Origin of the sequence: Staphylococcus sp. KUGN1, from assembly GCF_045984185.1 — a bacterium.
Lineage (GTDB): Bacteria > Bacillota > Bacilli > Staphylococcales > Staphylococcaceae > Staphylococcus > Staphylococcus warneri_A.
The window spans coordinates 980,414-1,038,084 of the sequence record NZ_JBJQIL010000001.1; the positions used below are offsets into that span (position 1 = coordinate 980,414).

Here is a 57,671-nt window from a genome sequence, read left to right on the forward strand (position 1 = left end):
ACAGTATTATCCTTTTGCCTGAGAGTTTCGTAATAAAATTACTTGCACCTTCGGCGATAAAAAGTTATCTTTTTATGCTCTCTAATACTGATCAATCGCTACTTAATAAAGTTGTTATTTCTTGATAAATTTCAGATACATTTTGGTTACTATTCACTTTCATGAATGCGATTTCATTATATCTTGAAATCCTTGATAAATACAAGTTTTTTAGTTGTTCTAGGGACTTATTATTCGCATTAGGGCGATGAGGATCATTCACTATTCTATTAAAGACAATCTCTATATCACAATCTAACCATATGACTTGTTTCTGATTTTTTAATAGATCCAATGAAGCAGAATTTTCAATTATTCCACCGCCAGTAGATATGATATCAAATTGATTGATACATTCACTTAAATATTTAAATTCTAATTTTCTAAAGTAAGATTCTCCTCTTTCCTTAAATATTTGAGGAATAGTTATATTTTCTCTTTTTTCAATATAGTCATCTAAATCTACATAGCTTAGATGTAATTGATTCATCAAATATTGACCTACTGTTGTTTTACCGGTTCCCATGAACCCTATTAGAATGATTGGTATTTCTAGATTTTTCAACAACATCAACCTCTATAAGCTTATTAACGATAACTTCTTTATATATTTTTTCTAAGTTATGTGTTGTCTTTAATTTTAAACTATATTGAGTTATATAAAAAGATATAATTGTTAAATATATAGAAAAAATAATCATCAAGAATGGACTGATAAATGCTTTTTGTTTATAAATATAATGTTTTGAATTGAGAATAATTCGTATTTCCTACCTTCAGAATGATTTTGGTGATATTATTGTTCGTCTTTATAATTTTAACCATACTTACTTGGTTCAGCAATGTAATGTTGCCTTTACCATTTATTTGTTTATATATTTTATTGTTTTTGAAAATATATTCTATATTCTTCTCTTTATTGATTAAGTGTAAGGTATGTCTTTCTTTAATGATGGGGTTAATTGCACCTTCTTTTTGTTCTTTTAAAAAGTCACTATGAAAAAATTCATATTCTATTGAACTATTTTCTAAAGCTATTTGTTTATATTGACCAATCATTTTGATAGTTAATGGTACGGAAGTTAGTAGAATTGTAGTTATCATTAATGAAAAAATCATTTCAATAAATGTAAAACTTGGTAGTTTATTTTTTAATACAATAGCGCTTTTTATTTTGGTTGTTTGTGGTACAAATTTCCTCATTAGATAATTTAATTGTAAAATCATCTATATTAACCCCTTGCTTCAAATGATTTAAATCAAATTTATTTAAGCTTACAATGATTATTTTTTGCATCTCGATATTATCTATCTGATTTTGATAATTAATCAGTAAATGATTAATCATTTCAATAAATGTTAAGGTGATTATGCTCATGATAAAAAATGCAAATAAGCTATCCAGCATTAAACTGCCCTTTAATTTATAATTTGGTATACCTTATTCGTCCTTTCTCAATATGAAATATAACTTTATATATTGAATGTTTCATTTTAATGTCTAGCGAACCAAAATGATTAATATTACCATTTTTATCAAAGGTAATTAGGTTTATTTTTGTTATTTTTACGATCTTTCCATCTCTTATTTTTATGTGATATTTATTACCGTGTTCTTCTATAACTTTAATGTTAGAAGACTGATTATAAAATATTAAAGTGATTGATTGTTTTTCGCCAATTGCTTTTGATTTTAAATAATTTATTTGAGTGATGAGTTGATTGATATTCATGTCATCATTGCTCTTTGATATCGTTAATAGATTTTTACTACTTATAGTACATACCAATAAAATCGACAAAATAAATAACACCATTAACATTTCTATAAAATTGTATGCTTTAATTTGCAATTGCTTCGCCATTACTTATTGAAATTGTTTCACCTGTTTTACAACTTCTTTGATTCTCTTTAATATATCCTTCTGTAATTAAATCCTGTATAGTATTAGGATTTCTATTATGTTTTAGTGTATAAGCTTCAATTTGGCTATTTATCATTTTAACTTGTGCATCGCAACCGGTTGATTGTATATGAGCCGTTTGTTTGGCAATGTTAGGAATAATTAAAATAAGTAATAAACTTATTATTAATAATACTAATAGCATCTCGATTAAGGTGAAAGCTTTAGTTTTAAGTGAGTAGTCGTTTTTTTTCATTATTTCACACCTCTAATTTATTGATTGCAACATATCGAACATTGGTAGCATGATAGATAAATATAAAGAAACAATAAATATACCTAACATTAGAAATATTATGGGTTGGATGAATTTGATATGTCGCTTTGCCAATATTTCAAATTGATGTACTAGTATTTGACTATACAGTGTTAATTCAATATCAAGTTTTCCACTCTTTTCACCTTGTTCTATGAACTTGATCAAATCATTTTCGTAGCATCTTAATTGCTTTAAAATATTAGGAAGTTTTTCACCTTGATTGGACTGCTTTAAAATTATTTCGCATAAATATTTGTGGAATTGATTACTATTCGGTTGTTGAAAGATTTCTACGATGAGCTGTAGATTAATTCCATTACGATAAAAATGAGCAAGTTCAGTAGATAATTGATATGTCTTTAAAATTTTATAGTAGCTTTTTATTATAGGTAGATTGCTCATTAAATGAATTTGTTTTATTATTGGCATTTTTCTATAACTAATATGAAAGATGATAAAAATAACTAAAATAAAACAACTGAGAAATAAAATGAAATAAGGAAGTCCTGAAATAAATGAGGAAAGTACTAATTGGAGTGATGATAATTCAATATTCATTGTTTGATAAAGATCTTTGAATTGAGGTATTACTGTAATATTTAAGATTAGTAAGATAAGAAAAAATATAAATATTAATACGACGGGGTACTGAATTGTTTTAATGACACTTTGTTTAACTTGAATTTGCTTTTTTAAAAAAAGGATTGATTCATTTAGTGTTGCCTCTAAATTTCCAAATTTTTCAGCAAGATATATTTGAGTAATGATATCATTAGCATAATCTAAATATTGAAATATTTCATAGCAGTGCGCACCATTTTCTATTTTAGCCATAAGTTCCATTTGAGTTTTAGTGCCTTTATATTTAAAATGCAAGTTCAAAAATTTAAAAGATTCGTATAATGTGAATCCATTTGTTAATAATTGATATAATCGTTGCATTAAATCTAACTGTTCGCCTTTAGTTAAACATTTACGCCTTGATTGATTAAATATATTTATCAGCAATTGTTTCACATATAATACCCTCTTTAGTCATATCATCGAGTTTTGAAGATAAACGTTTAAATGATCTAGGCATTGTTTGATTATGTTCAAAAAAGTAATTGATTTGATTTTTAAACATAAGTTCACATACTAATTGGCGTTGTTGACTAGATGTGGTTATTAATCGTTGGTTAGATATTAAATTGATAGCTTGTGATAGTTCTTGAATCGTAATACCCATTTCTAATAATCTCAATAACGCCCCCTTACAATCATTAGCATGTAATGTACTTAATACTAAATGGCCACTGGGTCACATCGAAGTATTGCTTTAAATGAACTTGCATAAGTGATACCAGCCTTAGTATTTACTGAGATTTGAGTAATGCCTTTTAAAATTTGTTCTACAGGATCTTCTATAGATATCACATTAAGATTCAGTTCTTTTTGAGCATACATAACCATTTGATACATGAGTGTGCTTTTACCAGAACCAGTAGGTCCTGTAAAAAGTAGTAATCCTTGTTTCTTATTCATTAAATGTTTAAAATCATTAAATTCATATGTTTCCTTTTTATTTTGAAAATATTGAGGAACGATTCTAATTACACAACTTTCACTGCCGATTGATAATGGGAGAGTTGAAATACGTAAGTAATAAACTGACCTTAATTTATAGGTGTAACGCCCACTTTGAGCAATTTGCTGTGTCGACACATCCAATCCTGCTTGAAATTTCATAAAAACGAGTAGTTTACGGTAAACCCCTATATCAAGTGTTTCGTAGGGTGTTAAAGTATCATTCACTCTGAATTTTATATGAACATAATGTTCCATTGGAATAAAATGTACGTCACTTGCTTTATATACTATGGCTTTATTAATTATCTCTTGAAATAATATTTTCAAAAAAACACCTCCTACATTTATTAACGTAAGAGGTGTTAAATTTACTTTAGCCATTTAAAAATGGATTCAATTGTTCATCGTCGACTGTAGTATAAGGTCCATGACCTGGGAATAATGGTAAATCACCTTCTAATTCAAATAATTTATCTTTGATAGAATCAACAAGTGTTTCATAATCACCTTTATATAAATCAGTTCTACCAATACCATTATTAAATAAAGTATCACCTACAACTGCAAATTCATCAAATACAAATGATAAACTTCCTGGTGAATGTCCCGGAGTATGCAATACATTAAATGTAAAATCCCCAATTTGTGCTGGGCCTTCATTAAGGGCTTCAGGTTTAGCTTGACTAATTACTTGTGGCATACCATATTGTTTAAATTTTGATGCACCATTTTTTTCAGGATCATTTAAGAAGTCAAACTCTTCTTTATGCATATATACTGGTACGTTGTATTTGTTTATAATATCGTCTAAAGCACCAATATGATCATAATGTGCATGAGTAAGTATGATTGCTTCTAAAGGTTTATTGATTTGATTTAATTTTTTAACAATTTTATCTGTTTCACTAGATGGATCCACAAGTAATACCTTTTTGTCATTTTCTATAAAGTACGTATTAGTATCTACTAACCCCAAAGTTAAACTAGAGATTCTCATAATTTACTCCCCACCATTATCTAAATGTTTTTGTACAGATTTTAACTTATCATTCATTTTTCTTGATTTATCTCTGCGATCGTCAATTCTGATATTCGTACAAACTCTATCTAAACCTTTATCAAATGGTAATTCATGAATCGCTTGTACTACTTCAAATAAATCTTTTAAATCGCCTTCGATAAGTGTGTTCATAGGTGTTAATTGGTAATCTATTTTGCCTTGTTCTTTATATTCTTTTAATTTTGTTTGAATCTCAGCAATGTACTTACTAACACTTGGTCCCTCAGTACCTACTGGAATGACTACAACGTCAACAATTGCCATTATTTCACATCCTCTTTATCTAAAATGTATGTTTTAATTAAGCCAGCTGCGCCAGTGATACCTGCATTATTTCCTAACTCTGCTTGAACAATTTCAGTATCTTGTTGTGCAGGTGTAAATGTTAAGTTTCTATATTCAGTTTTGATATTTTCTACTAAGATTAAGCCTGCTGTAGACATGCCGCCACCTAAAACAATGTATTTCGGATTACTAGTAACACTTAAAATACTACATAAGTATGCAATATAATTAGCTACTTTTTCAGTAATGAAAATACAGAATTGGTCTCCTTCTTTAGCTGCGTCAAATACTGCTTTAGCTGTTACTTTATTATCCTTAATGAGTTGTAGGATTGATGATTTAAAAGTTAATTTTGGATAATAGAAATTAACTAGATTAACAACGCCTGTAGCTGAGGCAACTGTTTCTATACAACCGGATTTACCACAATTACATTTGAATCGTTGATCAAAGTCAGCTCTGAAGTGTCCTATTTCAGCACCAGAACCATTATGACCATGTACCAACTCTCCATTAGAAATAATTCCTCCACCAAGGCCTGTACCTAATGTGATTGTAACAACATCATCAGCACCTTTACCTGCACCTTTATGCTTTTCACCTAATGCTGCAACGTTAGCGTCGTTATCTACGTAAACTGGACAATCTATGAAACTTTGATAAATTTCAGTTACGTTTACGCTATCTTCCCAGTGTAAATTTACCGCACCATTGACAACACCAGTTTCAAAGTCAACTGGGCCAGGGACACCGATTCCCACACCAATCACATTTGACATTTCATAACCTAGTTCAGCTACCTTTTCTTTAAAAGATTCATGTATATTTTTTAAAAGTAATTTTCCTGTATGATCAGTTGTATCTGTATGGATTGACCATTTTTCAATACGGTCGAGATTAGTATTAAATATACCTAATTTACAAGTAGTCCCACCAATATCAGCAGCTAAAATAATTTTCGTCATTTATGTTCATTCCTTCTTTGGTTTATTATCATTATACATTTAAGATATTCATCTTTTGTTAATAACTCAAAATGGTATAAAGATTTGATTTCTTGTAACATCATTTCATACATATCTTGTGGATCTTTGAAATAGATGATATATCCATATTTTTTTAATAACTGTAAAACATCATAGAAATTATTAAGTTTACGAGTCACTTTTTTTACTCAACTCTTTTTCTAAATTTTTATATTGAGAATTATTAGGATTAGCTTTTACTGCTTTCTTAATATATTTTATAGCCTTATCATTATCTTTTAATGAACGATTGGCAATTGCCATTTCATAATTTAATATACCGGAATTAGGAAAGTATCTTAATCCGCGTTCCCAGTCTGCCATAGCCTCAGCTTTAGAACTTTTAGTAGCAGTGATTAATCCACTTAAGTAATATGTTTGATCATCTGCATAATCTTTTTTAATAGATTGGTTAACAATTTTTTTGGCTTCATCATAATGCCCCGATAACATTTGATCACGTATTAATTTGTCATAGATATTATCTTCTTTAATACTAAATATTCTAATTTGCATTGCCACAAAAAGAACTAGTAAAGTAATCAATAATATCCAAAATATATTACGGTTTACGTTGAAATAATAGCCAATTAAAGTGATTAGTAGTCCACCAACAAATCCACCTAAGTGAGCCATGACATTAATATTTGACATGAATAATGATAGACCAATCAAAATGACTAAAGCAATTAATAATTGACCAATTACTTTTTTATCAAATGTTTTACTTAAATATAAAATGGCAAAAATCGAACCTATTAGTCCGAAAATTGCGCCACTAGCACCAACAGAAATCATTGTTGTATTAAAAGACAATGATACGAAATTACCGAAAATGCCAGCAAATAAATAAATAGCTAACATCTTCCAGGATCCTAACACTGATTCTACTATTTTACCAAAAATGTAAAGTGATAACATATTCATCAAAATATGTTCAAAATTATAGTGTAGAAACATTGATGTGACTAATCGATACCATTCACTATGAACTACATTAAAATGTACTAAGCCACCTACATCTAGTAATTTTATATCAGAAAAGCGGTTGAAATAAAGTATCATACATAACCATAAGGCAACATTCGATATAATTAATATATATGTAATGGGTGAAAAACGTTGCATATGTTTATCTAAAATATTGTTTGAGAGTACTTTATTTCTATATGAGACTGACGTTTTTTTAGAATCATTACGCTTAAATAATTTAGTTAAAATAACATTTGGCAATACACGTTCTAAATCTCTATCCTCTTTAATAATCTTAAATTTTAACTTTAAAGGATATGTTTCGTCTAATGAATCTGTTGTTAACGTTTTGTCTGTAAAATAATAAAATTGAAATGATGTAGGTTTATATCCAACAAGCACCTCAATCTGTTCTTGATTTTCAATAATTTTACTTTTATCAAAACGTATTTCTTGTGTTGAGGTAACATAATTTGAAAATATGACTATACTCTTCTTTTTTTTATTACTTAACCATATTTCTTGATCATCTTTTTCTCTACTTATAACATCATAATTTAAATATCTAATCCAGTAATAAATGGTTTTCCAAAATTGCTTTTTTATGTTCATTTTTGCCTCCACTTGTGGCCATTATAAATAATTAACTCATCTACAGGTTGATCGTGTTCATCTGGTTTAAAATCAATTAATTGAAAATCATATAATAAGCTAATTGTATTCGGTTTAAATTTAGAAAGAAAACGATCATAGAAACCGCCCCCGTATCCTATTCTGTATCCATCGCTTTTAAATCCGACACCAGGGACGACAACTAAATCTAATTGATTTGATGTATTAGTATTTGATATAGAATGATAGATACCTTTTTCATCACGTTCTATTTCATTCAAATCTAGTAGTTGTTTAAAAGTCATGATTTTGGATTTGTAGTCTACTTCAGGAACAAATATTTTTTTATGATCTTTCAGTGATTGTTGAATGATTTTATATGTATTCACTTCATGTGGTAAGGATAGTACTATACCAATAGATGTTGCCTCTTGATATGATTGAGATTTAAAAAACTGATTAGCTAACCAATCATCAGCAATATCTTTTTCAGTATTAGAATGTTTTTTCATTGTGGTTAAAATAGACGATCTTATCTCTTTTTTATTCATTTTTTCACCTACTTTTACTATCCCATATTATAACGTTTATGTAATTTTATGTCATTAAGTTGAATCGTATAATAGTAATTACAATTATTATATTGAAACTATTGTTCAAAATTCTGTAGAATGATTGTCAAAATTAAAATCATGTTTAAGAATCGATTTAAAAAATAAAAGACGGAATCTAAATTTAGATTTCCGTCTTTTTGTATTGAATATTTGTTTAGTTAAATAATTTAATTATTTAGTTTCACGGTGTAAAGTTTGTTTATTATCACGTGCACAGTATTTTTTCATTTCAATACGTTCTGGGTTTGTTCTTTTGTTTTTTGTAGAGATGTAGTTTCTTTCACCACATTCTGTACAAGCTAATGTAACGTTAACGCGCATGATTATTCCTCCTTACCTTTTCTAAATACGACCTTTACATTATACCAATTAGTTGATTAAATGCAAAGTAAATTTTAAGAATCAATAGTAATACTTTTGAAATTATTACTAAATAGAATTAAATGTAACGACTATTTTTCTGTACTATCACCATTTTTATCTTTATCTTTAAAGTAATAATTAATGACATCTCTTCCTAAATCTCCACCATTTAACCAAGGTGGCGGTACAGGTTGATTCGTATATACGATTGAGAAAGCCAGTTTTGGATCTTTAATTGGTGCATAACCAACATACGTTGAATTTACTCTTGGTTCTCCATCTTGGAAGACCTCTGCCGTTCCTGTCTTACCTGCTGATGGTACTACGGTATCTTTGAAACTAGCATATCCTGTTCCATCTTTTTCATTAAAGGCCATTTTAAAGCCATCTTGAACTTCATCAATTTCTTTTTGAGAATTATTGACTTTATTTAATACATTTCCTTTAACTTTTCGTTTTACTGGACCTAATTCATCTTTATTTGTTGCATCATGTATAGATAGTCCAATATGAGGCTGAATTCTATAGCCATTATTAGCAATAGTTGAAACATATTGTGATAGTTGTAAAGGTGTATACGTATCATATTGACCAATTGATAGGTCTAGGTAATTCCCTGGATTATTTGTTAATGGTTCAATTTGACCATTTGTTTCATTTGGTAAATCGATACCTGTTTTAACACCTAGTCCAACTTGATTTAACCCTTTACGAAGTTTTTGACCTGCCATTGAGATATCACTTGGTAATGGCATACCTGAATAATATGGATCTCCTGCTAATTTCAACGCTGTTTTAAACATATAAACGTTAGATGAATGCATTAACGCTTCTTTATCGTTAATAGTTACACGTCCGTCTTTGTTAAAGTAAGAACGTTTTGTTAATCCACCTTGGAATTTTAATGGTTCATCGACCATTTGTGCTCCAACTTTAATAGCATTATTTTGATAACCAGCAAGTAACGTTCCGCCTTTAACAGAGGAACCTACAGCAAATTGTGCTGTGAAGTTTCCGATATCATAATCCGTTAATTTACCATTTTTACTAATTTGTTTGCCTGCCATAGCTAATATATCCCCATTTTTAGGGTCTTGAACAACAATCATTGCATTGTCCATGTCTTTAGCACCTTGACTACGCAATTTTGCAATTTGTTTATCTAAAAGAGACTCAACTTTTTTCTGTAAGTCAATATCAATTGTTAATTGTAAATCATGACCTCTTGAACCTGGATTAATGACTTCAGAATTGATGACTTTACCAGATTTATCTGTTGTATACTTCATTTGTTTCTTTTTACCACGAAGTACATCTTCATATTGATATTCTAGGTATGATTTACCTACTCGGTCATTTCGTGAATAACCTTTAGATAAATATTGCTCAGTTAGTTCTTTTGGTAAACCTTCTGTTGACGTAGAAACATCACCAAATATACCTCTAAGTGTGTCTTTATAAGGATATTTTCTATCCCAATCCATAGATGTATTAACACCTGGTAGTTTAGATAATTGTTGTGACACTGCTGCATATTCTTTTTCTGTAACATCTTCATTTTTAATTATTTGAGGGTCTAATGTACTACCCGCATTCATTTCACGGTAAATAGCTAATATTTGTAAATCTTTTTTTGATAATTCACTTAATTGCTTTTTACCAATTTTTTTTCGTTGTTGTTCATCATATTGTTCCTGAGAAATGCTGCCATCTTCTAACATAGACTGCTCTTTTTTCATTAAGTCTTTCGCTTTTTGGGGATGTAAAGTAACCCAAAAATCTTTTTTATCTCTATCAGTAATTTTGTCTGTATCCATATTAATTAATGAAGATAACTTTTTAGCGGTTTCGAGCATCTCTTTTTGTGATGTTTTACGCCCTCTTGTATATGTAATAGCCATCTTAGATGCATTGTCTACTAAGACCTTACCATTACGGTCTACAATGCGTCCTCTAGGTACAGATTCATTCACGGTAATATTTTCATCATTTTTAATTAATTGTTTATAATGTGAACCTTGTGCAATCTGTAGATAACCAAGTCTTAATACCATAATTGCAAAAATAAACACAACTAATCCAAAGATAAAATTAATTCTTCGATTCATGGTGTTTCTTACTTTTTCATCATTTGATTTTTCCTTTAATCTTTTAAGCAAAACAACCTACCTCTATTCAAAGTATCTCTTTAAAATGATATATGAAAATCAAAAATTTTTCTATCATTTTGATAAAAAAAGAGTCTGGAAAACTATTAAAGTTCCAGACTCGATAAAATACTGTTAAATTATTTAGCAGCGTTGTATAACTCGTCAACTTTTTCCCAGTTAACAACATTCCAGAAAGCACTGATATAATCTGGACGTTTGTTTTGATATTTAAGGTAATAAGCATGTTCCCAAACATCTAAGCCAAGGATAGGTGTTTTACCTTCAGTTAATGGGTTATCTTGGTTTGGAGTTGTAACGATTTCTAATTGACCATTATTAACAACTAACCAAGCCCAACCTGAGCCAAAGCGAGCTGCAGCTTTGTCAGCGAATTCTTTTTTGAATTCATCTAAAGAACCCCATTGTTCTTTAATTTTATCTACTACTTCACCTTTTTCTTCTGAATTAGGTGTTAATAATTCCCAGAATAATGAGTGGTTTAAGTGACCGCCACCGTTATTTCTAACTGCAGTTTGAATATCTGAAGGTACACTATCTAAGTTAGCTACAATTTCTTCAATTGATTTAGCTTCTAAGTCAGTACCTTCTACTGCTGCGTTTAATTTTGTTACATAAGTGTTGTGGTGTTTATCATGGTGAATCTCCATAGTTTCTTTATCGATGTGTGGTTCTAATGCGTCAAATGCATATGGTAATTTTGGTAATTCAAATGCCATAAATAATCATCCTCCTAAAATGTCTGTAATTTCATCATAACAAGCAGTCACATTTTCGACAATAAATGTGCTTACTTATGTGCTACTAATTATCCTTACAATTATTATATATCTCAAAATAGCTTTATTTAAACATTAAACCGGAATAAAACAGACATATTAATCTATTTCATACTAATGGAGTATACTTTTTGAGAAAATTTGTGTACTTTCACATTAAATAAAAAGGTGGAATCACTTAGACTTAACTCTTAAGCCCATTTGTCATTCCATCTTAAAATTAAGATATCATTTATTTAGCTATCTTTTGACATTTTTCACAAATACCATAAACTTCAAGTTTATGTGTATGAATATCGACATTCGGTAAATATTGTTTTACTTGATCAATTGGACAAAAGTCGATGACTTTTGTATCACCACATTTTTCACAGATAAAGTGATGATGGTGATGATTAGTACAAGCAATTCTAAACTTCATTTCGCCATCTAATTCAGTACTTTCAATAATGGCTAAATCTTTAAATAAATGAAGATTTCGATAAATAGTATCAAATGAAATACCTGGATAATCTTTATCCATTACTTGTTGTATATATTTAGCGTTAATGTATTTATCTTCTTTAACAAAAATATTGAGCATATCGTTACGTTTATCTGTATATTTCAAACCGTTTTCTTTTAAAATTTTAATTGCATCACTAGTATTCATATTTACGATCTCCCTTTTGTGACTTTGATTTTAATTTTTGATAAGTCATCGTTATCATTAGCATAATGACTAATAGTACTACAATCACGCCACCAGGCGAAATATTGATATAAAAAGCTACAACAAGTCCTAATATGACTGAAAGTTCACCAATAATAATACTTAGTACAATTAATTGTTTAAATCCTTTAGTCCAACGCATTGCAATTGCTACAGGTAATGTGATTAAAGCACTGACTAATAATATTCCAACTACTCTCATAGACGCAGAAATAACCATTGCAACTACGACAATAAATAAAAACTGGATCCATTTTGGAATACCTATCACTTTACTATATTCTTCATCGAAAGATAAAATAAATAATTCTTTGTAAAATAATGAAATAAATAATAATACTAAAATAGTAATGAAAATGATAGTTGTTAAATCACTTAAGTTTACTGCACTGATAGAGCCAAATAATAAGCCTACAATTTCTTGGTTAAATCCATCAGCCAATGAGATAAAAATAGCACTTAATGCGATACCTGCACTCATAATAATTGGAATTGCGATTTCCTGATAATTTGTATAAGATGTGCGCAATTTTTCAATTAATAATGCACCTATAATAGCAAATAATATACCAAACCACATTGGGTTAATTAAAGTTAATGCAGGTATTACTGTAATCACAAACATGCCAAATGATATTCCACCTAATGTAACATGGCTCAAAGCATCAGCAATTAGTGAAAGCCTTCGTACTACTATAAAAGCACCAATTAAAGGTGCAATAAAACCTATTAAGATACCACTAATTAAGGAGTATCTCATAAAATCAAAATTTAATAATGCATCTATCATGAGTTACACTCCTCAAAATTATTTCTGATTAGATATATAGATAGTAAAACTAATATTAATTACAACATTCTCTATTGTGTTGATGATCAACAAATTGAATAGGATGACCATATATTTTAGAAATTTCAACTTCGTCCAGAGATTTAAAATCTTCTGTTGTACCATGAAAATGCAAATGTTTATTTAAACATGCCACTTCAGTAGCTGTATCAGCAACTACACCAATATCATGAGTGACTAAAATTATAGTGATGCCTTCTTTTTTTAAGCGATTTAGTGTTTCATAAAACTCATTTACGTGTTTAGCATCAATTCCATTAGTAGGTTCATCCAAAACCAACACACTCGGATTAGAAATTAAAGCACGTGCAATGAGAACACGCTGTTGTTGACCACCTGATAGCTCTGCAATATTTTTATGAAGTAAATGTGAAATATTCAATCGTTCTAATACATGTTCAACTTGTTTTACATCATTTTGGTTAAAACGTTGGAAGAGTTTTTTTGTTTTAGTTAGCCCACTAAGAACCACTTCTTTAACGCTTGCTGGAAAACCGGCAGTAAATGAAGAAGCCTTTTGTGAAACATAACTAATTTTCAACGAAGATTTATTATTTTTTATTGGATGTCCATCAATAAAGATTTCTCCAGATTGTAAAGGTAATAAACCTAAAATGATTTTTAAAAGAGTGGATTTTCCGGCACCATTTGGGCCTACTATTGCTAAAAACTCGCCTTTATTAATTTTAATATTTATATTTTCAAGTACTTGTTTATGATCAAAATAATAATCAATGTTTTTGAGTTCAAATACTGGTGTTGTCATTTTTTCACCTCATTTTATACTATACATCTTGATATACCTAATGTAAATAGTAATGTTTACGACTAAACTGGCGCTACAGAATAATCTGTAACGCCAGTTTAGATATTTATTGATTTAAAATTTTATCTTTTAAATTTGGATCAAATGTTTGTGATTTTAACATTTCAATTTCATGTTTATATGGAGGCTTTTTATTTTTTTTATCTTCACCAACATATGGTGTTTCTAAAATTTTAGGTATATCTTTAAATGTATCATGATGTACTACATAATTGAGTGCATCAAAGCCGATGTGACCAAATCCGATATTCTCATGTCTATCTTTATGAGCACCCTGTTCGTTTTTACTATCATTGACGTGAACAACTTTTATTCTATCTACACCAATAATTTTGTCAAATTCATTTAATACCCCATCAAAATCTTCTTTAATGTTATAGCCAGCGTCATGAGTATGACAAGTATCAAAGCAAATTGATAAACGTTCATTATGTGTTACGCCATCAATAATTTGTGCAATTTCTTCGAATGTACGACCTACTTCTGACCCTTTCCCAGCCATTGTTTCTAATGCAATTCTCACATTATTGTCATTTGTTAATACTTCATTTAATCCATCTATAATTTTTTTAATACCTACATCTGCACCAGCACCCACGTGTGACCCTGGGTGTAAGACGATATCTTTAGCTCCTATAGCTTGGGTACGTTCGATTTCATTTTGTAAAAAGTTAACGCCTAATTCGAAAACTTCTGGTTTAGTGGTATTTGCAATGTTAATAATATAAGGCGCATGAACAACGATATTAGATAATCCATATTTTTCCATTGCTTCATGACCTTTAGTGATATTTAAATCTTCAATGCTTTTTCGTCGTGTATTTTGAGGTGCACCTGTGTAAATCATAAATGTAGATTCACCGAATTTGTGTGCTTCTTCTGCAGATCCTTCTAACATTTTTTTACCACTCATTGATACATGTGATCCAAGTAACATTTACTTCACCTATCCTTTTCTACTCTTTCTATTTTGACGGTTTTGACGTTTACTAAATTGTTTACGTTCTTGTCGCTTCATTCTTTCAACTTCTTGTTTAAATTTCTTTTTATAACCTGGTTTAACTTTGCGTTTTGTTTTACTACGTACTTTATTTTTAACCTCATTTGTTAGATGGTCGTCTTTATGTTGTCTAGTACGTCTAGTATTGTGTGCTTTGATAGGCGTAAGCTCATCGTTCTTAATATCCACATTTTCAAAGACATAACCTCTATCTTCAATTGCAGAAATATTATCCTCTTCATCTGGACTATATAATGTGATTGCAACACCACGATAGTTTCCTCGACCAGTTCGACCTACTCTATGAGTAAAGAAATCGATATCATTTGGTACATCGAAATTGATGACATGACTTACACCCTCAATATCGATACCTCTTGATGCTAAATCACTTGCAATCACAAATTGGAAGTCAAGATTTCTAATACGTTTCATTTGTTGCTTACGTTCACGAGGTGTTAATCCACCATGAATCATACCTACTTTGATACCGGCCTCATTGAGTGTACGTGCTAATTCATCGGCGCTATCTCTACTATTACAGAAAATGATACATAAATAAGGGTTTAATATATCAATTAATTTAAGTGTTTTTTCAACTTTTGCAGTTCCTTTAGTAGGAATTAAATAAAATTCGATATTCTTTTTATTTTGTGATTGGTTATCTACTTCTACAAAATCAGGTTGTTCTAAATATTTATTTAAAAATGGCTGTAAAGATTTAGGAATTGTTGCACTGAATACAGCTATATTTGAATGTTCTTCTAATCGTGATGCGATATAGTCTACATCTTCTATTAATCCTAAATCTATCATTAAATCAGCTTCATCTATGATTAAATATGAGGCTAAATGTGTGTGTAAATGCCCACTTTTAGATAAATCATTGATTCTTGTTGGTGTACCAATGACTAATTGTGGTTGATGATTGCAACGTTGTCTGTCTTTTTCAATATCTGTACCACCGATAAATAATTTGGCATTGACACCTTCTTTAAAACTACTTAAATGGTTAGCTGCTTGATAAAGTTGTTGCGCTAGTTCTCTTGTAGGTGCAACAACGATTGCTTGAGGTTCATGAATTTCAGTATCAATTTCATTAACTAATGGTAATAAAAATGAATGGGATTTACCTGTACCTGTTTGTGATTGTCCAATGATGTTAGTTCCTTTTAATATTCTAGGAATAATTCTATTTTGAATTTCAGTTGGTTTCTCAAATCTTAAATCTTTTACAGCTTCGATCATACTAGAGTTTAAACCGAAGTGTTCAAATGGATGTTTTGCCATTGTATGGCCTCCTTATAAGTTCATCTTTACTATTATAAAGTAATTGATAGTGTTTTTAAATATAATTCACCTTTGATATCGGATATATTCGTTTAAATTAATGTTTATCAAAAATATAACGATATATTAAATATATGTGAATGGATCTGTGTTAATATCTGACGCTAGTATTTTGATATTACTTTCATTTTCTTCTACTAACCACTCTTCTAGTAATTGTTTTAATCCTTCCTTCATCACATATTCACTATAATGATTGATATCTAATAAGTTGACGCCCGCAATTTTGGCATCAAGTGCATCATGATGTTTAATATCGCCAGTAATAAATATGTCTGCACCTAATTGTGAAGCTTCATATTCAAATCCAATACCAGAACCACCAATCATTGCTACTTTATTAATCGTAGTATTTGAACAACCAACGTATCGGACACTAGGAATTTGTAATTGAGATTTAACATAAGAAACAAAATCATCTATATTCATTGGTTCGTTTAATTCTCCAATAATACCCAAACCAAATGAACCTTCTTTTGATAGTTCAATAAAATCATAAACTGGGGTTTCATAAGGATGATATTGGTGAATCGCTTTCTCAGTTAATTGTCGTTGTGAATATGAAATCATAAACTCTAATTTCACTTCATCTACGTATTCAACTTCACCGATTTCACCTAAATAAGGATTGGCATCATCTACAGGTTTAAATTGTCCTTGACCTTTACTTTCAAAGAAGCAGTATTCATAATTACCTTCTTTAGCTAATCCAATATCATTAAGTTGTTGTTTAAATGTTTCGACATGGCTTTCGGGGATAAAGGTTTGAACTTTGAAATATTTTTCAGGTTCTTTATTAATCAAGTTAGTATTTTTTAGGCCAATTTTAGTGGCTAACATAGCATTGACACCTCTAGGATTAACGTCTAGATTCGTATGCATTGCTATTAAATTGATATTATTTTGAATTAGTAATCTGATTATTTCACCATAGCCTTGATTAGTAATTGATTGAACACCTTTAAAAATTAATGGGTGGTGACTAATAATAGTATTGATATTTTTATCTATTGCTTGTTCTACGATTTCTAACGTACAATCCAAGGCTGTTAAAATCCCAGTAACTTCTTGTGATTCATCACCTATAAGTAGCCCAACGTTATCCCATGATTCTGCAGTGTTAAAAGGCACATGTTCATCTAACATTGCCATTAATTCGTTAATTTTCATTTTTTAAGCACCTCTTTAATCATTACTATTTCCGCTTCAATCTCTTGATATCGATGTTGATGAATGTCTGGATTAAGTTGTTGTTTTATCTTTTCTAACGCATGTAATTCTCTTTCCCATTTATTATAAAAACATTCATTTTTGTTTTCTAGTAATACTGGGCCAAATTTAAGTTCAAATTCAGTATAATGGCAGCTCTTTGATTGATATTCAGCTACAACTATTTCATAAATATGTCCTTTTTCTTCCATAATGCGTTCATCAATAATTTGATAGTTGATGTCTTGTAATAATGTTCTTAAACTTTGTGTTTGTATATTACTTTGGAGGATAAGTCTAGGTTTTGATTGAAGTTTTTGTTGTCCTTCTTTTAATATTTTAGCTATCAAAGGACCTCCCATGCCACAAATAGTAATATTGTCTAAATGTTCATGGCGATTTATTACCTCTAAACCATCTCCAAGTCGCACATCAATTTGGTTACTTAGTTCATATTCTTGGACATTATTTCTTGCAGCTTCATAAGGACCTTTAATAACTTCACCAGCGATTGCTTGCGATATTAAATTGGTTTGAATAGCGTAGATAGGTAAATAAGCATGATCTGAACCAATATCAGCAAGTGTCCCAGGTTTAATAAATTCTGATACAGTTCGTAATCTATGATTTATCGTAATCATTAAAATGGTCTCCCTTTTTTACAAGTATTTAAAATAATTGATTGTATGTATGATATCACTTATAAATGAAATAAAGGCTGGGACAACCATTATGCCCCAGCCTAAATATATTAATCCATAAAGTCTTTTAGACGTTTACTTCTACTTGGATGTCTTAATTTTCTTAATGCTTTTGCTTCGATTTGACGAATACGTTCTCTAGTTACACCAAATACTTTACCAACTTCTTCTAATGTTCTAGTTCTTCCATCATCAAGTCCAAATCTTAAACGAAGAACGTTTTCTTCACGGTCAGTTAAAGTATCTAAAACATCTTCAAGTTGTTCTTTTAGCAGTTCATAGGCAGCATGATCTGAAGGACTTTGTGCTTCTTGGTCTTCAATGAAGTCACCTAAGTGACTGTCATCTTCTTCGCCTATTGGCGTTTCTAATGAAACAGGTTCTTGTGCAATTTTAAGAATTTCTCTTACCTTTTCAGGAGGTAAATCCATTTCTTCACCAATCTCTTCAGGTGCTGGATCACGTCCTAAATCCTGTAATAACTGACGTTGAACACGGATTAATTTGTTGATTGTTTCAACCATGTGAACTGGTATACGAATTGTACGTGCTTGGTCAGCGATTGCACGTGTGATTGCTTGACGTATCCACCATGTTGCATAAGTAGAAAATTTAAATCCTTTATTGAAATCGAATTTTTCTACGGCTTTAATAAGACCCATGTTACCTTCTTGAATTAAATCAAGGAATAACATTCCTCTTCCGACATATCTTTTAGCGATACTTACAACCAAACGTAAATTGGCCTCTGCTAGTCTTGATTTAGCGATCTCATCACCTTGCTCAATTCTTTTAGCAAGTTCAATTTCTTCTTGGGCACTTAATAAATCCACACGACCAATTTCTTTTAGATACATACGCACAGGGTCGTTAATTTTAACGCCTGGAGGTGCACTTAAATCATTAGGATTTAATTTAGCATCTGTATCTGAATGGTCTTTTTCATTTACTAATGTGATATCATTATCATTTAATTGATCGAAGAAATCATCCATCATGTCAGAATCCATTTCGAAATTCTGTAATTTTTCAGCTATTTCTTCGTGACTTAAGTGACCTTCCTTTTTACCTTTTTCAATTAATTGTTTTTTAACATCTTCCAATGTTAAAGTCGGATCAATTGTTTGCTTTTTAATTTTAACTTTATCAGACATGAAAAGGCCTCCTGGTATTAATATAAACTTTCAATTTATTCATTTTTATTATGTGTGATTATTTCGTTTCAATTGATGACACGTATTATGATTAAAAATTCAATATATCATTTGTTATAAAAATAACGCGTTCATCATAACTTATTGTATAAGATGTGGCCTAATTATTTTTAATTTGAAACCAATCAAATAAGTTTGTATTCTAAACTCCCTGATATTTTAATGGTTAAGTCATATTATGACAATATTCGATATTACATATTTACCCATTGTATGAGTGTAATAACCATTATTGAATGCCTAAAGTATAACAATACCATAAATTTTTATAATATTACATTCTACTTTTGTTTTTATTTACTATTAATTGCAAGTAATACTTTTGAAGTTCAATATCCCCTATTCTCGTTGCTTCACGCAGTTTATGGTTTAGGGCTTCTAGTGAATCTTCATTTTTATTCTCATTCAATATGTTGATGTAATCTTCTAATTCATGTTCAAATGGTTCTTCATTTAAAACATATGAGTCTAAAGATATTAACGCTTCTCTCAAATCATCAGAATCAATGTATTGAATCATAGAACTGAGCTGATACATATCGTTATTCGAATAATAATCATGCAAAATATTAAATATACGCTTGAAATAGGCATTTGTAAAGTCATCTACTTCTATCTGTTGATGATAGTTTAGGAATGTATCTTTATCTTGCATGAAATGTTTTAAGAGTGCTCGTTCAGCTTTTTCGTGACGAGTCAACTGGTTAAATTGAATGACTTGTTGAGGTTGTCCTTCATATGCGTATGCATCATCTGGATACGAAGGGATATTGCCTAGAGATTGCTGACGTAATCCCACTTCATAGTCTAAAGTCTCAAAACTTACTTTAAACAATTCTGCAACGTCTTGCAATACTTTTTTCTGAAGTATGGGCGAAGTCATTGCAGCAATATCTTGAGTCACTTCTTTGAGATATTTTTCATATGCTAGATCATTATTTTGAATTTCATCTTTATGTGTATTGACTTTAAACATTACAAATGATTTTTTGTCTTTTTGTACAAAGTCTAGAAACGCATCATTACCATACTTTCTAACATATTCATCAGGGTCCATATCTGAAGGTAATTGCACAACGAATACATTTAACCCTTGTTCTAATAGCGTTTGACCAGTTTTTAAGGTTGCTTCTCTACCAGCAAAGTCGCCATCAAACATTAGTGTAATATTAGACGTTAATTTTTTAATAAAAGTAATATGTTCGCTTGAAAGTTGAGTACCCATACTAGCAACTACTGTTTTTAAACCAGCATGATCTGATTTTATAACATCCATAAAACCTTCAAGTAATATGATTTCGTCATTTTTTCTAATGCTTTTACGTGCTTTGTCGAGATTATATAACAATTTTCTTTTTTGGAATATAGGTGTTTCCGGACTATTTAAATACTTAGGTTCTTGGTTGGTATACGTCCTTGCAGAATATCCAACAATTCGCCCTTGAGCATTTTTTAATGGGAACATAATTCTATCTCTAAAGCGATCATAATAACTAAAATTCTCTTCATTTCTAGATAAAAGTCCAGCTTCATATGCTAATTCAATATCATATCCTTTTTTCTCTAAGAAATCATGACAGAAATGTGATGAATTAGGTGCGTAACCTATCCCTCTTTCTTTGATCAGCTGTTCTGGGAAATCTCTTTCTTTTAAATAAGTAAGTGCCTTCTCACCTTCTACTGTTTTCATAAGTGCATAGTGATAATATTCTTGCATTAGCTCATGCATTTCAATCATTTGCAAATCTTCTGAAGCAATTTGAGTATTCGTATTCTGATATTGGCTATTTCCAACATCAACCGTAATATTAACACGTTCCCCTAGTTCTTTAACTGCTTCTGTAAATGAAACGTCCTTTATTTCTTGAGTAAATTGAAATACATTACCACCCTTTTTACATCCGAAGCAATGACATATTTGTTTATCTTCAGAAACTGTGAACGAAGGTGTTTTTTCATCATGAAAAGGACACAAACCTATATAATTGCGTCCTCTCTTTTCTAGCTTTACATATTCACTTACCAAGTCGAGTATATCTGTCTTATCTTTTATTTCATTTATAACTGATTGTTCTATACGCAAATTAGATCACCTATGACATATTAGTCTTAATATTATACCTTTTTTATGCATTAATTGAAATTATTTTGTTTGATTATTTTCGATAAAATAAATGATATCATTTGCTGTTTCTTCTATTGCTTTATCAGTTACATCTATAACTGGACAACCTACTTTTTCTACTAATGATTCAAAGTATTCTAATTCCTCTTTAATTCTAGTTTCTGTAGCATATCTCGCAGAGTCGCCTAATCCTAATTGTTTAAGTCTTTCCTTACGAATACGATTTAATTTTTCTTCGCTAATTTTTAAAGCGATACATTTTGAAGGATCAATATCAAACAATGCATCTGGTGGCGTCACTTCTGGAACAATCGGTATATTCATCACTTTATAACTTTTATGTGCTAAGTACTGTGATAAAGGTGTTTTAGATGTTCTTGAAATACCTAATAAAACAATATCGGCTTTTGGTAAACCTTTTGGGTCCTTACCATCATCATATTTAACAGCAAACTCTATAGCGTCTATTTTCTTAAAATAAGCATCATCTAGTCTATGTACAATACCTGGTTCATAGTATGGTGTTTCTTCTATTGAACCTGATAATAAGTCCATAAGCGGCCCCATAATATCAACTGACTTAAGTTGATGTTCTTTAACTTTAGCCACCATGTATTTTTTGATTTCTGGTTTAACTAAAGTATATACAATTATTGCGTCTGTATCTTCAGCAACTTGAATCACTTCATCCACATTTTCAAAGGATTCTATGTATGGGTAACGTAAAAATTCATGTTTACATTGCTTAGGATTAAATTGAGAAACACCGGCTCTAGCTACTAATTCTGCTGTTTCTCCGATTGAATCAGAAGCAACAATAATATTTATATTATCCATCTATTAACCACCTATTCTTTAAATAATGATACAAATAATTTTGTGATTGTCGTTTTAGATATTCTACCAACCACTTCGAATTTTTGATTATCTTTCAATCTAACTATGGGTATTGCATCTATTTCTTTATCTATCATTTGATTCGCAGCATAGATTATTAGTTCACTTTCTTCAAGATAAGTTAAATTTGGCATTCGAGTCATATTGACGCTTATGGGCATCGTATGAATATCATTTCCAATCATTGATGCTCTTAATAGGTCTTTACGAGAACAAACACCGATAAAGTCATTATCTTTATTTGTAATAAATAATGTTCCAGCGTCTTCTAAAAATATAGTACAAATTGCGTCGTAGACTGACATATCTTCTTTAACCACAACAGGTTGAGACATATAATCTTTAACAACATATTGTCTTAATTGTTCATGTATAATTTTATTTTTTGATTTACCTGAATAATAATATCCAACTCGTGGACGCGCTTCTAAAAAGCCAGACATTGTTAAAATAGCTAAGTCAGGTCGTAATGTAGCCCGTGTTAAATTTAATTGATCAGCAATATGCTCACCAGTTATAGGTCCATGTTGCTTAACGATTTCTATAATTTGTTCTTGTCTTTGATTTAATTCTATAGGTCCTCACCCCTCTTATATACATTACATATTATAACTGTTATTTTTATTTGCCACAAACACATATAAACGCTTGCTATTAAATATTTAATCAATTAGAATAATTATAAAGCGAGCTAAGGACGGTGTGAGCTTAGCAGACAAATTTTGGCATAAAAATTTAATTAATTTAAAAGTGAGTGGCTACACTAATTTGGGTGGAACCGCGGGTTAAATGATATTTTAATGTATATGATTTATACTAAATAAAAATGACTAACTCGTCCCAAGATAATAAAGTATATTTATGATGCTTTGTTGTCTTGGGGCGTTTTTATGTGTAAGGAGAGAAAAATTATGGCAAATGATATGGAACAAATTGTACAATTAGCAAAACACAGAGGTTTTGTATTCCCAGGTAGTGACATTTATGGTGGATTATCTAATACATGGGATTATGGTCCGCTTGGTGTTGAATTAAAAAATAATGTAAAAAAAGCATGGTGGCAAAAATTTATTACTCAATCACCTTATAACGTAGGTCTAGATGCTGCGATTTTAATGAACCCAAAAACTTGGGAAGCATCAGGACACTTAGGTAACTTTAATGATCCAATGATTGATAACAAAGACAGTAAAATTCGTTATCGTGCTGATAAATTAATTGAAGATTACATGCAGCAAGAAAAAGGCGATGAAAACTTTATTGCTGATGGTTTAAGCTTCGATGAAATGAAAAAAATTATTGATGATGAAGGCATTGTTTGTCCAGTAAGTGGTACTGCAAATTGGACTGATATTCGTCAATTTAATTTAATGTTCAAAACATTCCAAGGTGTAACTGAAGATTCAACAAATGAACTTTTCTTACGTCCAGAAACAGCGCAAGGTATTTTCGTTAACTACAAAAACGTTCAAAGATCAATGCGTAAAAAATTACCATTCGGTATTGGTCAGGTTGGTAAATCTTTCCGTAACGAGATTACGCCTGGTAACTTCATTTTTAGAACACGTGAATTCGAACAAATGGAACTTGAATTCTTCTGTAAACCTGGTGAAGAAATTGAATGGCAAAACTACTGGAAGACATTTGCTAGCCAATGGTTAAAAGACTTAAATATTAGCGAAGAAAACATGCGTTTACGTGACCATGATGCAGATGAATTATCTCACTATTCAAATGCTACAACTGATATCGAATATAAATTCCCATTTGGTTGGGGTGAACTATGGGGAATCGCAAGTCGTACTGACTTTGACTTGAAAAAACATAGTGAACATTCTGGTGAAGACTTTAAATATCATGACCCAGAAACAAATGAAAAATATATTCCATATTGTATCGAACCGTCATTAGGTGCTGACCGTGTAACACTAGCGTTCTTATGTGATGCATATTCACAAGAAGGTGTTGAAGGAAGTAAGGACGAACGTACTGTACTTAAATTCCACCCTGCTTTAGCACCATACAAAGCGGCTATCTTACCATTAAGTAAGAAATTATCAAGTGAAGCAATTAAAATCTTTGAACAATTAAGTCAAAGTTTCTCAATAGATTTTGATGAATCACAATCTATTGGTAAACGTTACCGTCGACAAGATGAAATTGGTACGCCTTATTGTATTACATTCGACTTTGATTCTTTAGAGGATAATCAAGTTACTGTACGTGACAGAGATTCTATGGAACAAGTTCGTATGCCAATCTCAGAATTAGAAGCATTCTTAGCCGAAAAAGTTAAATTCTAATTCATCTATTATAAATAATCTATAAAAATACCGAATCACATAATAATGTGGTTCGGTATTTTGTGTTTGTTAAAGACTAGTCTTTCATTTCTAACCTCTTTAACTGGTTGATTAACTTTTGACTTTTAAAGAACATACCTGCATATTCTCTATATAGCATGATCATCAATTCTGACATTTCGTCTAAAATATCTTGATGGATATTTAATTCATTCATTTTTTCAATGGGGAGTTTGTACAAGACATCTAATAAATATAATGTTTTATTGGATAATTGTAATGCATGTGGATCTTGGTATGCTACAGCTTGAGAAATAGCACCATCAAATTTGAAACTATATCCAACTAATTTTGATTGATCGGTATTACCGCTTATTGCGCATTGATTAAATAAAGCAGAAAAACCAAACTTATTCATACACTTAAGTAGTACAATGATTGACATTAATTGAGCTGACTGACCAGATGATATCTTGGTTAGAACAAAGTTTAGTAAATCATAATTATATTTTGAAATTTCATCTTCTTCCATTGAACGATCAATGGTTTCGGCACATAAAGTTGCGAAACTACTTTCATACAAATCGAGTTGTAATTCATAATGTTGGTTAATGACATCTACAGAATTAAGCGTACCCATACCTCGCCATTTATTATAAATAAATAAGCCATACACAAACATTTGTGTATGCGCTTGTAAACCTGATTTAATTTTCTTGGCCCTTCTAGCCATCAATGGAACTTTGCTACCATATTCATTTAAAATTGTAATTATTTTATCTGATTCGCCGTACTCCACTGATTTAATTATGATGCCTTTTTGTTTCATTAGCATACTAACTCACCATCTCTCTGAGTTAATCTTGATCTTCAATATAACCAATTTGACGAATAAAGTTAACTTTATTTCTCCAATCTTTTTGCACCTTAACCCACAGTTCAAGATATACTTTAGAACCTAGAAGCATTTCTATATCGTGTCTTGCCCTCTTTCCGACTTCTTTTAGTTTCTTGCCGCCTTTACCAATGACGATTCCTTTTTGAGAATCACGTTCAACATATATCGTAGCTTCGATTCGAACTCTATCTTCATCTTCTTTAATCATACGATCAACATTAACGCCAATAGCATGTGGAATTTCTTCACTTGTTAAGTGTAATATTTTTTCACGAATAATTTCACCGACCACAAACTGTTCAGGATGGTCCGAAATTTGATCATCTGGATAATATTTTGGTCCTTCAGGTAAGTATGACTTTAATACATCTATAAAATGATCGACATTCAAACCTTCTAGTGCAGAAATAGGTACGATTTCAGTGAAGTCCATATATTCTTGATACTTTTCTATTTTAGGCATTAATGCATCAGGATGTACTAAATCTATTTTATTTAATACTAAAAATACGGGTGTTTTTAAATCCTTTAGCATATCCATAATATATTCATCGCCACGACCAATGTCTTCGTTTACATTAACCATAAACATAATCGCATCTATTTCAGAAAGTGTATTTGTGGCAACTTTCATCATGTAATCTCCAAGCTTATGTTTAGGTTTATGGATACCAGGTGTGTCAATAAATATAATTTGGGCATCGTCTCTTGTCATAACACCTTGAATTTTGTTACGTGTTGTTTGTGCTTTATCAGACATAATCGCAATTTTATGTCCGATAACTCTATTTACAAATGTAGATTTACCTACATTGGGTCTTCCTATAATTGAAACAAATCCTGATTTATGTTCTGTCATTTATTTAAATCCTTTCCAGAAAATCCGTATGGTAGTAATTCTTTAACTGTTGATTCGATCATATCGCCTTTATGATTAGTCATATAAACTGGCATATCATCGTCACATAACTCTTTTAATACTTGTCGACATTCACCACAAGGTGATGATGGTACTTCAGCATCTACAGTGACAGTGATAGATTCAAAATCTCCAGGCTGATATCCAGCAGATATCGCAGCAACTAAACTTGCGCGTTCTGCACAAATACACATTGAATATGATGCGTTTTCTACATTAGTTCCATAAAATGTTCGTCCATCTTTAGCTTTCAAATAGGCACCAACTTTAAAGTTACTATATGGTGAATAAGATCTTCGTTGTGCTTCTCTAACTTCTTTAAAATAATGAGATTGATAACTCATTGATTCCGCCTCCTATATTAAATTAATTAAATGTGGAATAAAGACAATGAGGCCAATGATTAATGCTAAGACGGAAACAATCATCACACTAAAAGCAGCAATATCTTTCGCATATTTAGCGTAATCATGATACTCAGTAGTAACTAAGTCAACCACATATTCAACGGCTGTATTAATAGCTTCAAATGCTAAAACTAAACTAATTGCTAATAATATAAATATCCACTCAGAACGATTAATATGAAGTAAAAATCCAAAAACAATTGCTATGATACTCGCATATATATGAAGTGAGAATTTTTGATCTTTGATTAAAAGTGTTATCAAACCATTTAGTGCATATTTAAAACGACTCATTATTAGTCTCTCGTCAATCCATAGGCGTTTAAAATAGCATCTTGACGACCAAACATTTCTTTCTCATCTTCTTCATTCATATGATCATAGCCTAGTAAGTGAAGAAAGCCATGTAATGCTAAAAAGCCTAATTCTCTTTCAAAGGAATGTCCGTAAGATTCTGATTGTTCTTGAGCAACATCTGTACAAATAATGATGTCACCTAATACTCTAGGTATATCAAATTCACTCATATCAATGTCGGGTTCATCTTCTTCAAGTGCAAATGATATGACATCCGTAACTTTGTCTTTGTCTCTATACATCTTATTAATCTCTTGAATTTCAGATTTATCTACGAAGGTAATAGATAATTCAGCATCTTCACTAATTTCTTCTTGCTGCTTAGCAAAATTAAGTAGCTTTTCAATTTGTTCATACCATTCATCTTTAACTAACTCAGTATGATCACTAAAATCTATTGTAAACATTTAGTCCTCTCCCTCGTATCTATCTATAATTTTACTTACAAGTGGATGTCTCACTACATCACTTTGATCAAGTTTCATAATATTAATCCCTTTAACACCATGTAACTTTTTAACCGCTTCTTTCAACCCGCTTTTAACACCTTTTGGTAAGTCGACTTGTGTTTGGTCACCTGTGACTACCATTTTAGAACCAAATCCTAAACGAGTTAAAAACATTTTCATTTGAGCATGAGTTGTATTTTGTGCTTCATCTAAAATCACAAATGCATCGTCTAATGTTCGACCACGCATGTATGCTAATGGAGCAATTTCTATAATACCACGTTCTATAAATCGTGCAGTTTGTTCTCTACCTAGCACGGTATTTAATCCATCATATAATGGTCTCAAATACGGATCAACTTTCTCTTTTAAATCACCAGGTAAAAATCCTAATGATTCACCCGCTTCAACTGCCGGACGTGTTAATACGATTCGTTTAACGTTTCCTTTACGTAATTGTTTAGCAGCATAGACAACTGCTAAAAATGTTTTACCAGTTCCTGCAGGACCTATACCAAAGACTAAGTCATTTCGATACATAGCATTTATATACATTCGCTGACCCATAGTTTTAGCGCGGATGGTTTTGCCAAAAGCATCTTTAGTAATTTCTTCATCATATAAGTCTAAAAGTTGTTGGATTGTGCCATTTTCTGCCATTTTAATAGCAGCTTCAACATCTTTTAACGTTATATTATTTCCCAATTCAATCACTTTTAATAAATTGGTTAACACTAATTCGGCTTTTTCTACATGCTCAATTTTTTCACCTTTAACCGCAATTTCTTGACCACGAGCATGTATTACGACATCAAAACTATCTTCTATAGCTTTTAAATGTTCATCATTGTTACCTATTAAAGCTTGGGATTGATTAATGTCGTCGATTTGAATTATACCAGGCATAAACGCGCTCCTTTTCAAAATACATTTTTATAATTCACTATACCCATATTTGGGTTAATATACTTATATTATACCATTGTTATGGCTATATTGATTCTATTTCGTTTTAATTTAAATAATTCAATCAAGTCTTTTATATGTTGATTTTGAACGTATAATCATTCTTATCTAAATATTACTAAATTCTGTAAAGTGACTCAAATCATCCTTTAATTATCTTTGACTTCAATCATTCGCAATAAAAAAACCTATTGGAAATAATCCAATAGGCTGAATATTATAATTGTTTAGGTTTGGCCAAAATTTCAGACCAGATGATACCATTAACGACTTCATCATTGTCAAATTGAAATGCTGATTTAGACATATTACGTTCTATATTTTGAGAATTAAGTAATTGCTTTAATCTTAATTGTTTAGTACGTTCAGATAAATATTTGTCATTAATAATATCCTGCGCTTTCTTCTCAATAAGAGCAAGTTGCTTTTCTTTCTCCCTATCGATTTCACTTCTAACATTTTTAAGATCTTGTTGAAGTTTTTTCTCTAATGCTTTACGTAAATTCTCAGAATTTTCATCCCTTGATGAAGTTGGTTTAACTGGTTCGCGTATATCTTTTTCATTATGATAAGGCGTCGGGTCTGGTTTAGGTATTGAATCATCATAATCTGTTGGTCTTCTATGCATTTCTTCTGTTGTCTGTTCAGTTTTCTCTAAATTTTGATTAATGGGTGGTAATGTATCTTCATATTTCTTTTTCTTGTCAGTTGTTGTTTCTCCATTAATCTCATCATTAATTTCTCTAAATGTTTTTTCAATTTCTTCTAAGAAACCACCTGTTTTAGGTTGTTGATTATCTTTAGGTGATTGAGGTGGCTTTTGATTCTGTCTTTCTTTATGACTATTATCACGTATGGTACTAATGATTGTCGCTATCACAGATATGACAAAAATAATTACCCCAATACTCATTTAATCACCCCACAGTTATTGTTCTGGTGATTCGTCATCATTTTGATCAGTACGTTTATTAATAGCATTTCTCATACCAGTATCGGCTTCTATATTTTTAAGATTGTAGTAATCTTTGACGCCAATATTTCCTGATCGTAAAGCTTCTGCCATTGCTAAAGGTACCTCTGACTCAGCTTCTACAACTTTAGCACGCATTTCTTGTACTCGAGCTTTCATTTCTTGTTCAGAAGCTACAGCCATTGCACGACGTTCCTCAGCTTTAGCTTGTGCAATATTTTTATCAGCAAGTGCTTGTTCAGTTTGTAAATCTGCACCAATATTCTTACTAATATCAACATCGGCTATATCAATAGAAAGTATTTCAAAAGCTGTTCCTGAGTCTAATCCTTTACTTAATACTGTTTTAGAAATGCTGTCAGGATTTTCAAGAACTTCTGTATGATGTTTACTTGAACCTATTGTTGAAACAATACCTTCACCTACACGGGCAATAATTGTTTCTTCACCAGCACCACCGACTAAACGAGCAATATTGGCACGAACAGTAATACGGGCTTTCGCTTTAACTTCTATACCGTTCATAGCTACACCGGCAATAAATGGTGTTTCAATAACTTTAGGGTTAACTGACATTTGAACTGCTTCTAAAACATCTCTACCTGCTAAATCGATTGCTGCACCTCGTTCAAATGGTAAATCAATATCTGCACGTTGCGCAGCGATATTAGCATCAACAACTCTATCTACATTACCTCCAGCAAGATAATGTGATTCAAGTTGATTTGTTTTTAGATTTAAACCTGCTTTGTGCGCTTTAATTAATGGGCCAATCACTTTTCTCGGTGAAACCCTTCTTAATCGCATACCTACTAAGGTACCAATACCAACATGTACACCAGCAGCTAATGCAGAAATCCAAAGACCTACTGGTACAAATGAAAATAGTATTAATAAGGCTACAATAATTACTACTGCAATTATAATAAATCCTATACTAAACATCGTATCTCTCCTTTTTTATTATTCTATTTCTCTTACAACAACTCGTGTACCTTCAACCTCAAGTATTTTAACTTGTCTATTTCTTAATATGAATGTACCGTCAGAAACTGCATCGATACGATCATCCTCACAAGAAATAATACCTGCTGGTCTTAAATCGGTGATGGTGCGAGCTGTTTTACCAACTAAATGAGAGCGATCATCATGTGATGTATATCCTGATTCAGCATTTGTTGAATCTTTTAAAATGACCTTATCCAAAAATGGAATTTTTCGTTTGAATAATTTAACTAAAATCACCCATTCAATGATTGATAATATTAAGGCTACGATGACATTACCTAGCATAAGTAACAAGTTATTTCCTAACATGACTATGCTTATTGTTATTAAAATCATACCAATAATACCAATGACTGCTCCAACGACGAACAATTCAATAATGACGAAAATAACACCCACGGTAAATAAGATGACTGATAATATATTGACATCACCTTGCATTAGAAAGCCTAAAAACATAATTAATAAGGCTAATGAAGCGATAATACCAACAAAATTGATTCTTTTAGAATACAATTGATATAAAAAGCCTAAAAATATAATACAGGTAAGAATAAGTGATACCAATGGATGAACAATGATATTAGCAATGTCATTGACCCAATTATTCTCTGATGAAAATTGTGTTAAAACTAACCTATGTATTTCATTTAAATATCCCATTGTTTCACCTCGCTCTCATAATAATTATACATGAAAACGCAGTCATATTATAGTGATTCACTAATATATAAAAAAATAATTTATCAAAAACAATAGTAATTACAGACTAATTTGTTATAAACAATGAATTTAATTTTCCATAAAAAGTACACAAAAACACCTCAGTTTATAAACTGAGGTGTTTTATATTTATAATTAACATTCTTGTTGAGGGAGTCAACAGAGTTATTAATTATTTGAATTTACGTTTACGTGCAGCTTCAGATTTCTTTTTACGTTTAACACTAGGTTTTTCGTAAAATTCACGTTTACGTACTTCTTGGATAGTACCACTTTTTGAAACTGAACGCTTAAATCGACGTAAAGCATCTTCAAGTGATTCATTTTTACGTACTACTGTTTTAGACATCTGTATTTCCCTCCCTCCAAATATCAACGGAAATTTATATATTCAACTGCATAGTAAAACTATGCTTTAATTAGTATAATATATCTCCAATATCCGGTCAATTACTAATATTTATATTTTTAAAATAATTAAACTAGCACTTCATGTTCTGATTTATTTGTGGCATGTTCTACAATACGGATTGCTTTCCCGTAGTTTAAAGGATAATCAGCTTTTTGAATTTTCACTTTAATAATTTGGCCAATTAAATCCTCAGTACCTTCAAATTCTACTTTCATATAGTTATCTGCATATCCCACTAAAGTATTTGGTTTTTCACCTTTTTCTTCAGGGATAACTTCTAGCACTTCATTTTCGAATTTTGAAGCATACTCTTTTGCTAATTGATCACTTAATGCAATTAATTTGTGAACACGTTCGTTTTTGATATCTTCATCAATTTGATTGTCCATTCTTGCTGCAGGTGTACCAATTCTAGATGAATATGGGAATACGTGTAATTCAGAGAATTGATGTTTGACGATAAAGTCATACGTTTCTTGGAATTCTTCTTCAGTTTCACCCGGGAAGCCTACGATAACATCACTAGTTATTGCAACGTCTGGTAATGCTTCATGTAGTTTGGTAATTCGTTCAGAGAAATGTTCCATAGTGTATTTACGTCTCATACGTTTAAGAACTGTATCAGAACCAGACTGTAATGGTACATGTAAATGTCTTACGATTTTGTTTGAACGTTCTAATACGTCAATAACTTCATCGGTTAATTGACTTGCTTCGATAGAAGAAATACGAATACGTTCTAAACCATCCACTTGATCTAAATCTCTTAATAATTGCGCTAAGTTATAGTTCTTAAGATCTTGACCATAACCACCTGTATGGATACCAGTTAAAACAATTTCTTTATAACCAGCATTAACTAATGTTGTAGCTTGTTCTACAACTTTTTCAGGGTCTCTTGATCTCATTAAACCACGTGCCCATGGAATAATGCAGAAAGTACAAAAGTTGTTACAACCTTCTTGTATTTTTAACGATGCTCTTGTTCTATCTGTAAAGTAAGGAACATCTAATTCTTCGTATTTACGGTTTTTCATGATGTTACCTACACCATTAATTGGTTGACGTTCCTTTTGGAACTCATCTATATAATCAAGTAATTTATGTCTATCTTGTGTTCCTACTACGACATCTACGCCAGGAATTTCCATAATTTCTGCTGAAGACGTTTGTGCATAACAACCTGTTACACAAACAACTGCGTCTGGATTTTTTCTAATCGCTCTTCTAATTATTTGTCGACTTTTTTTATCGCCTGTATTCGTTACTGTGCAGGTATTGATAACAAATACATCTGCATTTGTTTCAAAATCGACTCGCTCGTAATCTGCTTCCTTAAATAATTGCCAAATTGCTTCTGTTTCATAGTGGTTAACTTTACAACCTAAAGTGTGAAACGCAACTGTGGACATATTGTTCACCCCATTAATTCTTTTTCGTAACTTAATGCGCCTAATGTATATAGTGGCGCTGTTTCGGCCCGTAATATTCTAGGTCCTAAACCAACTAACTGTGAATGAGGTTTTAACATTGACACTTCCTCATCAGATAGTCCACCTTCAGGGCCAAATATAAGTAATACACGATCTTGTGGCTTAAATTGCTTTAACATATGTTTAAAATGACTAATTTCACCATGTTTAGCTTCTTCTTCATAAGCAACAAGGACATAATCATACTGATTTATAATATCACAAATTAACTTTGAATTCGATAGATAACTGATGTGTGGAATGGTTAATCGATAACTTTGTTCAGCGGCTTCTTTGATAATTTTTTGCCATCTTTCAAGCTTTTTTGACGCCTTTGTAGAATTTAATTTAACAATAGAACGTTGCATTTCAACAGCAATAAATTCACTAGCACCTAGTTCAGTTGCCTTTTGAATCATCCATTCATACTTATCTGCTTTGATTAACCCACTACATATCGTAATATGATGGGGCAACTCTGTATCAATATCTTGTTTTTCGATTAATTCAATTTCTATTTCTTGATCTCCTATATGGATGATCTCACATGTATAGACATTTTGATCATTAAATGTGGTTACTATTTGTTGACCTTCACTCTGTCTCATCACATTCTTAATATGATGTATATCTTCTTTATTTGTAATAAAAAAACGCTGACTTTCATCAGCGTTTTGATTGATAAAATATCTTTGCAAATTAGTCACTCACTTTCTGACCAACGATACAAACCCAAACGTTGTCATGTTGAACTGAAATAATTTTAAAACCTACACGCTTCATATGTGATTCAATATCTTCGTATTTTTCTTCAATAATACCAGATGTTATAAAATAACCGTCTTCATTGACTGTATTATAAGCGTCTTCTATCATTTCATCAATAATATGAGCTAAAATATTTGCAATAACAATATCAAAATGTTCTTTTTCATCTTTTAATAAATTGCCAGGAACTGCTTCAATCGCGTTTAAACAATGATTCTTTTCGAAATTTTCTTTGGCTACATTGACAGCCATTTCATCAATATCTAAAGCTTTAATTCGTTTAACACCAATCAAGTGACTTGCAATACTTAAAATACCAGACCCTGTACCTACATCAATCACAGAATGTTGAGGCTTCACAAAGTTCTCAATTGCCTTTAAACACATACTTGTTGTAGGATGATCACCTGTACCAAAAGCCATTCCAGGGTCTAATTCTATACAAAGTTCATTTGCCGATTCTTTAGTATAGGTTTCCCAACTGGGAACAATCGTAAATGTTTCAGATGCTCTGAAAGGATGGAAATAATTTTTCCATTCATTTTCCCAATCTGCTTCAGCAATTGTTTGATGTGAAATATTTAAAATATCTAGGTCGATATCTTGTAGTGATAAAATTGCTTGTTCTATGTTAGATAGCAATGTATTATCATAAGTCATTTCATTAAAGTAAGCTTTTAATCTAACGCCTTCTGAAGGATAATCATCGCTATTTAACTCATAAATCTCACCAAATTTATCTTCTGGTGGATTCACTAGGTCGTTGGAATCTTCTATAACTACGCCATTTGATCCATAATTTTCTAGTATATCTGTAACCAAATATTCAACATCATGGTTTACTACGATTGATAGTTCCGTCCAATTCATTATTTTTTATTCTCCTTTAAAGAATCTTTTTGCTTTATCTTTAAAATTAGATGGTTGCTCAGTTAAATCTTCACCATTTATGTCAGCAAATTCTTTCATTAATTCTTTTTGACGTTCAGTCATTTTAGTTGGTGTTAGAACCTTAATATTAACAAATAAGTCACCATGTCCATATCCGTGAACATTTTTAATACCTTTGTCTTTTAGACGGAACTGTTTTCCAGTTTGAGTACCTGCAGGAATTGTCAATACGACATTACTGTTTAATGTAGGGATTTTCACTTCATCACCTAATGCGGCTTGAGGGAAACTAATATTTAAATCATAATAAATGTCATCGCCATCTCGTTTAAATACTTCAGAAGGTTTAACTCTGAAAACAACATATAGGTCGCCACTTGGACCACCGTTAACACCTGGAGAACCCTCGCCTGCAAGTCGAATTTGTTGTTCATTATCAACACCTTCAGGAATAGTCACTTCTAGCTTAACTGTTTTATTTTCAGTTCCTTTACCATGACATGTTGGACATGGTTCTTCAAACTCTTGACCGCTACCTTCACATTTAGGACAAACTTGTTCTGTTCTAACTCTACCTAGAATTGTATTTTGTTCTACTGAAACTGATCCTGCTCCATTACAATAGCTACATGTTTTCTTATTAGTTCCTGGTTTAGCACCTTCACCATTACATGTATGACATGTTACATCTTTTCTAATAGAAATTTCTTTTTTACCGCCAAATACCGCTTCATCAAATGTGATAGTCATTGTATATTGTAGGTCATCACCTTTTCGTGGTGCATTAGGATCACGTTGTCTTGAGGCACCACCGAAGAATGAACTGAAAATATCTTCGAAGCCACCTCCGCTAAATCCGCCAAAGTCGCCACCGCCAAAGCCTTGGCTACCGAAACCACCTTGAGCACCAGCGTGTCCGAATTGATCATAGTTTGCTCTTTTATTATCATCACTTAATACTTCATATGCTTCAGATATTTCTTTGAATTTTTCATCTGCGCCTTCTTCTTTGTTGATATCAGGATGATATTTTTTTGATAATTTTCTGTAAGCTTTTTTAATTTCATCTTTAGAAGCACCTTTACTTACTCCTAAGACCTCATAATAATCTCTTTTGGCCACAGTAACCTCTCCTTTTTATACTAACAAGATTAGTTTAACTAATTCATATTAACTATCCAAATAAAAAGCCAAAGCCAATGTACAATTGACTTTGACTTTTTTAATAGCTGTGCAAGAAGTTAATTCAATTGGATTAGATATTATTTTTTATCTTCGTCATCTTTAACTTCTTTAAATTCTGCATCTTCTACAGTGCTATCTTGGTTTTGTTCACCAGTTGCACCTTGAGCTTGTTGAGCTTGTTGAGCTTGTTGATATACTTTAGCTGATAAATCTTGAACAACTTTTTCAAGCTCTTCTTTTTTAGCTTTAATATCGTCGATGTCTTCACCTTCAAGTGCTGATTTTAATGCATCTTTTTTATCTTCAGCATTTTTCTTATCATCTTCACCGATATTTTCGCCTAAATCATTGATTGTTTTTTCTACTTGGAATACTAAACTATCTGCTTCATTTCTTAAGTCTACTTCTTCACGACGTTTTTTATCTGCTTCAGCGTTTTCTTCTGCGTCTTTAACCATACGATCGATTTCATCGTCTGATAATGAAGAACTAGATTGGATTGTAATATTTTGCTCTTTATTAGTACCTAAGTCTTTAGCTGTTACATTCACAATACCGTTTTTATCGATATCGAAAGTTACTTCGATTTGAGGTACACCACGTGGTGCTGGTGGAATATCAGTTAATTGGAATCTACCAAGTGTTTTATTGTCTGACGCCATTGGACGTTCACCTTGTAATACATGGATATCTACCGCTGGTTGATTATCAGCTGCTGTAGAATATACTTGTGATTTTGAAGTTGGGATTGTTGTATTACGTTCAATTAACGTATTCATACGACCACCCATGATTTCAATACCTAATGATAATGGCGTAACGTCTAATAATACTACGTCTTTAACATCGCCAGTGATTACGCCACCTTGAATTGCTGCACCCATTGCAACAACTTCATCAGGGTTAACACCTTTGTGTGGATCTTTGCCAATTTCTTTTTTAACTGCATCTTGAACTGCAGGAATACGAGTTGAACCACCAACTAAGATTACTTCGTCGATATCTGAATTTGATAATCCAGCATCTTTCATAGCTTGACGAGTTGGTTCCATTGTACGTTTAATTAATGAATCTGCTAATTCTTCAAATTTTGAACGAGTTAAGTTGATTTCTAAGTGTAGTGGACCACTTTCTCCTGCTGAAATGAATGGTAATGAAATTTGTGTTTGAGATACACCTGATAAGTCTTTTTTAGCTTTTTCTGCTGCATCTTTAAGACGTTGTAATGCCATTTTATCTTGTGATAAATCAACGCCGTTTTCTTTTTTGAATTCAGAAACTAAATAGTCGATGATCACTTGGTCAAAGTCATCCCCACCTAGTTTGTTGTCACCTGCAGTTGAAAGTACTTCGAATACACCGTCACCTAATTCTAAGATAGATACGTCGAAAGTACCGCCACCTAAGTCGAATACAAGTACTTTTTGATCTTGTTCAGTTTTATCTAAACCATATGCTAGTGCAGCTGCAGTAGGTTCGTTAATGATACGTTCTACTTCTAATCCAGCAATTTTACCAGCATCTTTAGTTGCTTGACGTTCAGCGTCATTGAAGTAAGCAGGAACTGTAATTACAGCTTTTTCTACTTTATCACCTAAATAACTTTCAGCAGTATTTTTTAAGTTTTGTAAAATCATTGCTGAAATTTCTTGAGGTGTATATGATTTACCTTCAATATCTACTTTATATTCTGTACCCATATGACGTTTGATTGATTGTACAGTATTTGGGTTAGTGATTGCTTGTCTTTTAGCTACTTCACCAACTTGAGTTTCACCATTTTTAAATGCAACAACTGATGGTGTAGTACGTGCACCTTCAGGGTTTTGAATTACTTTTGGTTCGTCTCCTTCTAATACTGATACACAAGAGTTTGTTGTTCCTAAGTCAATACCGATTACTTTACTCATAATAAAATTCCTCCATTTTGATTAATAATTTTGTTCAATGTTTTTTCGCCAATTTTTATTGGTTTACTTTAACCATTGATGGTCTTAATACTCTATCTTTTAATTTGTACCCTTTTTGTAATTCTTGTGTGATAACACCTGATTCATATTCAGGATTATCATCTTGAACTACAGCTTGATGTACATTTGGGTCAAAAACTTGACCTTCAGATTCAATTTCTTCAAGACCATTATCTTTCAGAGCTCTTAATAGACTTTCATGTACCATTTGAACACCTTTTTGAAGTGATTTAAATGAATCATCATCTCCTTCAATTTGAAGTGCGCGTTCAATGTTATCAATAGTTGGTAAAATGTCAGTTAAGACGCCTTGAGCTTGATATGTTTTATTAATTTTGTTTTCATTTTGAATTCGACGTTTGTAATTTTCGAATTCTGCATATAATCTTAAATATTTTTCTTCATTGTCATTTGCTAATTGTTGCAAACGTTCAATTTCTTGATCTTTTGGATCTACATTTTCATCTTCTTCATTTGAAGCATCCTTATTAGCTGCTTCTTCATTAGTTTCAACATCTTGCGAATTATTAGATTCAGTGTTTTCTACTGAATTAGATGTTTCTTCAGAATTATTTTCTGTTGTTTCTTCTGTTTGTGATTCAGCATTTTGTTTCACTGATTCGTCTTTTTCTGTCATTTTGTGCCCTCCAATACAATTCTAATTACATTACCAAATTTGGTTAAGTAATTGAATTACATTTTGATAATGCATCGCAGTTGGTCCAATAACCGCAATTTGACCTTTGAGTTTCTCATCAAAGTGATACTGAGTTGTTACGATTGATATATCGCTTAAATTTTCATCTATCTCTTTACCAATTTTTACATTGATATGAGATGTAGATATATCATCTAATAGCTCTACAATTCGATTTGATTCAATATATTGTAGGATTGGTTGAATTGAAGATACATTAGATTCATTCAATGCATCAATCAGTTTAACCTTTCCACCCATGTAAATGCTATTACTTTGATTGGAAATGTGTAAATTCATCATTTTAATTAATTGCTTGATAAAATGAGCTTCATTTTGGTCTTGTGCAAATCTATCTATTTCGTCAATTTGTCCTTTAACTATCTCATCGTATTGTTGTGATAAGAAGTTTGATATTTTATTTAATTCATCATTAGTTAAAGGTAGTTCAGAAGTTAGATGCACATTTTCAACATGACCTGATGAAAATACAATAACCATAATTACTAAATGTGTATTAGCACGAATCAAATGAATATTATTTATAATATCTTGATTATGATTAGGACGAACAACCAACGTTGCATATTGAGACATCATTGATAATTCATTTGCGAAATAAGACAATGCAGATGAAGTATCATAATGATTCTCAACCATTAACTGATTTAAACGTTGGATTTTGTTTGAATTTTGATGAGATGTTTGTTCTAATAATTGATTAACATAATATCTAAAACCTAATTCTGATGGTGAACGCCCTGAGGATGTATGAACTTTCTCAATAAAATTCATATCCTCCAGTTGTTTCATTTCATTTCGTATCGTCGCAGGACTTACATTTAAGTTGTGACGATCAATTAGTGTTTTAGAACCAATGGGTTGTCCATAATCAACATAATCTTCAACAATTGCATTTAAAATGCTTAATTGTCTATCTGTTATCATGTTTTCACCTCATTAGCACTCTTTTATCTCAAGTGCTAATTATAATTTATCAAATTGGTCAAAGTAAGTCAATGTTAAAGCACTAGAATTTTAAATTTATTTTAACTATTTAATAAAAATGCTTCAAAAACCTCATTACCAATGACTTTTCCTCTTTCTGTTAGATAAATATAATCTTGACTTTCTTCAATTAACTTTCTATTTTTTAAATCAATAATTGTTTGACCAAATATATGTTCAATTGATACATTGAATTTTTTGTTAAATTTATTTTTGTTTACGCCATTATTTAACCTTAATCCTAAAAACATTTCCTCTTCCATTTGCTCGGTGGCAGTTGGACGTGTTTGTGTTAAAATGGGTTCTTCCTGATTAGCAATAGCTTTTATGTAATGATTGACAGGATTCACATTTGTATAACGTACGCCATTTGTATAGCCACTAGCACCTGCCCCGAAACCATAGTATTCTTCATTTAACCAGTAAACCTTATTATGCTCTGATTCGTGACCTTCTATAGAGAAATTTGAAATTTCATATTGATGGAATCTTGAGTCCTCGATTTTGTGCATCAATGTTTGATACATTTCTGCGCCTAAATCTTCATTAGGCAATTTTAAATGACCTTTTCTATACATATTATAAAATTGAGTTTTTGGCTCTAGAATTAATCCATAACTTGAAATATGATCAATATCCATTTGCATAGCTAAATTCAGACTATCTTCAAAATCCTCTAAAGTTTGCTTAGGAAGGTGATACATTAAGTCTAAACTAATAGATTCAATACCAGCCTTTCTAGCATTGTTAACAGATTGATATATATCTTCTGTTTTGTGTGTTCTACCAAGAATTTCTAATAATTCTGGTTTAAATGTTTGTACACCCATAGAAATTCGGTTCACACCATATGATTTAAGTAATTTTACTTTTTCGAATGTTAATTCATCAGGGTTTGCTTCAAAACTAAATTCACCTTCAATAGTGAAAATTCTATTAATTGCTGATAATAGTTTATTGAGTTGTTCTATATTTAAAGCTGTAGGTGTACCACCACCTACATACATTGTGTTTAATGTCGTATTATCATTTAGAGTACGGCGTTCCATTTCTAATATTAATGAATCTAAATAATCATCAACTGGTTGTTTATCAATAAAATACTTGTTGAAGTCACAGTAAGTACATATGCGAACGCAAAAAGGTATATGAATATATGCGCTTTGTATTGACACATTAACTCCTCCATAATTATGGCTTAAAATCATAAAAAATTAGAGGCGGGATAGAATTAGTTTCAAAAACATCATTCTTTTCCCACCTCAGTTCAACTGTTTAGCTTTTATATCCAACACACATTTAATTAAGTGTATTACTATTTCAAAATTATTCTTCGTCCATTTTTAGTACTGCAAGGAATGCATCTTGTGGAATTTCTACGTTACCTACAGCTTTCATTTTTGCTTTACCAGCTTTTTGTTTTTCTAATAATTTACGTTTACGGCTAATATCTCCACCATAACATTTAGAAAGTACATTTTTACCCATAGATTTAATATTTGTTCGTGCAACAATTTTTTGACCAATAGCTGCTTGTACTGGAACTTCAAATTGCTGTCTTGGGATTAATGTTTTAAGTTTTTCAACTAATGCTTTTCCTCGATCGTAAGCAAAATCTTTATGCACGATGAAGCTTAATGCATCTACTTTTTCACCATTAAGCAATATGTCCATTTTAACTAGGTCACTTTCTTTATTTTCAATGAATTCATAGTCAAATGAAGCATACCCTTTTGTATTGGATTTAAGTTGATCAAAGAAATCAAATACTACTTCAGATAGTGGAATTTCATAGACAATGTTAACTCGAATGTCATCTAAATAGTCCATATTAACGAATTGTCCACGCTTACGTTGACATAGCTCCATAACGGCACCAACATAATCGTTCGGCACCATCATAGTTGCACGAACGTACGGTTCGTATATTTTTTCGATTCTATCACGTTCAGGCATTTGCGCTGGGTTATCTACTGTAACTTCTGATCCATCTTTTAAGATACATTGGTAAATTACTGATGGTGCTGTCGCAATCAATTCAATTCCAAATTCTCTTTCGATTCTTTCTTGAATTATTTCCATGTGTAACATACCTAAAAATCCAGTTCTATAACCAAATCCAAGTGCTTGAGATGACTCAGGTTCGAATTCTAATGAAGCATCATTTAATTGTAGTTTTTCAAGTGCTTCACGTAAATCATTATAATTTTTATTATCGATTGGGAAGAGTCCACAATAAACCATTGGGTTCATTTTTTTATACCCTTGTAATGGTTGTTCTGCAGGTCGATTCGCAAGTGTAATTGTATCACCGACACGTGAATCATCTACGTTTTTAATACTAGCAATAATATAACCAACATCGCCAACAGTTAATTCATCAACAGGTAATTGCTTAGGAGTATTAATTCCGACCTCAGTAACATCAAACTCTTTACCGGTAGCCATCATTTTAATCTTATCGCCAGCTTTTACTACTCCATCTATTATTCGGATAGATGAAATAACGCCTCTATAAGGATCATATTCAGAGTCGAAAATTAAAGCTTTCAGTGGTGCATCTGGATCACCATCTGGTGCTGGTACAACCTCAACAATCTTTTCAAGAATTTCTTCAATACCGATATTAGATTTGGCACTAGCAAGTACAACATCGTCTTGATCTAAACCAATAACATCTTCTAATTCTTGTTTAACTCTGTCAGGTTCAGCAGCTGGCAAGTCAATTTTATTAACTACAGGTAATAGCTCTAAATTATTATCTAAAGCTAAATAAACATTAGCTAAAGTTTGTGCTTCTATACCTTGTGCGGCATCTACAACTAAAATAGCTCCTTCACATGCTGCTAATGAACGAGATACTTCATATGTAAAATCGACGTGTCCTGGTGTATCAATTAAGTGGAATGTATATGTTTCTCCATCTTTAGCTTCGTATTTTAAACGTACAGCATTTAATTTGATTGTAATACCACGTTCTCTTTCTAAATCCATTGAGTCTAACAATTGATCTTGCATATCTCTTGTTTCAACTGATTTGGTATTTTCAAGGATTCTATCTGCTAGAGTAGATTTACCGTGGTCTATATGAGCAATAATGGAGAAATTTCTAATTTTCTCTCTTCTATTAAAACGTTCTTGCTTATCCATTGTATCCTTCTCACTTTCATATTAGTAACCCGTATTTGTATATCTTTGATATGATAACGTTTTTAAATTGCAAATGCAAACTTCCAATTAAACGTTTAAATAAATCAATTACTTTGATAAACTAATACTTATATTGGTTTAAGTATTATTAATGCATACTTTATTATAAAGTGTTACGAACTTAATTCCAATACTATAATGTGATATTCATTCATTAATATACGTATTAAATAAATGATTGCACAAAGGTAGTACATTTGATAAAATATTTCTTGTTGTAATCAAATAAAATTAATTTGATAAGTTAGTTCACTTTTAGGAGGTGACAGTAATGCCAAACATTAAATCTGCAGTTAAACGTGTTAAAACAACTCAAACAGCTGAAGAGCGTAATATTTCTAAAAAAAATACTATGCGTACAGCAGTTAAACGTGCGAAATCAGCTATTGAGACAAATGCCGATAACAAAAATGAATTAGTAAGCTTTGCAATTAAGCAATTAGATAAAGCTGCTCAAAGCAACTTAATCCACTCAAACAAAGCTGATCGCGTAAAATCACAATTGATGAGCGCTAACAAATAATAATAAATAAAAGCTAGTTCGCCTGTTTGGTCGAACTAGCTTTTATTTTTGTATCTAAGTACTAATACATCTATTTATAACGATAAAATAAATAATTCTAATATAAGTTGTTTATCCATATACGAAGATTTCAGTTTATAATCTGTTTCAGCACAAGAATCAATGATATTCAAAAGATCTTCCAATTGATAGTGACGAACCTGACCTAATGCTAACTTAACCCTATATGGATGAACATTTACTGTTTTTGCGATTTGTTGTCCGCTATAGCCTTTTTGACTTAAAAGTTTGCATTGATAATACAATCTATAGTTACTTGTAATAAGAGCTAGTAATTTAATTGGTTCTTCTTTCATGTTTATTAAATCTTTAACTAATTGAATAGCTTTGTTTTTTTGGCGCTTTTGAATATATTCAGTTAATAGAAATACATTTTGTTCTAAACTACGATTAATAATTTGGTTAACATCATCTTTATTAATTGTAGGTCTATCACCTAAAAATAACATTAGCTTATCTAATTCTTGAGAGACGATATTAAAATTAACACCAGTTAATTCAATAAACATATTAAGTGCATCTTGCTTAATATCTTTAAAATTCTCGTTAAGTTTAGATTGTATCCATTTTTTTATTTCCTCTTCAGACATCTGCTCAACTTTTTTAAGTTGACCATTTTTTTTAAGTGTTTTAGTCAGTTTCTTTCGTTCATCTAATTTATTTTGGTAAACTTCAAATATGATAAGATTATCACCATCATATTTCTCGAGAAACTCCATTAATTGGTCAGTATTTTGATTTAATTCTTTAGTTACTTTTTCTCCAGTAAATACGTAAGCGTTCTTAACTAAAATTGCCTTTTTGTCTGAAAAAAACGGCATAGTCAAAGTTTCTTCAATGATTGGTGTAATTTCTGTTTCGTATAAATTAAACTTTATGAAATTAAAGTCATCTTTTTCTGTCTGTAAGTATATATTGATTATTTCCGAACTTTTTTTCTCAACTAGGTCTGCCACTTCTCCGTATACCGTAACGATATTATCAGACATATATTACACCCTTTCAAATTAGTTCACATTAAGAAATTATATCATGATATATTGATGAACCTCTAGTCATTTAGTTAGGTTGATTCGTAGTAATCGTTAAATTCGAATTCAATTTAACTGTTATTTCTCCATTCACTTGTGTATCCAATACTTTACTCCCAAATCCTTGTAATCGTTGAATCACTTCTTGATTAGGTAGTTTATATTTATTACCTTTTCCACTCGATATGAGACTGATTTTTGGTTTTATTAATTTAATTAAATTATGTGAACTACTAGTTTTACTTCCATGGTGTGCCACTTTTAAAATATCTATCCTAGGTAATTGATAACGTTGTAAAAGCAATTCTTCATTTTTAATACTCATGTCACCGGTTAGCAATATTTTTTTATGTTTATATGATATAAGGATAACAATAGATTGTTCATTTTTATCATCACTATCTTTTATATACGTATCCATAAAACGAAGGGTTGCTTTTTTTAAAGTAAGTGTATGTAAATTATTAACATCTATTAAATTAATACGATTGGATTTACAAATTTTTTCTATATTATACAATTCTGCTTTAGAAAAACTGTCTTTTAATAACACAATGTTCTTTATATTAATGTGAGATGCTAAATAAGGCAATTCACCCATGTGATCGAGATGAGGATTAGATATTATAAGATAATCGACTTTAGAAACACCTTTTGATTTTAAACTTGGTATCGTTTTGTATTTCGAAATATTAAAGTTAGGTTGCTTATGTTTTTCTGTTCGTTTACCTCCAGTATCAATCATAATATTTTGTTTACTATCAGTTTGGAATAATACGCTGTCACCTTGACCAACATCAAACATTGTTAACTGCCCTTCGTTATCACTAGTATAATGAATGATAATGAGAATACCCATACTGATAACAAATGTCGCTTTAAAAAAATGCTTTTTAACAAATAAATACAAAGACAGAAATGTGAATATCAAAATCAATAACAAGCTATTTGAACTAAGTTCTGGCACAAAAATTCTTAGATACTTTAACTTTAAAAATATAGATACTAAATCATCATGGAAATTAAAAATAGCAGCAATAACAGAATTTAAGATATCTAAATGAATTGTAAAATGTGATAAGACAAAGAAAAGAATAGCTAAAGGAAATATTAAAAAACTATAAAATGGTACAAAAACTAAATTAGAAATTAAGCCAATCCATTGGATTTGATTAAAATGATAAATACTTATGAGTAAGGCACCTAGTTGTGCAATAAATGTAACTGCAACGATAAGCTTTAATCCAGTTAAATGTTTTAATAACGGCGATGAAATAATTAGAAATAATGAAATGAGAAATGAAAATTGAAATCCAATATCGTAGATTATTTGAGGATTAATAAAAAACATTAAAATAAAAACAATAGACAATAATTCAAGTGGATTTATTTTTAATGATCTGGGGAGTAAAAGTAAAATAATAGCAGCCAAAATAGCTCTAACTGCACTTGGAGCAAAATCGGTATATAAAGCATAAAGCGGTAAAAGTATAAGAAGTACTAATTTAATGATAATAGTGGGTGTATTGAATCTAACAAAAATTTGATATACCAAGTAAATCAATGCTGCTACGTGTGAACCACTTACTGCAAGTAAATGATAGATACCAATTTCCTTTACATCTTCTATAAACATTGGATTTAAAGAACTAGTATATCCAGATATCAAGGCTAACATTCTATCAAAATAAATATTATGAGAGTTTTGCATTTGCTCACGAATATAACTTTGATAATTCGTCATAAAAGAAAAACGTTTGTTAGATTGACAACTACTCAAATCGATTTGTCTAATAAATATGTATGGTTGAGAAGTATTGTTTAATGAGAATTCACCTTTGATTAAACATGTTTGATTTTCAATACTCATGGGTTTATTAATATCTTTAACTTTGTATAAAAACTTATATTCGTTTCCTTTCCAGTTAAGAATACCCTTAAATGATTCCAATCCTTTATTTAACTTAATTATAGATACCATATCAATGATGTATCTATTTTTATTTAAATGTCGTTCTTCTTTGTCTTTTTTATCATTTGATGTGTTTAATATAACCATACTTAGTATAAAGAATATTAATACACTCAACACGTATCGTTTCAATAAATTTTTACGCATGAGTATAAACAGTAGACAACATAATATAAAAGTAGAGAGTATACGGTTAGATAACCATAGAATCCCTACTAAACAAGATAGTGCAATATAAAACAATGATTTAGCCTTGTGTTAAATACTGAGCTACATATTCAGGTGAAAATGGTATTTTTTTATACTCTATGCCCGATTGATCTAATAACTTCATAGCATATTCATGATTATGGTAATCTTCAGCATAGTAGATAGTTTTAATACCAGCCTGAATAATTGATTTAGTGCAATTTAAACACGGAAAATGTGTAACATAAATTGTTGCACCTTCTGTTGAAACACCTTGCTTTGCACATTGTAGTAATGCATTCATTTCAGCATGTATTGTACGAATACAATGTCCATCTTCAATTAAACAACCTTCATCTATACAATGAACTTCACCAGCAACTGAACCATTGTAGCCTCCCGCGATAATACGATTATCTTTCACAATAGTTGCGCCAACTGATAATCTTTGACAAGTTGATCTTAAGGCTAACAAGTGGCTTTGTGCCATAAAGTATTCTTCCCATTTAATTCTCTCCATGATGTTCTTTGCCTCCATCGTACATAATTAAAATAGTAATTATAGCTTAATCATTTTAAAATGATATTGCAAATGCATTTATCATTATACGGTAAAATATTCTTTAAGTTTTTCAAATGTTTTTGAACCAAAACCTTTGATATTTTTCAAATCATCAATGCTATTAAATGAACCTTTTTGATTTTTATAATCGATGATTTCTTTTGCTTTAGATGGCCCAATGCCAGGTACTTTCATTAATTGTTCTTCTGTGGCTAAATTTAAATTTATAGGTGCTTTATTTACATTACCAGTACCATTAAATTGATTAGATTGACTTTGTACTTGCTGAACACTGTTTTCCCCTTTTTCAGGTACGTATATTAGCTTTTGGTCTATGAGTTTTTCTGAAAAATTGAGTTGCTTTGTGTCGGCGGTTTTTAATAATTGCGCTTTATTCAGTATATCGATCATCCTATCTGAACTATTCATTTTATATACATTAGGATGTTTCACTGCACCTTTGATATCTACATATATAATTTGGTTATCTTTTTTTCCTACTTCTTGACTAGTCGGAGTTGTTTTATTTCCATTTTTCTCATTTTGATTGTCTTTATCAGCATAATTGTGTGTTGTAGATTCTATATAAGCTGATTTATCTTCCGATTGATTTGAATTCATAACATAAAATATCATCAAAAATATGAAGAGTGCACCCATGATAAAATACATTTTGTGATCACTCAAATATGATTTAACTTGATTGAATTTAGACAGCAAAAAAATCACCCTTTCATACTAATTAACGTATGCTAGAGTGATTTTACTTTATTTAAAATTGTTTTTGAGCTACAAAAAATAAGCGATCTGCTTGTTCACTTTCATTATTCATATCAAAATCAGTAAACGTTTTAATTACGTTGAAACCACATTGTTCCAATAAATTTAAATATACATCTTTTTCAAATGTTCTTTGGTAATGTTCTTCATCAAATCGTTGATATAATCCATCCTCATGTTCAATAAAGAAGGACATTTGATGATATACGCTTAAAGGTTCATCACCTTTAATTGCATCCCAACCTAAATATACATGTTCAGTTTCGTCGATATAACTTTGATTATTAAATAGCGTGTTCATTTTTTCTACAGTATGAACATCAAAGATTAATAATCCTCCCTTGTTCAAATGAGAATGAACATGTATGAAAGTATTTTCAACATCTTCAATAGTAGGTAAATAGTTTAAAGAGTCACAAAATATAGTTATGATATCAAATTGGTAGTCTAATTTAAAGCGAGTCATATCGCCCTCTATCCAAGTTATTTGATTAGACTTTTGAGAAGCGATTGCCAACATATCAGCACTAATATCCATACCATTGATATGACCTAATTCATTTAACATGCATGTAAGTGTGCCTGTTCCACAACCTATATCTAGTATATTGGGATGATTGTGTGCATAATATTGAACTATATCGAACCATAAATGATAAGGTTGATCTTGAGTTAGTTGATCATACACTAGGCTCATTTCTTCATATTGAGACATAATTAGTGAACAACCTGACCGTATGATTCAATTGGTGCATCTTGATATAATTTCTCAATATTATAATAAGGACGCTCGTCTTTATGGAAAATATGTACAACTACATTAGCTAAGTCGAGAAGAATCCATCTTGCGTCTTGATAGCCTTCCATACGTTTCACATCAATATCTTGTTCATGAACTGCTTCTTTTACAGCCTTTGCAATCGATTGAACTTGGCGTTCATTGTTTCCATGACAAACCACAAAGTAATCTGTCATATCACTAATACCTTGCATATTAAGAGAAATAATATCTTCTGCTTTTTTGTTTTCCGCTGCATCTACAGCAATATTTAACAATTTGTCTGAGTTCATTTAATCATCCTTTATTCTTTCATCACTATAATTATAATAATTTAAACAAGCAATCGTAGCGCCATAAACCGTAATATCTTTTTGAATTAAAAATAACACTGTTCGCTTAGAAATTTCGTAAATTGTTTTATCTAAGCTACCTTGATTGTATGCCATATCTCTTATTTCTTCAACTCCTGGGGTTTTACGCCCTGGTTCAATATAATCAGCAATAAATACTAATTTCTCTGTTTTAGTCATTTGTTGACGACCAGTAGTGTGATATTTGATTGCTAACAGCACTTCCTCATCTTTAACATCAAAATCGTTTTCCATTATTGCAGAACAAACAGGACCATGGAGAATTTCGCCACCATAGCTTAATAAATCAGTTTCTAATTCATATTGTCTAACCACTTGATACATTGTACTCAAATCATCATATTTACAGTAGTCATGTAAGACACCGGCTAACTCTGCTTTATCTTTATCTCCATCATATATTTCTGCTAGTTTTACAGCTGTTTCGGCTACTCTAAGTGAATGTTTATATCGTTTTTCAGGTAATTTTTCTTTAACTAATTCCTTAGCATTTTCAATGTTCATATAACCCTTCCTCTCGAATATAATGCTCAACACTTTGAGGAACTAATATTTGAATAGATTGTTTTGATTTAATACGTTCTCGTATCATTGATGAACTAATATCCATACGTGGAATTGTAATAGATATCATATCATCCTCAACATGTTGTACTTCTTTTTCTCTGTTAACAACAATAAACGTAATCAATTGTTTTAATTCATCAATGTTATACCAACGATCCAATTGATTATATTGGTCTGTACCTATTATGAAATAAAATTCTGAATCGGGTTGTGAATGTGTTAGAGATAAAAGTGTATCATACGTATAACTTTGTCCTTTTCTTTCTAACTCTTCATAACTAATTTTACCAAAACCCAGTGTATCAATGGCTAGTTCAATCATATTAAGACGTTGTGGAGCTTCCAAGAAATCTTTGTGGTCTTTCAAAGGCGCCATATAACTAGGTAAAAAATAAAACTCATCAGGTTTAATTTTATGAAAGACTTCACTTGCTACCATCATGTGAGCAGTATGAATCGGGTTGAATTGTCCACCATACAAAACTATTTTTTTTGACATTATGGTAGCGTGATTTCTTTATTTTCCTGTGATTCTCTATATAAAACAATCATAGACCCGATTACTTGAACAACTTCACTGTTTGTAGCTTCTCCTAATGTAGTCGCAAGTTCATTTTTATCATCAAAATTATTTTGTAAAACATGTATTTTAATTAGCTCACGTTTTTCAAGTGTTTCATCAATTTGATTTACCATATTTTCATTAATACCACCTTTACCAATTTGGAAAGTGGGATCAGTATTGTGTGCTAAACTACGTAAATATCTCTTTTGTTTTCCTGTTAACATTATTTAACTCCTTTTAGTTCGTTTAAAACTGAATTTTTCATTGTCTTGATATCAGCTTGTAATCCAGTCCATATTTTAAAACTTTCTGCCCCTTGATATACAAACATATCTAATCCATTATATATTGGATTACCTTTTTTCTCTGCTGCTATTAAAATAGGCGTTTTATAAGGTATATATACAATATCACTCACTAAAGTTTCTGGGTTTAAGTATTTTAAATCAATGGGTATATCTTGATTATTATCCATTCCTGCAGGAGTAGTATTGATAATAATATCAAACTCATCCAAATGTGATTCCGCTTGGTCGAGTGAAATTTGATTGACATCTAGATCCCATGACTCAAAACGTTTCATCGTACGATTGGCTACAGTTAGTTTAGGTTGAACAAACTTATTGAGTTCGTTTGCTATACCTTTACTAGCACCACCAGCACCTAATATTAAAATATAAGCATTTTCTAAATCATTGTATACTTGTCTTAAGCCCGTAACATAGCCTATCCCATCTGTATTATAACCTATCCATTTACCGTCACGAATTAATACAGTATTTACTGCACCAACAGATGATGACTGATGATCAATTTCATCTAAATAAGGTATAATACGTTCTTTATGTGGAATAGTGATATTAAAACCATCTAAACTTTTACATTCAATTATCTCTTTGATATGATTAAAATTTTCAATTGGAATGTTAACTGCTTCATAAGTGTATTTTAAATCTAACGACTCAAAATTTTTATTATGCATTAGCGGTGATAAAGAATGTGAAATTGGATCTCCAATTACTGCAAATTTCACGTTTATCCCTCCTATAATATTGAATTTCTTAAGATGACATCTACATTTTTAGGGACTCTAACAATCACTTTTGCACCAGAATCAATCGTTATAAAACCTAAACCAGAAATCATTACATCTCTTTTCTCTTTACCAGTTTCTAAACGAACAGCTTTCATTTCACTCATATTAAATTGGCTAGGATCATGCGGTGGTGTTAATAAATCGCCTATATGATTCTTCCATAATTCATTTGCTTTTTCTGTTTTAGTTCGATGTATATTTAGTTCATTAGAGAAGAAACATACTAAAGGTCTTTTACCACCTGAGACATAATCGATTCGTGCTAAACCACCAAAGAACAGAGTTTGACCTTCATTTAATTGATATACACGTTGTTTAATTTCTTTTTTAGGCATAACTAATTTTAATTCTTTTTCAGTTACAAAATGAGTCATTTGATGAGACTGTATTATTCCTGGCGTATCAAACATAAAGGATTTTTCATCTAAAGGTATATCAATCATATCTAATGTAGTACCTGGGAATCTTGATGTTGTAACAACATCTTTTTCACCCACACTTAGTTCTATAAGTTTATTTATTAATGTGGATTTACCTACATTAGTTGTACCGACAATATATACATCTTCTTGATCACGATACTTATTGATTGAATCTAATAAGTCTTCGATGCCTTGCCCTTTTTCTGCAGAAATAAGTACTACATCTTCCGCTTCAAGTCCATATTTTTTAGCGGCGCGTTTCAACCACTCTTTTACGCGACGGTGATTAATCTGTTTAGGTAGTAAATCCATTTTGTTAGCAACTAAGATGATTTTTTTATTACCTACAATTCGTTTAATGGCATTGATAAATGAACCCTCAAAATCAAAAACATCAACTACATTTACTACTATGCCACTTTTGTCTGACAAACCTGTTAGTAAATTTAAGAAGTCTTCACTATCCATGCCCACATCTTGAACATCATTATAATTTTTCAGACGAAAACATCGTTTACAGATAACATCTTCTCTAAATAAATTGTGTTCTGGAACATAACCAGGTGCATTCTTATCCTCAGATTGCAAAGGCGCTCCACAACCAATACATTTTAATTCTTCACTCAATCAATTTTCCTCCCACTTGATATAACCTTTTTTTCTAAAGTGATTTAACAATCTTCTTTCAATAAGTCGATTAAATTTAGTGATAAATCCATCTGTTCTTTTAACAGGTACTACCATAATTGTATATAAACCATTACGATTACCACCGAAAACGTCAGTTAACATTTGATCACCAATGACAACAGTTTCATTCGGCTTTATATTCATTTGTTTAATTGCTTTTTTAAATGCTTTACCCATTGGTTTTCTTGCTTTACAAATAAAATCTACATTTAAATCTTTTGAAAATTCACCAACACGTTGTTCATTATTATTTGAAACGATCGTAATTTGAATCCCTTTTTCTCTCGCTTCTTTGAACCACTGTTTTATTTGTTCGGTAGGCGCAACAACATCCCAACCTACTAGTGTGTTATCTAAATCTGTAATAATACCTTTTACACCTGTATCTGCTAATTTATCGATATTAATTTCGAAAACTGATTTAACATATGCATTAGGCATAAAGTAATGTTTAATAATACCCATTAGTCTGTCACCTTTACTCATTTATTATAATTTTTTTACTAATAATTCTACCATTTCACTTGAAGAAACTGCAGCCTTACCTAAAAATTCCTCAAAAGTCATATCCGCTTCACCATTTGCTAAATCAGATACCGCTCTTGTGATTATAAAAGGAACTTTAAATTGATAACATACTTGTGCAATTGCTGTTGCTTCCATTTCAACAGCCATTGCGTCTGCAAAACGAGATTTTATTAATTTACGTTGTTCTGCACTACCTATAAAGTTATCGCCACTCACTATCAAGCCTGTTTTAGCATTTAAATGTTGTTGTTGTACCACTTCAACAGTTTCTTTTAATAATTGTTGATTAGCTTCATATTTTTCAGGCATTTGTGGAATTTGTCCTAATGCATATCCAAATGCAGTCGCATCAGCATCGTGATAAGTCACATCATTACTGATCAATACATCTCCAATTTCTAGGCTTTCATCTAATGCACCAGCAGAACCTGTATTGATAATAAATTTAGGATTAAATTTTTCGATGAGTAATGTAGTTGATATTGCTGCATTGACTTTACCTATACCGCTTTGAGTAATGACAACCTCTTTATGATTAAGTTGCCCTGTATAAAATTTAACATGTGCAACTGTAATTTCACTTAAATTCACTAATTTATCTTTTAAAATGGCAACTTCTTCTTCCATTGCACCAATAATACCAATCATTATTGTCCCACCTTACTTATATTATACTAGCATTAGTTATTCTATCACATTTTCATAATTTCAACGACACTACGAGTATTAAAATCACTATGTACTATTAAAAATAAAGCGCTAATACAATGAGGAAATATGAAAAAGTAATTAACCACTTGAACTGAATCAAAACAGTTCTTCGAAACTAGAATTATATAATAACTTTACAAAGTTAATCTCTTAACATTGGATTGTAAATTATCTATAATCCTATTTACTTTTATCAGGACCTCAATGTATTAACGCCCTTTAATTATTATTATTTTATTAAATTAAAACTATGATTTAACCTTTCCATAAACTTGCTAAATCTTGTAGTGAAAAGATACCAGTTAAAATTGTAACGATTACAGCTACAATACCGAATATTAGCATCCATGTTGGGTGTTTATAATCACCAACAATCGATTTTTTTCTACTTGCAATTAAAATGACAGAAAGTGTAATTGGCAAGATCCAACCATTAATCACACCTGCGATAATAAGTAAACTTACAGGTTTACCGATGAATAAGAAAATAATTGTTGAAATAACAATAAATGTGATAACAATTAAATTATTCTTATTAAAGAGTGATTTGTGCATCGTTTTTAAGAAAGTCGCACTAGTATAGGCTGAACCAATTACTGAAGACATTGCTGCTGCAAAAATCACCACACCAAATATATTTTTACCAATAGGTCCTATAGCATGTTCGAACACTGATGCTGGTGGATTTTCAGAACTAAGCGTTACTCCTGTTACAACAACACCTAATACTGCTAGGAATAGCAATGTACGCATAACACCCGTAGTTAAAATACCTGCAATGGCTGAATGGTTAACAAATGGTAAAAATTCTTTACCTTTGATACCAGAATCCAAAATTCTGTGAGCTCCAGCAAATGTTATATATCCGCCAACTGTTCCACCCACTAATGTAATAATAGGTAAAATTAATTTGATTGGATGTTCAGGTGCAAAGGTATGTACCAAAGCATCTCCATATGGTGGATTAGATACAACCATGACATATGCGACGATCAATATCATAATGACACCTAAAATCATAGATACTACATCCATAATTTTTTGACCACTTTTACTAACAAAAATCAAAATTGAAAAGATAGCAGTAATCGCTGCACCCCATTTTACATCTATACCAAACATAGCGTTTAACCCAAGACCTGCACCGGCAATATTACCAATATTAAATGCTAATCCACCAAATGCAATTAAAACAGAGATAACTGTTCCAAGCCCAGGAACAATTTTATTGGATACCTCTTGTCCTCTTAAGCCAGTAACTACAAGAACTCTCCAGATATTAATTTGTGCACCTATATCTATTAATATAGAAATTAAAATCGCAAACGCGAAACTAGCATAAAATTGTGCAGTAAATACTGCTGTTTGAGTTAAAAAGGCAGGTCCGATTGCTGACGTTGCCATTAAAAAGACTGATCCTAGCAATAATCTTTTATGATTTCTAGTGAATGTTGCTTTCCCATTATTGTTTGATGTTAATTTTTCTCCCATGTTAGAACCCCCTATAAGGATTGAATATCAATGCCTTCTTTCGTTAATTTTTCCCTAATTTTAGTTACAAATTCTAATGCATGTGCGCCGTCACCGTGTACACATATCGTATCTGCTTGAAGTGTGATTTCTTTATTGTTTTTAGATACAACTTTATTTTCTGTTACCATTTTAATAACTTGATTTAATGCTTCCTCAGAGTCGGATATTACAGCATCAGGTTCTTTACGACTAACGAGTTGTCCGTCATCTTCATATCGACGATCAGCAAAAACCTCAGATGCAGTTTTTAAACCTATTTTTTCAGCTTCTGAAATGAGTAATGTATTAGCTAAACCAACAAATACCAATGTTTTATCAAAGTCATATACTGCTTGTGCAATTGCACTTGCAATCGTCTTATCTTTGGCACCCATTTGATACAGTGCCCCATGTGGTTTTACATGATTCATCTTCACATCATGAATTTGACAAAAGCCATTTAGCGCCCCAAGTTGGTAAACTACGATGTTATATATTTCTTCAGGTGACATATCTAATTTACGGCGACCAAAACCTTGTAGATCAGGTAATCCAGGATGTGCACCAATGCCTATGTTGTGTTTTTTTGCTAATTGTATTGTTTCGTTCATCACATTGGCATCTCCAGCATGAAATCCACACGCGATATTGGCTGATGTGATTAATGGTAGTATGTCTTTATCTCCACCAAAAGAATAGTTACCAAATGCTTCACCTAAGTCACAATTTAAATCGACTTGCATTATAAAGTCACCCCTTTAATAATTTGATGTTTTTCAAGGAATTTTATATCAACATTTCTGGCATCTCCATCGGCATAAGCAGGATAATTGAGTACTGCATATAGGAAATCCGCTGTCGTTGTAAAGCCATCAATAACCATTTCATCTAACGTCACTTTTAATTTTTGGATTGCACTACTTCTATCTGACCCTTTAACAATTACTTTGGCTACTAATGAGTCATAGTAAGGTGAAACCTTATAGCCTGGATAAAGAAGTGAATCTACTCTTACATTAAAACCTTGTGGTAGATGCAAACCGTTAACTTTACCTGGTGTAGGTTGGAATTGTTTTTCCGGATTTTCAGCATTTATTCTAGCTTCAATGACGTGACCATTAAATTGGATATCTTCTTGTTTAAACGGTAACTCATCATGTTGTAGTAAATATAGTTGTGCGACTAATAAATCTCTATCCGCACGCATTTCGGTTACTGTATGTTCGACTTGAATTCTAGCATTCATTTCAATAAAATAATGTGCATCTTCAGTAACTAAAAATTCAATTGTTCCTGCACTTCTGTACTGTGATGCTTTTGCTACTTTAACTGCATCTTCACAAATTCGTGCTCGTCTTTCTTCCGTAAGTGCGGCACATGGAGATTCTTCAATTAATTTTTGATTCTTTCTTTGTACTGAGCAGTCACGTTCACCTAAATGCACAAAGTTATCTTTACCATCGCCAATAATTTGTACTTCAACATGTTTGGCTACTGGTATAAATGCTTCAACATATACACGATCATCGTTGAAATATTTTTGACCTTCACTTTTTGCTTCTTTAAATGCCTTAGCTAATTGTTCTGGTTCTTTAACAATTCGTATACCTTTTCCACCGCCACCACTAGCGGCTTTTAATACGACAGGAAAACCGATATCTTTAGCAAGTTCTTCAATTTCCTCTACTGATTTTACTTCGTCGGTAGATCCAGGTATCACTGGTACACCAGCGCCATCTACTGTTTGTCTAGCTGTTATTTTATCTCCCATCATTTCCATAGTAGTTTTATTAGGTCCTATAAAATGAATATTATTATCTTCAACAGCTTCAGCAAATGAAGTTGATTCTGATAAAAAACCATACCCTGGGTGTATAGCGTTTGCACTACTTACCTCAGCGGCTCCAATTATTCTTGGAATATTTAAATAGCTATCAAGAGGGTTTGCTTCACCAATACATATAGCTTGATCTGCTAACCCTACATGGAGACTATCTTCATCTCCTTTAGCATAAATTGCTACGGTTTCGATACCCATTTCTCTACAGGCACGAATAATCCTTACAGCAATTTCCCCTCTGTTTGCAATTAAACATCGATAC

General features: G+C 31.2%; 62 protein-coding genes, 1 pseudogene and 1 riboswitch (2 of these 64 running past the window's edge). Of the genes and pseudogenes, 2 read left to right on the forward strand and 61 right to left on the reverse strand.

Annotation, left to right across the window (positions count from 1 at the left end):
• A riboswitch (glycine riboswitch) is annotated at nucleotides 1-95 on the reverse strand (it extends 4 nt beyond the left edge of the window).
• The 26 genes and pseudogenes from ACJQQZ_RS04790 to ccpN form a co-directional block, all read right to left on the reverse strand.
• Nucleotides 92-610, reverse strand: a complete 519-nt coding sequence (locus ACJQQZ_RS04790; RefSeq protein ID WP_037552472.1) for a shikimate kinase — start codon at nucleotides 608-610, stop codon at nucleotides 92-94. It overlaps the preceding riboswitch by 4 nt.
• Nucleotides 611-768: 158 nt before the next feature.
• The gene (locus ACJQQZ_RS04795) at nucleotides 769-1,266 is read right to left on the reverse strand and encodes a competence type IV pilus minor pilin ComGF (RefSeq protein WP_049425449.1); all 498 of its coding nucleotides are present in this window, start codon (nucleotides 1,264-1,266) and stop codon (nucleotides 769-771) included.
• Between the two features lie 197 nt (nucleotides 1,267-1,463).
• Nucleotides 1,464-1,904, reverse strand: coding sequence for a competence type IV pilus minor pilin ComGD (gene comGD / locus ACJQQZ_RS04800; RefSeq protein WP_049425186.1), 441 nt, complete (start codon nucleotides 1,902-1,904; stop codon nucleotides 1,464-1,466).
• Nucleotides 1,882-2,199, reverse strand: a complete 318-nt coding sequence (gene comGC / locus ACJQQZ_RS04805) for a competence type IV pilus major pilin ComGC (RefSeq protein ID WP_107533249.1) — start codon at nucleotides 2,197-2,199, stop codon at nucleotides 1,882-1,884. Before comGC ends, comGD begins: the two co-directional genes overlap by 23 nt.
• A gap of 12 nt (nucleotides 2,200-2,211) precedes the next feature.
• A complete protein-coding gene (comGB, locus tag ACJQQZ_RS04810) occupies nucleotides 2,212-3,279 on the reverse strand; it encodes a competence type IV pilus assembly protein ComGB (RefSeq protein WP_408023087.1) in 1,068 nt (355 codons plus the stop codon).
• Nucleotides 3,251-4,158 (reverse strand): annotated as a pseudogene (locus tag ACJQQZ_RS04815) (ATPase, T2SS/T4P/T4SS family). The gene comGB and the pseudogene ACJQQZ_RS04815 overlap by 29 nt, the downstream one beginning before the upstream one ends.
• Before the next feature lie 46 nt (nucleotides 4,159-4,204).
• Nucleotides 4,205-4,828, reverse strand: coding sequence for an MBL fold metallo-hydrolase (locus ACJQQZ_RS04820; RefSeq protein ID WP_049425182.1), 624 nt, complete (start codon nucleotides 4,826-4,828; stop codon nucleotides 4,205-4,207).
• A 3-nt stretch (nucleotides 4,829-4,831) separates the two neighbouring features.
• Nucleotides 4,832-5,155, reverse strand: coding sequence for an MTH1187 family thiamine-binding protein (locus ACJQQZ_RS04825; protein ID WP_002451887.1), 324 nt, complete (start codon nucleotides 5,153-5,155; stop codon nucleotides 4,832-4,834).
• The gene (locus tag ACJQQZ_RS04830; protein ID WP_049425179.1) at nucleotides 5,155-6,141 is read right to left on the reverse strand and encodes an ROK family glucokinase; all 987 of its coding nucleotides are present in this window, start codon (nucleotides 6,139-6,141) and stop codon (nucleotides 5,155-5,157) included. Before ACJQQZ_RS04830 ends, ACJQQZ_RS04825 begins: the two co-directional genes overlap by 1 nt.
• Nucleotides 6,138-6,341: a YqgQ family protein gene (locus tag ACJQQZ_RS04835; protein WP_002451885.1), complete on the reverse strand. Its 204-nt coding sequence runs from the start codon at nucleotides 6,339-6,341 to the stop codon at nucleotides 6,138-6,140. The genes ACJQQZ_RS04830 and ACJQQZ_RS04835 overlap by 4 nt, the downstream gene beginning before the upstream one ends.
• Nucleotides 6,331-7,785 (reverse strand): rhomboid family protein, encoded by a 1,455-nt coding sequence (locus ACJQQZ_RS04840; RefSeq protein ID WP_124228275.1) that lies wholly within the window; start codon nucleotides 7,783-7,785, stop codon nucleotides 6,331-6,333. Before ACJQQZ_RS04840 ends, ACJQQZ_RS04835 begins: the two co-directional genes overlap by 11 nt.
• Nucleotides 7,782-8,336: a 5-formyltetrahydrofolate cyclo-ligase gene (locus ACJQQZ_RS04845; protein WP_049425175.1), complete on the reverse strand. Its 555-nt coding sequence runs from the start codon at nucleotides 8,334-8,336 to the stop codon at nucleotides 7,782-7,784. The genes ACJQQZ_RS04840 and ACJQQZ_RS04845 overlap by 4 nt, the downstream gene beginning before the upstream one ends.
• 234 nt (nucleotides 8,337-8,570) lie before the next feature.
• Nucleotides 8,571-8,720 carry a 50S ribosomal protein L33 gene (gene rpmG, locus ACJQQZ_RS04850; protein WP_002451882.1) on the reverse strand — a complete coding sequence of 50 codons (150 nt, stop codon included), beginning with the start codon at nucleotides 8,718-8,720 and terminating at the stop codon, nucleotides 8,571-8,573.
• 131 nt (nucleotides 8,721-8,851) lie between these two features.
• Nucleotides 8,852-10,921, reverse strand: coding sequence for a peptidoglycan D,D-transpeptidase FtsI family protein (locus ACJQQZ_RS04855; RefSeq protein WP_124228274.1), 2,070 nt, complete (start codon nucleotides 10,919-10,921; stop codon nucleotides 8,852-8,854).
• A 128-nt stretch (nucleotides 10,922-11,049) separates the two neighbouring features.
• Entirely contained in the window at nucleotides 11,050-11,649 is a 600-nt protein-coding gene (locus tag ACJQQZ_RS04860) for a superoxide dismutase (RefSeq protein WP_002451880.1), read from the reverse strand.
• A gap of 292 nt (nucleotides 11,650-11,941) precedes the next feature.
• Nucleotides 11,942-12,361, reverse strand: coding sequence for a Fur family transcriptional regulator (locus tag ACJQQZ_RS04865; RefSeq protein ID WP_002451879.1), 420 nt, complete (start codon nucleotides 12,359-12,361; stop codon nucleotides 11,942-11,944).
• Nucleotides 12,351-13,211: a metal ABC transporter permease gene (locus ACJQQZ_RS04870; RefSeq protein WP_049424366.1), complete on the reverse strand. Its 861-nt coding sequence runs from the start codon at nucleotides 13,209-13,211 to the stop codon at nucleotides 12,351-12,353. The genes ACJQQZ_RS04865 and ACJQQZ_RS04870 overlap by 11 nt, the downstream gene beginning before the upstream one ends.
• Before the next feature lie 55 nt (nucleotides 13,212-13,266).
• Nucleotides 13,267-14,037 carry a metal ABC transporter ATP-binding protein gene (locus tag ACJQQZ_RS04875; RefSeq protein WP_145505309.1) on the reverse strand — a complete coding sequence of 257 codons (771 nt, stop codon included), beginning with the start codon at nucleotides 14,035-14,037 and terminating at the stop codon, nucleotides 13,267-13,269.
• 106 nt (nucleotides 14,038-14,143) lie between these two features.
• The gene (locus tag ACJQQZ_RS04880; RefSeq protein ID WP_049424360.1) at nucleotides 14,144-15,034 is read right to left on the reverse strand and encodes a deoxyribonuclease IV; all 891 of its coding nucleotides are present in this window, start codon (nucleotides 15,032-15,034) and stop codon (nucleotides 14,144-14,146) included.
• A gap of 9 nt (nucleotides 15,035-15,043) precedes the next feature.
• The gene (locus ACJQQZ_RS04885) at nucleotides 15,044-16,387 is read right to left on the reverse strand and encodes a DEAD/DEAH box helicase (RefSeq protein WP_124228272.1); all 1,344 of its coding nucleotides are present in this window, start codon (nucleotides 16,385-16,387) and stop codon (nucleotides 15,044-15,046) included.
• Between the two features lie 126 nt (nucleotides 16,388-16,513).
• Nucleotides 16,514-17,617 carry a Nif3-like dinuclear metal center hexameric protein gene (locus ACJQQZ_RS04890; RefSeq protein WP_049424355.1) on the reverse strand — a complete coding sequence of 368 codons (1,104 nt, stop codon included), beginning with the start codon at nucleotides 17,615-17,617 and terminating at the stop codon, nucleotides 16,514-16,516.
• Entirely contained in the window at nucleotides 17,614-18,297 is a 684-nt protein-coding gene (locus ACJQQZ_RS04895) for a tRNA (adenine(22)-N(1))-methyltransferase (RefSeq protein WP_049424352.1), read from the reverse strand. Before ACJQQZ_RS04895 ends, ACJQQZ_RS04890 begins: the two co-directional genes overlap by 4 nt.
• Nucleotides 18,298-18,407: 110 nt before the next feature.
• On the reverse strand, nucleotides 18,408-19,511 hold the full coding sequence (rpoD, locus tag ACJQQZ_RS04900; RefSeq protein WP_002451872.1) for an RNA polymerase sigma factor RpoD: 1,104 nt from the start codon (nucleotides 19,509-19,511) through the stop codon (nucleotides 18,408-18,410).
• A gap of 334 nt (nucleotides 19,512-19,845) precedes the next feature.
• A complete protein-coding gene (gene dnaG / locus ACJQQZ_RS04905; protein ID WP_124228270.1) occupies nucleotides 19,846-21,654 on the reverse strand; it encodes a DNA primase in 1,809 nt (602 codons plus the stop codon).
• A 60-nt stretch (nucleotides 21,655-21,714) separates the two neighbouring features.
• Nucleotides 21,715-22,533 (reverse strand): pyruvate, water dikinase regulatory protein, encoded by an 819-nt coding sequence (locus ACJQQZ_RS04910; RefSeq protein WP_002451870.1) that lies wholly within the window; start codon nucleotides 22,531-22,533, stop codon nucleotides 21,715-21,717.
• An 11-nt stretch (nucleotides 22,534-22,544) separates the two neighbouring features.
• Complete coding sequence (gene ccpN / locus ACJQQZ_RS04915; RefSeq protein ID WP_075778365.1) at nucleotides 22,545-23,168, reverse strand: transcriptional regulator CcpN; 624 nt, start codon at nucleotides 23,166-23,168, stop codon at nucleotides 22,545-22,547.
• A 336-nt stretch (nucleotides 23,169-23,504) separates the two neighbouring features.
• On the opposite strand from ccpN, the gene ACJQQZ_RS04920 reads away from it, so the two are divergent.
• Nucleotides 23,505-24,896 (forward strand): glycine--tRNA ligase, encoded by a 1,392-nt coding sequence (locus ACJQQZ_RS04920; protein WP_049424344.1) that lies wholly within the window; start codon nucleotides 23,505-23,507, stop codon nucleotides 24,894-24,896.
• 76 nt (nucleotides 24,897-24,972) lie between these two features.
• Here the strand turns inward: ACJQQZ_RS04920 and recO are convergent, their stop codons facing one another.
• The 19 genes from recO to lepA all read right to left on the reverse strand — a co-directional run bounded on the left by recO (nucleotide 24,973) and on the right by lepA (nucleotide 43,149).
• Nucleotides 24,973-25,725 carry a DNA repair protein RecO gene (recO, locus tag ACJQQZ_RS04925; protein WP_185285773.1) on the reverse strand — a complete coding sequence of 251 codons (753 nt, stop codon included), beginning with the start codon at nucleotides 25,723-25,725 and terminating at the stop codon, nucleotides 24,973-24,975.
• A 28-nt stretch (nucleotides 25,726-25,753) separates the two neighbouring features.
• Nucleotides 25,754-26,653, reverse strand: coding sequence for a GTPase Era (gene era, locus ACJQQZ_RS04930; protein WP_002451866.1), 900 nt, complete (start codon nucleotides 26,651-26,653; stop codon nucleotides 25,754-25,756).
• Nucleotides 26,650-27,057 carry a cytidine deaminase gene (gene cdd, locus ACJQQZ_RS04935; protein WP_049424340.1) on the reverse strand — a complete coding sequence of 136 codons (408 nt, stop codon included), beginning with the start codon at nucleotides 27,055-27,057 and terminating at the stop codon, nucleotides 26,650-26,652. Before cdd ends, era begins: the two co-directional genes overlap by 4 nt.
• Nucleotides 27,058-27,069: 12 nt before the next feature.
• Nucleotides 27,070-27,414 (reverse strand): diacylglycerol kinase family protein, encoded by a 345-nt coding sequence (locus tag ACJQQZ_RS04940; protein WP_049424338.1) that lies wholly within the window; start codon nucleotides 27,412-27,414, stop codon nucleotides 27,070-27,072.
• Between the two features lie 2 nt (nucleotides 27,415-27,416).
• A complete protein-coding gene (gene ybeY, locus ACJQQZ_RS04945; RefSeq protein ID WP_002451863.1) occupies nucleotides 27,417-27,884 on the reverse strand; it encodes an rRNA maturation RNase YbeY in 468 nt (155 codons plus the stop codon).
• Nucleotides 27,885-28,832, reverse strand: a complete 948-nt coding sequence (locus ACJQQZ_RS04950) for a PhoH family protein (protein ID WP_002451862.1) — start codon at nucleotides 28,830-28,832, stop codon at nucleotides 27,885-27,887.
• 277 nt (nucleotides 28,833-29,109) lie between these two features.
• Nucleotides 29,110-29,805, reverse strand: coding sequence for a hypothetical protein (locus ACJQQZ_RS04955; RefSeq protein WP_002451861.1), 696 nt, complete (start codon nucleotides 29,803-29,805; stop codon nucleotides 29,110-29,112).
• A 15-nt stretch (nucleotides 29,806-29,820) separates the two neighbouring features.
• Complete coding sequence (floA, locus tag ACJQQZ_RS04960; protein WP_002451860.1) at nucleotides 29,821-30,810, reverse strand: flotillin-like protein FloA; 990 nt, start codon at nucleotides 30,808-30,810, stop codon at nucleotides 29,821-29,823.
• Between the two features lie 18 nt (nucleotides 30,811-30,828).
• Complete coding sequence (locus tag ACJQQZ_RS04965; protein WP_002451859.1) at nucleotides 30,829-31,536, reverse strand: NfeD family protein; 708 nt, start codon at nucleotides 31,534-31,536, stop codon at nucleotides 30,829-30,831.
• Nucleotides 31,537-31,768: 232 nt separating this feature from the next.
• Nucleotides 31,769-31,945, reverse strand: coding sequence for a 30S ribosomal protein S21 (gene rpsU / locus ACJQQZ_RS04970; protein ID WP_000048060.1), 177 nt, complete (start codon nucleotides 31,943-31,945; stop codon nucleotides 31,769-31,771).
• A 128-nt stretch (nucleotides 31,946-32,073) separates the two neighbouring features.
• Nucleotides 32,074-33,420 carry a tRNA (N(6)-L-threonylcarbamoyladenosine(37)-C(2))-methylthiotransferase MtaB gene (mtaB, locus tag ACJQQZ_RS04975; protein ID WP_002451858.1) on the reverse strand — a complete coding sequence of 449 codons (1,347 nt, stop codon included), beginning with the start codon at nucleotides 33,418-33,420 and terminating at the stop codon, nucleotides 32,074-32,076.
• A gap of 5 nt (nucleotides 33,421-33,425) precedes the next feature.
• Complete coding sequence (locus ACJQQZ_RS04980) at nucleotides 33,426-34,178, reverse strand: 16S rRNA (uracil(1498)-N(3))-methyltransferase (protein WP_145505312.1); 753 nt, start codon at nucleotides 34,176-34,178, stop codon at nucleotides 33,426-33,428.
• A gap of 1 nt (nucleotide 34,179) precedes the next feature.
• Entirely contained in the window at nucleotides 34,180-35,118 is a 939-nt protein-coding gene (gene prmA, locus ACJQQZ_RS04985; RefSeq protein WP_145505315.1) for a 50S ribosomal protein L11 methyltransferase, read from the reverse strand.
• A gap of 6 nt (nucleotides 35,119-35,124) precedes the next feature.
• On the reverse strand, nucleotides 35,125-36,261 hold the full coding sequence (dnaJ, locus tag ACJQQZ_RS04990; RefSeq protein ID WP_002451855.1) for a molecular chaperone DnaJ: 1,137 nt from the start codon (nucleotides 36,259-36,261) through the stop codon (nucleotides 35,125-35,127).
• Nucleotides 36,262-36,401: 140 nt separating this feature from the next.
• Entirely contained in the window at nucleotides 36,402-38,234 is a 1,833-nt protein-coding gene (gene dnaK / locus ACJQQZ_RS04995; protein ID WP_049424326.1) for a molecular chaperone DnaK, read from the reverse strand.
• A gap of 55 nt (nucleotides 38,235-38,289) precedes the next feature.
• Entirely contained in the window at nucleotides 38,290-38,931 is a 642-nt protein-coding gene (gene grpE / locus ACJQQZ_RS05000) for a nucleotide exchange factor GrpE (protein ID WP_049424324.1), read from the reverse strand.
• A 30-nt stretch (nucleotides 38,932-38,961) separates the two neighbouring features.
• Complete coding sequence (hrcA, locus tag ACJQQZ_RS05005; protein WP_002451852.1) at nucleotides 38,962-39,939, reverse strand: heat-inducible transcriptional repressor HrcA; 978 nt, start codon at nucleotides 39,937-39,939, stop codon at nucleotides 38,962-38,964.
• A 101-nt stretch (nucleotides 39,940-40,040) separates the two neighbouring features.
• The gene (gene hemW / locus ACJQQZ_RS05010) at nucleotides 40,041-41,174 is read right to left on the reverse strand and encodes a radical SAM family heme chaperone HemW (protein ID WP_124227789.1); all 1,134 of its coding nucleotides are present in this window, start codon (nucleotides 41,172-41,174) and stop codon (nucleotides 40,041-40,043) included.
• Nucleotides 41,175-41,325: 151 nt separating this feature from the next.
• A complete protein-coding gene (gene lepA / locus ACJQQZ_RS05015; protein ID WP_049424319.1) occupies nucleotides 41,326-43,149 on the reverse strand; it encodes a translation elongation factor 4 in 1,824 nt (607 codons plus the stop codon).
• Between the two features lie 331 nt (nucleotides 43,150-43,480).
• Between lepA and rpsT the strand changes: the two genes are divergently transcribed.
• Complete coding sequence (gene rpsT / locus ACJQQZ_RS05020) at nucleotides 43,481-43,732, forward strand: 30S ribosomal protein S20 (protein WP_002451849.1); 252 nt, start codon at nucleotides 43,481-43,483, stop codon at nucleotides 43,730-43,732.
• A 74-nt stretch (nucleotides 43,733-43,806) separates the two neighbouring features.
• Here the strand turns inward: rpsT and holA are convergent, their stop codons facing one another.
• From holA to ACJQQZ_RS05100, 16 genes are all read right to left on the reverse strand, one after another.
• Nucleotides 43,807-44,781, reverse strand: coding sequence for a DNA polymerase III subunit delta (gene holA / locus ACJQQZ_RS05025; protein WP_124227790.1), 975 nt, complete (start codon nucleotides 44,779-44,781; stop codon nucleotides 43,807-43,809).
• 70 nt (nucleotides 44,782-44,851) lie between these two features.
• The gene (locus tag ACJQQZ_RS05030; protein WP_242238417.1) at nucleotides 44,852-46,915 is read right to left on the reverse strand and encodes a DNA internalization-related competence protein ComEC/Rec2; all 2,064 of its coding nucleotides are present in this window, start codon (nucleotides 46,913-46,915) and stop codon (nucleotides 44,852-44,854) included.
• Between the two features lie 127 nt (nucleotides 46,916-47,042).
• Entirely contained in the window at nucleotides 47,043-47,504 is a 462-nt protein-coding gene (locus ACJQQZ_RS05035) for a ComE operon protein 2 (protein ID WP_002451846.1), read from the reverse strand.
• Nucleotides 47,505-47,588: 84 nt separating this feature from the next.
• Complete coding sequence (locus ACJQQZ_RS05040) at nucleotides 47,589-48,218, reverse strand: helix-hairpin-helix domain-containing protein (protein WP_408023088.1); 630 nt, start codon at nucleotides 48,216-48,218, stop codon at nucleotides 47,589-47,591.
• A gap of 100 nt (nucleotides 48,219-48,318) precedes the next feature.
• On the reverse strand, nucleotides 48,319-49,041 hold the full coding sequence (locus ACJQQZ_RS05045; protein WP_107532552.1) for a class I SAM-dependent DNA methyltransferase: 723 nt from the start codon (nucleotides 49,039-49,041) through the stop codon (nucleotides 48,319-48,321).
• Nucleotides 49,042-49,043: 2 nt separating this feature from the next.
• Nucleotides 49,044-49,397 carry a ribosome silencing factor gene (gene rsfS, locus ACJQQZ_RS05050; RefSeq protein WP_002451843.1) on the reverse strand — a complete coding sequence of 118 codons (354 nt, stop codon included), beginning with the start codon at nucleotides 49,395-49,397 and terminating at the stop codon, nucleotides 49,044-49,046.
• Nucleotides 49,398-49,982: a bis(5'-nucleosyl)-tetraphosphatase (symmetrical) YqeK gene (yqeK, locus tag ACJQQZ_RS05055; protein ID WP_075778379.1), complete on the reverse strand. Its 585-nt coding sequence runs from the start codon at nucleotides 49,980-49,982 to the stop codon at nucleotides 49,398-49,400.
• Complete coding sequence (locus ACJQQZ_RS05060; protein ID WP_171970123.1) at nucleotides 49,972-50,547, reverse strand: nicotinate-nucleotide adenylyltransferase; 576 nt, start codon at nucleotides 50,545-50,547, stop codon at nucleotides 49,972-49,974. The genes yqeK and ACJQQZ_RS05060 overlap by 11 nt, the downstream gene beginning before the upstream one ends.
• Nucleotides 50,544-50,834 carry a ribosome assembly RNA-binding protein YhbY gene (gene yhbY / locus ACJQQZ_RS05065; RefSeq protein WP_002451840.1) on the reverse strand — a complete coding sequence of 97 codons (291 nt, stop codon included), beginning with the start codon at nucleotides 50,832-50,834 and terminating at the stop codon, nucleotides 50,544-50,546. The genes ACJQQZ_RS05060 and yhbY overlap by 4 nt, the downstream gene beginning before the upstream one ends.
• Nucleotides 50,834-51,643, reverse strand: a complete 810-nt coding sequence (gene aroE, locus ACJQQZ_RS05070; RefSeq protein ID WP_049424306.1) for a shikimate dehydrogenase — start codon at nucleotides 51,641-51,643, stop codon at nucleotides 50,834-50,836. Before aroE ends, yhbY begins: the two co-directional genes overlap by 1 nt.
• Nucleotides 51,644-51,654: 11 nt before the next feature.
• On the reverse strand, nucleotides 51,655-52,755 hold the full coding sequence (gene yqeH, locus ACJQQZ_RS05075) for a ribosome biogenesis GTPase YqeH (protein WP_049424304.1): 1,101 nt from the start codon (nucleotides 52,753-52,755) through the stop codon (nucleotides 51,655-51,657).
• A complete protein-coding gene (locus ACJQQZ_RS05080) occupies nucleotides 52,756-53,283 on the reverse strand; it encodes a YqeG family HAD IIIA-type phosphatase (RefSeq protein ID WP_049424302.1) in 528 nt (175 codons plus the stop codon).
• 24 nt (nucleotides 53,284-53,307) lie between these two features.
• Entirely contained in the window at nucleotides 53,308-53,994 is a 687-nt protein-coding gene (gene mtnN, locus ACJQQZ_RS05085; RefSeq protein ID WP_049424299.1) for a 5'-methylthioadenosine/S-adenosylhomocysteine nucleosidase, read from the reverse strand.
• Between the two features lie 318 nt (nucleotides 53,995-54,312).
• Complete coding sequence (locus ACJQQZ_RS05090) at nucleotides 54,313-55,548, reverse strand: NRAMP family divalent metal transporter (RefSeq protein WP_002451835.1); 1,236 nt, start codon at nucleotides 55,546-55,548, stop codon at nucleotides 54,313-54,315.
• An 11-nt stretch (nucleotides 55,549-55,559) separates the two neighbouring features.
• Nucleotides 55,560-56,312, reverse strand: a complete 753-nt coding sequence (gene pxpA / locus ACJQQZ_RS05095) for a 5-oxoprolinase subunit PxpA (protein ID WP_002451834.1) — start codon at nucleotides 56,310-56,312, stop codon at nucleotides 55,560-55,562.
• Nucleotides 56,312-57,671, reverse strand: the 3' portion of a protein-coding gene (locus ACJQQZ_RS05100; protein WP_124227794.1) for an acetyl-CoA carboxylase biotin carboxylase subunit. The gene runs 2 nt beyond the window's last position; 1,360 of the gene's 1,362 nt are visible here — the last part of the coding sequence; the start codon is cut by the window's right edge — 1 of its three bases falls inside, at nucleotide 57,671; it ends in the stop codon at nucleotides 56,312-56,314. The genes pxpA and ACJQQZ_RS05100 overlap by 1 nt, the downstream gene beginning before the upstream one ends.

Bases quoted from the DNA above. Each gene is read 5' to 3' on its own strand.
- ACJQQZ_RS04790 (WP_037552472.1), bottom strand. From the start codon at position 610: ATGTTGTTGAAAAATCTAGAAATACCAATCATTCTAATAGGGTTCATG.
- ACJQQZ_RS04795 (WP_049425449.1), bottom strand. From the start codon at position 1,266: ATGATTTTACAATTAAATTATCTAATGAGGAAATTTGTACCACAAACA.
- comGD (WP_049425186.1), bottom strand. From the start codon at position 1,904: ATGGCGAAGCAATTGCAAATTAAAGCATACAATTTTATAGAAATGTTA.
- comGC (WP_107533249.1), bottom strand. From the start codon at position 2,199: ATGAAAAAAAACGACTACTCACTTAAAACTAAAGCTTTCACCTTAATC.
- ACJQQZ_RS04820 (WP_049425182.1), bottom strand. From the start codon at position 4,828: ATGAGAATCTCTAGTTTAACTTTGGGGTTAGTAGATACTAATACGTAC.
- ACJQQZ_RS04825 (WP_002451887.1), bottom strand. From the start codon at position 5,155: ATGGCAATTGTTGACGTTGTAGTCATTCCAGTAGGTACTGAGGGACCA.
- ACJQQZ_RS04830 (WP_049425179.1), bottom strand. From the start codon at position 6,141: ATGACGAAAATTATTTTAGCTGCTGATATTGGTGGGACTACTTGTAAA.
- ACJQQZ_RS04840 (WP_124228275.1), bottom strand. From the start codon at position 7,785: ATGAACATAAAAAAGCAATTTTGGAAAACCATTTATTACTGGATTAGA.
- ACJQQZ_RS04845 (WP_049425175.1), bottom strand. From the start codon at position 8,336: ATGAATAAAAAAGAGATAAGATCGTCTATTTTAACCACAATGAAAAAA.
- rpmG (WP_002451882.1), bottom strand. From the start codon at position 8,720: ATGCGCGTTAACGTTACATTAGCTTGTACAGAATGTGGTGAAAGAAAC.
- ACJQQZ_RS04860 (WP_002451880.1), bottom strand. From the start codon at position 11,649: ATGGCATTTGAATTACCAAAATTACCATATGCATTTGACGCATTAGAA.
- ACJQQZ_RS04865 (WP_002451879.1), bottom strand. From the start codon at position 12,361: ATGAATACTAGTGATGCAATTAAAATTTTAAAAGAAAACGGTTTGAAA.
- ACJQQZ_RS04870 (WP_049424366.1), bottom strand. From the start codon at position 13,211: ATGATAGATGCATTATTAAATTTTGATTTTATGAGATACTCCTTAATT.
- ACJQQZ_RS04875 (WP_145505309.1), bottom strand. From the start codon at position 14,037: ATGACAACACCAGTATTTGAACTCAAAAACATTGATTATTATTTTGAT.
- ACJQQZ_RS04880 (WP_049424360.1), bottom strand. From the start codon at position 15,034: ATGTTACTTGGATCACATGTATCAATGAGTGGTAAAAAAATGTTAGAA.
- ACJQQZ_RS04885 (WP_124228272.1), bottom strand. From the start codon at position 16,387: ATGGCAAAACATCCATTTGAACACTTCGGTTTAAACTCTAGTATGATC.
- ACJQQZ_RS04890 (WP_049424355.1), bottom strand. From the start codon at position 17,617: ATGAAAATTAACGAATTAATGGCAATGTTAGATGAACATGTGCCTTTT.
- ACJQQZ_RS04895 (WP_049424352.1), bottom strand. From the start codon at position 18,297: ATGATTACGATAAATCATAGATTACGAACTGTATCAGAATTTATTAAA.
- rpoD (WP_002451872.1), bottom strand. From the start codon at position 19,511: ATGTCTGATAAAGTTAAAATTAAAAAGCAAACAATTGATCCGACTTTA.
- ACJQQZ_RS04910 (WP_002451870.1), bottom strand. From the start codon at position 22,533: ATGGATAATATAAATATTATTGTTGCTTCTGATTCAATCGGAGAAACA.
- ACJQQZ_RS04920 (WP_049424344.1), top strand. From the start codon at position 23,505: ATGGCAAATGATATGGAACAAATTGTACAATTAGCAAAACACAGAGGT.
- recO (WP_185285773.1), bottom strand. From the start codon at position 25,725: ATGAAACAAAAAGGCATCATAATTAAATCAGTGGAGTACGGCGAATCA.
- era (WP_002451866.1), bottom strand. From the start codon at position 26,653: ATGACAGAACATAAATCAGGATTTGTTTCAATTATAGGAAGACCCAAT.
- cdd (WP_049424340.1), bottom strand. From the start codon at position 27,057: ATGAGTTATCAATCTCATTATTTTAAAGAAGTTAGAGAAGCACAACGA.
- ACJQQZ_RS04940 (WP_049424338.1), bottom strand. From the start codon at position 27,414: ATGAGTCGTTTTAAATATGCACTAAATGGTTTGATAACACTTTTAATC.
- ybeY (WP_002451863.1), bottom strand. From the start codon at position 27,884: ATGTTTACAATAGATTTTAGTGATCATACTGAGTTAGTTAAAGATGAA.
- ACJQQZ_RS04950 (WP_002451862.1), bottom strand. From the start codon at position 28,832: ATGCCTGGTATAATTCAAATCGACGACATTAATCAATCCCAAGCTTTA.
- ACJQQZ_RS04955 (WP_002451861.1), bottom strand. From the start codon at position 29,805: ATGAGTATTGGGGTAATTATTTTTGTCATATCTGTGATAGCGACAATC.
- floA (WP_002451860.1), bottom strand. From the start codon at position 30,810: ATGTTTAGTATAGGATTTATTATAATTGCAGTAGTAATTATTGTAGCC.
- ACJQQZ_RS04965 (WP_002451859.1), bottom strand. From the start codon at position 31,536: ATGGGATATTTAAATGAAATACATAGGTTAGTTTTAACACAATTTTCA.
- rpsU (WP_000048060.1), bottom strand. From the start codon at position 31,945: ATGTCTAAAACAGTAGTACGTAAAAATGAATCACTTGAAGATGCTTTA.
- mtaB (WP_002451858.1), bottom strand. From the start codon at position 33,420: ATGTCCACAGTTGCGTTTCACACTTTAGGTTGTAAAGTTAACCACTAT.
- prmA (WP_145505315.1), bottom strand. From the start codon at position 35,118: ATGAATTGGACGGAACTATCAATCGTAGTAAACCATGATGTTGAATAT.
- dnaK (WP_049424326.1), bottom strand. From the start codon at position 38,234: ATGAGTAAAGTAATCGGTATTGACTTAGGAACAACAAACTCTTGTGTA.
- grpE (WP_049424324.1), bottom strand. From the start codon at position 38,931: ATGACAGAAAAAGACGAATCAGTGAAACAAAATGCTGAATCACAAACA.
- hrcA (WP_002451852.1), bottom strand. From the start codon at position 39,939: ATGATAACAGATAGACAATTAAGCATTTTAAATGCAATTGTTGAAGAT.
- lepA (WP_049424319.1), bottom strand. From the start codon at position 43,149: ATGGATAAGCAAGAACGTTTTAATAGAAGAGAGAAAATTAGAAATTTC.
- rpsT (WP_002451849.1), top strand. From the start codon at position 43,481: ATGCCAAACATTAAATCTGCAGTTAAACGTGTTAAAACAACTCAAACA.
- holA (WP_124227790.1), bottom strand. From the start codon at position 44,781: ATGTCTGATAATATCGTTACGGTATACGGAGAAGTGGCAGACCTAGTT.
- ACJQQZ_RS05035 (WP_002451846.1), bottom strand. From the start codon at position 47,504: ATGGAGAGAATTAAATGGGAAGAATACTTTATGGCACAAAGCCACTTG.
- ACJQQZ_RS05040 (WP_408023088.1), bottom strand. From the start codon at position 48,218: ATGTATTTTATCATGGGTGCACTCTTCATATTTTTGATGATATTTTAT.
- ACJQQZ_RS05045 (WP_107532552.1), bottom strand. From the start codon at position 49,041: ATGTCTCAATATGAAGAAATGAGCCTAGTGTATGATCAACTAACTCAA.
- rsfS (WP_002451843.1), bottom strand. From the start codon at position 49,397: ATGAACTCAGACAAATTGTTAAATATTGCTGTAGATGCAGCGGAAAAC.
- yqeK (WP_075778379.1), bottom strand. From the start codon at position 49,982: ATGAACATTGAAAATGCTAAGGAATTAGTTAAAGAAAAATTACCTGAA.
- yhbY (WP_002451840.1), bottom strand. From the start codon at position 50,834: ATGTTAACAGGAAAACAAAAGAGATATTTACGTAGTTTAGCACACAAT.
- ACJQQZ_RS05080 (WP_049424302.1), bottom strand. From the start codon at position 53,283: ATGGGTATTATTAAACATTACTTTATGCCTAATGCATATGTTAAATCA.
- mtnN (WP_049424299.1), bottom strand. From the start codon at position 53,994: ATGATTGGTATTATTGGTGCAATGGAAGAAGAAGTTGCCATTTTAAAA.
- ACJQQZ_RS05090 (WP_002451835.1), bottom strand. From the start codon at position 55,548: ATGGGAGAAAAATTAACATCAAACAATAATGGGAAAGCAACATTCACT.
- pxpA (WP_002451834.1), bottom strand. From the start codon at position 56,312: ATGCAAGTCGATTTAAATTGTGACTTAGGTGAAGCATTTGGTAACTAT.